Here is a 56,266-nt window from a genome sequence, read left to right as displayed (position 1 = left end):
GGACGCGACGGGCAGCACGCCGGCCTCGAGGTCGAGCGTCGTGGTCACCCCGTCGAACGCCTGCATGCGATCGGCCGGAATGGTCTGACCATGCGCGTGCAGATCGATGAAGCCGGGAGCGACAACAAGTCCGCTCGCGTCGATCTGCCGCTCAGCGCTGCCCAGCCCGGTCCCGACCGCGGCGATCCGGCCGTCCAGCACCGCCACGTCGCCGACGGCGTCCATCCCGCTGGCCGGATCCACCACCCGGCCGCCGCTGATCACCAAACCGCCCATATCTCCACTCCCCGCCTTGTCCGAAACCGCGGTCCCCAGGCCGGCCGCTTTGCTAAAGGCTTACGACCGGTCCCATGCCGGGCCAAGACACAAAAATGCATCGCATCTATCGCGACATCCGCGTCGGGATCGTCATGACATGGTGTAAGGCAATCGCCCTTCACGCGAACGCAGGCAGCGCCAGGCCGCGTGTCCTGCAGCGACAGCGCGTGTTCAGATCCCCTCGAACTGCAGCCGCGCCAGCCGCGCGTAGAGGCCGTTGGCCGCGACCAGCTCGGCATGCGTGCCCTGCTCGACGATCTTGCCCTGGTCCATCACCAGGATGCGGTCGCAGGACAGGACGGTGGCGAGACGATGCGCGATGACCAGCGTGGTGCGATGACGCATCAACTCCTCGAGCGCGGTCTGCACCAGCGTCTCGCTTTCGGCATCGAGCGCCGAGGTCGCCTCGTCGAGCAGGAGCAGCGGCGCATCGCGCAGGATCGCGCGCGCGATCGCGATGCGCTGGCGCTGCCCGCCAGAGAGCGTCACGCCGCGCTCGCCGAGCTGGGCCTCGAAGCCGCCGGGCAAGCGGCGCAGGAATTCGCTGGCATGCGCGAGATCGGCGGCGCGCTCGACCTCGGCATCGGTGGCATCAGGACGGCCGAAACGGATGTTCTCGCGCGCGCTGGCGGCGAACACGACGGACTCCTGCGGCACCAGCGCGATGCGCGCGCGCACACCGGTCGGATCCGCCTCGCGGATCGGCACGCCGTCGAGCGAGATCGCGCCCGACTTCGGATCGTAGAAGCGCAGCAGGAGATGGAACAATGTGCTCTTGCCGGCGCCGGAGGGACCGACAATCGCAACCTTCTCGCCCGAGCGCACCGACAGCGACACGCCGTCGACCGCGAGCACCTTGGGCCGGGTCGGATAGGCGAAGCTGACCTGGTCGAAGCCGACATCGCCGCACGGCGGCTGCGGCAGTGCACGCGGCGCGGCGGGAGCGGTGATCGCCGGCCTGACGCGCAGGATCTCGAACAACCGCTCGGCAGCGCCTGATGCGGCCGAAATCTCGCCCCAGACCTCGCTGAGCTGGCCGAGGCCGGTTGCGGCGAACGCGGCGTAAAGGATGAATTGCCCGAGCCGGCCCGGGCTGATCGTGCCGACCAGCACGTCGTGCGAGCCGACCCAGAGGATCACGACGACGCTCGTGAACACGATGAAGATGATGATGAGCGTCAGCACCGCGCGCGCCTTGGTCGAGCTGCGCGCCGCCTCATAGGCCTGCTCGACCTCGCGGCTGAAGCGCGTCCTGGCGAACCGCTCGCTGGTATAGGCCTGCACGGTGCGGATCGCGGCGACGAGCTCGGACGCATAGGCGCTGGCGTCGGCCAGCGTGTCCTGGGCATTGCGCGACAGCCGACGGACCCAGCGCCCGAACGCGACCAGCGGCAGCACGATGATCGGGATCGCCAGCAGCACGAAGCCGGAGAGCCGCGGGCTCGTGATCACCATCATGCTGGCCGCACCGATGAACAGCATCAGGTTGCGCAGCGCGATCGAGACGGAGGCACCGACCGCGGACTTGATCTGCGTGGTGTCAGCGGTGAGCCGCGACACCAGTTCGCCCGAGCGAGCGGAATCGAAGAACGATGGCGACAGCGAAATCAGATGCGCGAATACGTCGCGCCTGAGATCGGCGACGATGCGCTCGCCGATCGTCATGACGAGGTAGTAACGCGAGGCGCTGGCACAGGCCAGCACCGCAACGACCGCGATCATCACGCTGAAATAGCTGTTGATCATCGCGATGCCTTCCGGCGTGAAGCCCAGATCGATCATCCGCCGGACCGCGACCGGCACGATCAGCGTCGTGATGGCCGCGACTGTCAGCGCGATGAAGGCGAGGACCGCACGCCCCTTGTAGCGGGCCACATAGGGCGCGAGCGCGAGCAAGGGCTTCAGGCGGGCGCGGCCCTTCGCCGGCTCCGTCAGTTGGCTCTCGATAAAGGCTTCCTCCTCGAGCAGCGCATCGCGCGGGGGCTGCGGGGCGCCGTGAGGGGTCTCAATCTGTTCGGCTACGCTCATGAATTCTGGACCGGTTTCTCTGCCCCCAGATAGGCCCGCCGACCCCCGGCTGGCAAATCCGGTAAAGTCCCAATGCGGTGATAGGCTTAGCCCGTTTCTTGGCTTGTTTTAGGGGGTCCCTTGCGTTATAGAGCCGCCCAAATCCCGTATCCGTGACATCTTGAGACGGGCGCCGGCGCGCCGAAGGAACTGCCATGAAAGCCGATATTCATCCGAATTATCATACGATTAAGGTCGTCATGACCGACGGCACCGAGTATCTGACCCGCTCGACCTGGGGCAAGGAAGGCGATACGCTGAACCTCGACATCGACCCCAAGTCGCACCCGGCCTGGACCGGCGGCACCCAGCAGATCATGGACCGCGGCGGCCGCGTGTCCCGATTCCAGAAGAAATTTTCGGGCTTCCTCAAGAAGGAATAAAGTCCGTATCGATCGCCCTCGCGGTCAGATGCAAACGCCCCCGTCGCGGGGGCGTTTTTGTTTTTGGCGGGGTTGACGCTTGGGGCCTAGCGGTCCTGGAAGGCGAGCCGTGCCCCGAGCCCGATCAGGATGCCGCCGCCGATCCGCTGCATGATCCGCCGGGACCGGTGCGAGCGTCGCAGCTTCGCCATCACGGCGCTGGCGAAGACCACGCAGACGATGTCGACCAGCGAGAATGTCAGATTGACGATGGTTCCGAGCGCAAGGAGTTGAGCCCAGACGGGCAGGCTTGCCGACGCGTCGACAAACTGCGGCAGGAACGCCAGGAAGAAGATCGCGGTCTTCGGATTCAGCACCTCGACGACGACGCTTTGCGCAAACGCGCGCTTCACGGTGAGCGGCGCAAGGTCGGGACGTGCTTGATGGTCGCGGTCGCGGAAGAGCGACAGCCCAAGCCAGACCAGATAGGCGGCGCCGACGAGCTTCATCGCCATGAACAGCGGCGGCACCGCGTGAAACAGGAAAGCAAGGCCGGCGGCCGCAGCGATCACGTGGACGTAGCCGCCGAGATGCAGGCCGAGCGAGGCCATCAGGCCCGCACGCCTTCCGCCCGCCAGCGCGCGGGCCGCGGCGTAGAGCATGGCCGGGCCCGGGATCAGCGCAAAGGTCGCGGTCGTGACTACGAATGCGAGGTACAATTCCATTGCAGGCATTCGCGCCTCAATCCATCGGGATCATCGCAGCGACCTCGCGATCGATCGGATTGTCGCTGACGCTGAGCCCGGCGACCACGCCCGCGCGATCCTCGAGCTTGCGGTTCTGGCTCATCTTCTTCTTGGCGTCGATCCGCGTGATCGGCATCCGGATGCCGATGATCCCGCGCAGTTGCGCCTTGACGAAATCGGCCGGCGCATCGCTGACCTGCCAGACTTCCGCGCGCGAGCTCTCATGCAAGCTTGTGAGCCGCGTCACGACGTCGAGCAGACGATCCGCATCCTCGAAGAACTCGGCCGGCCCATAGGCGTGGACGGCGACGTAGTTCCAGGTCGGCACCACCTTGCCGTGCTCGGCCTTGGTCACGTACCAGGACGGCGTCACATAGGCGTCGGGCCCGGTGAAGATCGCCATCGCCTCGCCAAGCGCCGGCGCCTGCCACTGCGGATTGGGCCGTGCGACGTGACCGTACAGGGTGCCGTGGTCGCCCTCGCGCTCGTCGAGGATCAGCGGCAGCGGCGTGCCCATCAGCCCGTCGGCGGTCGCGGTGACCAGCGTCGCGAGCCGCGACGCCCGCATCGTGGCGTGGATCGCGCCAAGCTCGTCGATCTTGAAATGTGGCGGCACGTACATGGGAAACCTCATCAGCTATCGGCTCGCACAATAGCCCCGGAGTGGTCTATGATAAGGACCATTTTCGATCATATTGACTGAACCACTATGCCGCGCCCGCGCGCCACCATCAGCATTCCCTCGCTCGGCGCGGTCGACCGCGCCGCGGGGCAGGTCGGACGCCAGATCGCCCAAGCGTTGCGCGCGGCCATCGCCAAGGGTGAACTGAAGGCGGGCGACTTGCTGCCCTCGACGCGCGCGCTCGCGGCCTCGCTTCGTGTCGCGCGCGGCACGGTCGTCGAGGCGTTCGAGCAGTTGCAGGCCGAAGGCTACCTGGAATCGCGCGTCGGCGCGGGCACCCGCGTCGCGGCGACGCTGGTCGACCCGCCTCGCCGGGTCCGCGCGCGGATCGCGCGTGATCCCAAACCTCCGCCGATCCAGTTGCCGCCGCGCGCGCGGCGGCTTGCCGAGGTTGCCACGGCCTTCACGCCGATGCCGGAGATACCTTTTGCGATCGCGGTTCCCGGAGGCAGCGTGGCGCCCGATGCCAATTGGCGGCGGCTCGGCAATCGGGTGCGGGCATCGCGCGCGGCGGCGCCGGCGAGCTATGGCGATCCGCGCGGCGTGATGGAGTTGCAGCACGCGATTGCCGACTATGTCCGGACATCGCGCGCCGTACATTGCGAAGCCGAGCAGGTCGTGATCACCGCCGGCACGCAGCAGGGCCTTTACCTCGCCGGCCGCGTGCTGCTGTCGCGCGGCGATCATGTCTGGGCCGAGGACCCCGCCTATCCCGGCATGACAGCCGTGCTCGACGATCTCGATCTCGTCACGACGCGCGTGCCGGTCGACGCGCAGGGCATTGATGTCGATGCCGGCCTCGCCGCGCGTCCCGAGGCGCGCGCCGCCTTCGTCACGCCGTCGCATCAGTATCCGCTGGGCATGCCGATGAGCATGGCGCGCCGCAACGCGCTGCTGGCATGGGCGCAACGCCAGGATGCCTGGATCGTCGAGGACGACTATGACAGCGAGTTGCGCTATGCCGGCCATCCCTTCCCGTCGCTGCAAGGGCTGGACCCGTCGCGCGTGATCTATCTGGGCACGCTGAGCAAGGTGCTGTTCCCCTCGCTGCGGCTCGGCTACGTCGTCGCGCCCGCGCCGCTGGTCGATGCCTTCGCCGGCGCGCGGGCGCTGCTCGACCGGCATTCGCCGACCGGCGACCAGCACGTGCTGGCAGCCTATATGCGGGAGGGCCTGTTCGAAGCGCATATCAGGCGCATCCGCGGGGTCTACGCCGCACGTCGCGCCACGCTGATCGCGGCGCTCGACCACTACATGCCGCGCGACGTCACGCTGCAGCCGAGCGATCAGGGAATGCATCTGCTGTTGTGGCTGCCGCAGGGCACTGACGATGTGCAACTGGCGAAGGCCGCGCTGGCCGACGGCATCGTCGTGCGGCCGATTTCACCGATGTACAGCGGCGCGCCACAGCCCGGCCTCATGCTCGGCTTCGGCGGATTCGCGCCGGAGGAGCTGGAGGCAGCCGCGATACGCCTGCGACGCGTGATGGATCAGCACGGATCGCAGCGGCGCACCCACCGCGCCGCGCGTCGTGACGATGCTTCGGGTTGATCTTACTGCTCGAACGCTGCCTTGAGGCGGTTGAGCTGCGGCACCAGCGGGTTGCCGATCGCGGAACGATCGAAGGCCGGCGCGTGGATCGTGGTGTCGAGACGGCGCACCCGCGCCTGCAGGTCCATCGAGCGTGCGATCAGGTCCTGCAATTGCTGCGGCAGCTTCGCGATCATGTCGGCCGGGCCGGGATCGGCGGCCGAGAGCTTGACCTTGGTCTTCTCGCGATTGGCCTGGGTCAACGTCATCTCGCCTTCCTTGACCGCGCGATGCAGCAACAGCCACGATGCGAGCTGCATCAGGCGGGTGGTGAGGCGCATGCTTTCGGTGGCATAGGTCAGGCTGACGGAACGCTCGAGCGCCTTGGCCTCGGCGCGGCCGTCGCCGTCGAGATAGGCGGCGGTCTGCTCGACCAGGTCCATGCCTTCCCGGAACAGCACGCCAAATGCTGCAGAATTGGTCAGCCGTTCACTGAACAGCACAAGCCCGGATTCGCCCTGCGAACGATCCGCCATGGTTAACGCCCTCACACCACCGTAACGTCCGCCGGCGTCTGTCGCGCCGGCTTTATGATGAACAAATCATTGCGCGGGCGCGGCGAAGAGTCCAGCCGCAACCGGATTTATGGTTTCCGGCCGGTGGGACGCACAAAAAAGAGCCGCCGTTTCCGGCGGCTTTTGAAGTTGATAACAGGGAGGCGTCAAACAGAGTGGACAGGAGCCACTCGGTGTCCAAACGAGGACGATGCAGTCATAATCGAGAAAGCTTAATCGATCGTAAATGAACGATTTTCTTCAGGCTTTGTTTGCCATGTCGGCCAGTGACCTAGTTTGAGACAGGCGCGCAGCAGCGCGCTGTCCGCAGGGGCGACAGTGCTCCGGGTTCCCGGGTGTACCCGGGACGATGGCGCGAGGCGCTACGACTTGAAGCGTGGCTTACGGCTTGAAGAAGAATGCGTTGGCGGCATCCTTCGATGCGCGCTTCTTCGTCATCGCCTCCTTCAGGCGTTCGACCTCGGTGTTGAGCAGCGCGATCCGCTCGGTCAATTCCTCGACCGACAACAGTGAGAGATCCTGTCCGATCTCGTGTGTGATTTTCTTCCGCGGCTGGTCGTCGTCCTCAATCGGCATGTGTCCTCCCGGCAGTCATGATCTTTGCTTGAGCATGATCTCTCTTCGGAAAGCTGCCTTCACTTTTCCGGATCATGCTCTGGATCCCGCCAATCTGGCGCTCGGCACCTGAAAGGATATTCTCGCGATGCAAGGAGGATTCTGCAGTGACTTTCGCCTGCGCGCAACGGCAGACGCGAATGCTCCGGCCCGACCGCAAGGAGTCTGACCGGACGGGATAGCGCGCGTCCACGCGCGAGGAATCAGCCGACCCAAGGCGGTACGTTTTCCACCAGCCGCAACCGCGGCATCTGCGCGGCCGTCGTGACGCGAACGGGCCTCAACCTGGTCGCGGTCTGCGCAACGCTGGCGTGGAGCATCGTGCCTCACCTCGCCGAACGCGTTCTGCGCGCGTTCGGCCGCGACGATGCCGTTCCGCGCTGGCCCAATGGCCCACTCGCGCCGCTGCTGGACGGGGACGCGGGCACCCCGGTCGCAAAGCTCGGCCCGCTTGTTGAAAAAATTACTCCCGAGAAGGCCAACCATCTTGTGACATGGTTCGGGGCTTGACGGCGTTCCACTCCGGCGGAAAAGGCGATATGCCATCCGCCGATCCCCTTCACTGACCAAGGACGAACCATGCCCAAGCTGCCCGCGCAAATGACCGTCGTCGCCATCAGCAAGCCGGGTGGCCCGGAGGTGCTGTTGCCGGAGACCCGCGCAGTACCGGTTCCGGGCTCGGGCGAAATCCTGGTCAGGGTCGAGGCCGCCGGCGTCAATCGTCCCGACGTCGCGCAGCGCTCCGGCTCCTATCCGCCGCCGCCCGGCGCGAGCGACCTGCCCGGTCTGGAGATCGCGGGCGAAGTGGTGGCGCTCGGCGAAGGCGCGACGCGGCACAAGATCGGCGACAAGGTGATGTCGCTCGTCGCCGGTGGCGGCTACGCGCAATATTGCATCGCGCAGGACGGACAGGCGATGACCGTGCCGCCCGCGCTGTCGATGCAGGAAGCCGGCGCGCTTCCGGAAACGCTAATGACGGTCTGGCACAATGTGTTCGAGCGCGGCGCGCTGCAGGCCGGCGAGACGCTTCTGATCCACGGCGGCTCGTCGGGTATCGGCACAATGGCGATCCAGCTTGCGAAAGCGTTCGGCGCCAAGGTGATCGTCACCGTCGGCTCGCAGGACAAGGCGGATGCCTGCCGCAAGCTCGGCGCCGATCATGCCGTGAACTACAGGACAGAGGATTTCGTCGACGCGGTGAAGAAGATCACCGGCGGCACCGGCGCCAATGTCATCCTCGACATGGTGGGTGGCGATTACATCGATCGGAACTACGAGGCCGCCGCCGTCGAAGGCCGCATCGTCCAGATCGCGTTCCTGTCGGGAACACCGAAGGCAACGGCCAATTTTGCCAAGCTGATGGTCAAGCGGCTGCATCACACCGGTTCGACCTTGCGTCCCCGTAGTAATGGGGACAAGGCGGCGATGGTCGCGGCGATCGAGGCGAAAGTGATGCCGTTGCTGCGCGAAGGCAGCATCAAGCCGCTGATGGACAGCAGCTTCCCGCTGGAAAAGGCCGCCGACGCACATCGGCGGATGGAGACCAGCCAACATATTGGCAAAATTGTGTTGGCCGTTTAACGATCGGAAGCAGGGGTGGAAACCCTTTGATTCCCTTCGCTTTCATGGCATCTATCCCGCCACCCCCGGGCCGGTCGTCAGGCCCGGGCCGTTTGTCGATCGCGGAGTACTGACATTGCGTCTGATCAGGTGCCTTGCGCTCTTGGCGCTGGGTCTCATGATGTTTGCCGCTGCGCCCGCCGCGTATGCGCTCGACGCCGTCAGCGTCCGCAGCGACGCGCCAGCCATCGACCTCACCGGCGTGCTTGACCATCAGCGCAGCGAGACCGATCGCATTCAGGTCTCCACGGCGCCCGGAACCGACGGCATCGTGCGTCGCATCGAGGTCCGCGCCCGCGAAGGTGGGACGAACTGGGTGGTGTTCGCGCTCGCCAACAACACCGATGACCAGCTCGACCGCCTGATCGTTGCGCCGCATTATCGCATCGTATCGTCCGGCCTGTTGTGGCCCGATCTCGGCCTGTCCCGCATCGCCACGATCACGCCCTCGGTCGGTGATCGTCCCGAGCGGCAGGAGAGTCCCACCGCCGACGTGTTCCGCATCACGCTCGATCCCGGCGCGGTCGTCACCTATGTCGCGGAGCTGCGCACCGACAAGCTGCCGCAGCTCTATCTTTGGGAACCGGAAGCCTACAAGGACAAGGTCAACTCCTTCACGCTCTACCAGGGCATCGTGATCGGCATCTCCGGCCTCCTGGCCCTCGTGCTCACGATCTTGTTTGTGGTCAAGGGCAGCATCATGTTCCCGGCCGCCGCGGCGCTGGCCTGGGCGGTGCTGGTCTATATCGGCGTCGACTTCGGCTTCTGGGGCAAGGTGCTCGACATGTCGAACAACGCCGAGCGTGTCTGGCGCGCGGCGGGCGAGGCGATCCTCGCGGCGACGCTGCTCGTGTTCCTGTTCGCCTATCTGAATCTCAGTCGATGGCATGTGCGCTATTCGCACATCACGATCGGCTGGCTCGCCTTCCTCGGCTCGCTGGTGGCGCTGGCGCTGTTCGATCCGGCGGTCGCCTCCGGCATCGCGCGCATGTCGCTCGTGATGATCGCCTTCGCCGGCTTTGCCCTGATCGTCTATCTCTCGACCCACGGCTTCGACCGCGCAGTGCTGCTGATCCCGACCTGGTTCCTGCTGGTGGTCTGGGTGATCGCGGCCGGCATGACGGTGGCGGGCTCGGTCACCAACGACATCGTCGGCCCTGCTTTGCTCGGCGGCCTGGTGCTGATCGTGATGCTGATCGGATTCACGGTCATGCAGCACGCCTTCGCCGGCGGCGGCGCCACCACCGGCGTCGTCTCCGACGTCGAGCGCCGCGCGCTCGCGCTGACCGGCTCGGGCGATCTGATCTGGGACTGGGACGTGTCCGCCGACAAGGTGTTCACCAGCCCCGAGACCGAAGCCCTGCTCGGCCTGAAGCGCGGCACGCTCGAAGGCCCGGCGGCGAAATGGCTGGAAGTGCTGCATCCGCTCGACCAGGACCGCTTCCGTGCCGCGCTCGACAGCGTGCTCGACCAGCGCCGCGGCCGCCTGATGCAGGATTTCCGCCTGCGCACGCCCGACGGTCATTTCATGTGGTTCGCGCTGAAGGCGCGGCCCGTGGTCGGCTCCGACGGCGAGGTCTCGCGGGTGGTCGGCACGCTCACCGACGTCACCGAGTTCAAGAACTCGGAAGAGCGGATGCTGCATGACTCCGTGCACGACAATTTGACCGGCCTGCCGAACCGCAAGCTGTTCATGGACCGGCTCGGCGCGGTGGCGAACCTCGCCAAGACCATGCCGAACCTGCGGCCGACGCTGATGGTGATCGACCTCGACCGCTTCAAGCAGGTCAATGACTCCGTCGGCATCGCGGTCGGCGATTCCATCCTGCTCACGCTGGCGCGGCGTCTCACCCGCATCCTCAAGCCGCAGGACACGCTGGCGCGGCTCACCGGCGACCAGTTCGGCCTGATCCTGCTGTCCGAGCAGGATCCGGCGCGGATCACCAATTTCGCCGAGACCATCCGCAAGACCATCCGCGCGCCGATCGCGTTCAACGACCGCGAGATCTTCCTGACCGCCTCGATCGGCCTTGCACTGTCCGATCCGCAGGCGCCGCTCACCGACGAGATCATCAAGGACGCCGAGCTTGCGATGTATCACTCCAAGCGCATCGGCGGCGACCGCATCGACGTCTACAAGCCGGCGATGCGCGCGCGGAAGACCGACCGCCTGACGCTGGAGAGCGACCTGCGCCGCGCCATCGAGCGCCAGGAGATCACAATCCTGTACCAGCCGATCGTGCGGCTGGAGGATCGCTCGATCGCGGGCTTCGAGGCGCTGGCGCGCTGGGACCATCCCAAGCTCGGCCGGATGTCGCCGTCGGAATTCATCAGCGTCGCCGAGGAGATCGGCCTGATCGTCGATCTCGGCATGTTCGTGATGGATCAGACCGCCCGCCAGCTCGCCGTGTGGCAGCGTGCGATGCGCGCCCGCGAGCCGATCTTCGCCTCCGTCAACGTCTCCTCGCGGCAGTTGCTGCGCCACGACCTGATCCACGACATCCGCACGGTGCTGTCGCGCTCCACCGTGGCGCGCGGCACGCTCAAGCTCGAATTGACGGAATCGCTGGTCATGGAGAACCCGGAGCACGCAGCCCAGATGCTGGCGCGGATCCGCGAGCTCGGCACCGGGCTGTCGCTGGACGATTTCGGCACCGGCCACTCCTCGCTGTCCTATCTGCAACGCTTCCCGTTCGACACCATCAAGATCGACCAGTCCTTCGTCCGCACCACCAGCCGCGGCACCCGCCCGGTGATCCTGAAATCGATCATCGCGCTGGCGCACGATCTCGGCATGGAAGTGGTCGCCGAAGGCGCCGAGACGGATTCGGATGCGGTCGAGCTCTACCAGCTCGGCAGCGAATATGCGCAAGGCTTCGCCTTCGGCGAGCCGATGGATGCCGACGCAGCGACGCGGCTGCTGACCGAGGAGCGGCTTGAAGCCGCGAGCTAGGCTCCCGCGAAGGCAGCCCGTCGCCTCAGCTCCGGACGTCATACTCCGCGAAAGCGGAGTATCCAGTACGCCGCGCGATACCCGTATTGCTGTGACGGCTCTGGAATACTGGATCACCCGCATTCGCGGGCGATGACGACCTAGGGTGTTGCCCCTCTCGCGCCTTTCGGCATTCGCTTGAACCTGACGCTCTTGCCGTCGGCTTGGCGCGTGGCGATGTAGCCGCCGTCGAGACAGGCCTCGCGCTGCGGCATCTTCTCCTGCGGACTGCGCAAGCTGTCCCACCACGACGCGCGCTGCGCGGCGCGCGGCAGCGACGCATCGATGATCGCCTCGATCTCGTCGAAGGTCAGCACGAATTCGGGGAGATGCTGCTTTTTCAGGTAATCCCGCAGCGCGTCGTAGTCGTTCACAGGGTCCTCGATGACAAGATCCGAAGTTCCGGCAACTACCCGTTAACTCATTCGGCGGGCGTTGTCGCCATTTAAGGCGACAACAAGACTTCCGGAGGCATGACGGCGCTTTGGAGCGGAACATGTCATTTCGACGGGGACGAGACGCGAGGCGGCGTTGGCGGCTATCGGCAAAGCTGCTGATCGCCTCGTCGGTTGCGACCGTCATCGGCTTCTCTGCGATCTGCACCAGCGTGATGCTCGACATGCGGCGCGGCGAGGAGGAACTGGCCCGCCAGACGCTGGAGAACCTCGCCTCAGGCATCGATGCCGACATCAGCCGCAACATCGAGCTGTACGATCTGTCGCTGCGCGCGGTCGCCAGCAATCTGGAGGCGCCGGAGATCCGGAACGTCAGCAAGGATGTCCGTCAACTCATCCTGTTCGACCACGCCGCAAGCGCGAAGCATTTCGGCGCGATCCAGGTGTTCGATGCCGACGGCAACCTGACCATCGACGCCGCGAGCCTCGATCCGCAGCCGGAGAACCGCAGCGACGAAGAGTATTTCACTGTTCATCGCGACCATCCCGACGTCGGCTTGTTCGTCAGCCGCCCGATGCTGTATCGCGGCGCCTATGCCATCGTGCTGAGCCGGCGCATCACCGGCCCGGACGGCCAGTTCCTCGGTGTGGTCGTCGGCTCGGTCCGCTTCAGCTATTTCCACGATCTGTTCGGGCGGCTGAACCTCGCGCCCGGCGACACCATTACCGTGCTGCGCAACGATCGCACGATCATCATGCGCACCCCCTTCGACCTCGACGTCATCGGCAAGACCCTGCCGGACCATGCGCACTGGAGGCGCGAGAACCTGAAGGAAGGCGACTGGTTTGCCGGCAGGGGTCCGATCGACGCGACGCCGCGGCTCTACGTCAGGCGCACCGGCGCGAGCCCGCTCCACGTCGTGGTCGGCAAGCCGCTGGAGCGCGTACTCAACCTCTGGCGGACCGAGGCGATCCGGATTGGCGCTATCATGGCGGCGCTGATCGTGTTCGTGGTCTCGACGGCTCTGTTCCTCGCCCGCGAGATCGGCCGCCGCGCCGATGCCGAGGACAGGCTCGAGGAGCTGGCGACGACCGACGCGCTCACCGGATTGAGAAACCGGCGCAAGTTCGACACCGAGATCGAACACGAGTGGCGCCGCGCGGCCCGGCAAGGCGCCCCGATCGCGCTGCTGATGATCGATGCCGATCATTTCAAGGCCTACAACGACACCTATGGACACCAGGCCGGCGACCAGGTGCTGGTCGGCATCGCGATCTGCATTTCGGACGCGGTGCGCCGCGCCGGCGAATGCGCCGCCCGGTTCGGCGGCGAGGAATTCGCGGTGCTGCTCCCCGGCGCCGACGCGATCGAGGCGCTCAAGGTCGCCGAGACCATCCGCCTCAAGGTTCAGCAATGGTGCGATGGCGAGATCATCACGACGATCAGCGTCGGTGTCGCCAGCATGAAGCCGACCGCGGGTCAGCAATGGTCGGACCTGGTCGAAGCCGCCGACAAGGCGCTCTATGCCGCCAAGGCCAACGGCCGCAACCAGTCGGTGCTCGCCAGCGTGCCGAAGATCGCGCTGGTGGCGTAGACCGCTGACCGCGCCCTTCATCGTCTTGCCGGTTGGGCAAGCAGCATCGGTGTTAACCATTATGGGTTATGGCAGTAGGCGGCCACCAGGCGTACGCTGATATTGGTGGGCGCTCATTCATCAACGGCAGCAGGGTATCGCCATGCCATTGTTGGAATTGCCGCACTGGTTGATCATTGCCGGAACCCTTCTCGTAGTGGTTGGACTCATTGGCCTGGCCGTCAGCCCAAGGAAGGACGCTGAACGCGAACCCGAGCTGCTGCCTGGAGACCTCGACGCCTGGAAGGCCGAGCAGCATCGATCCTTGGAAGATCACGAGAGAAGCGCAGCTTGACCGCTGACGTGAGCTGACAGGCGGGCACACACTGGGGAGGATTGGCCGAAGGCGTAATCCACCGTTCCGTCGTGCAGCGGCGGATGACGCTTACGCTGATGTCGTTCGGGCGAGAGCCGTAAGCCGATGTCGCGCCAGACCCACCGCTGTCGTCCCGGCGAAGGCCGGGACGACAGCAAGTGTGTTGCGCGATTTGTGAGTCATACATCCGCGTTCTCGCGACGCAAATCGTCCGAGCTTTGCACTTCGTTTCGCGCTCTCTTGAGCAGAGGGCGCAGGGAAAGCCGGGTGCCGATCGCACCCATGGGTCCCGAGCAAATGGAAAGCTCGGGAGGTAGGACCACAGGTGAAACCGGAACGATCCCGGCTTTCCCCGCGCGATGGTTTACGGCTTATACGTGCTCTCCCCGGCGAGACTGGGCTTGGTTGTCACCGTCATCAGTGAAAGCTCTTGCCTCCACTGATGAGACACCTGCCACTAAGGTTTGTACTCAATCAGATGTATAATTTTACGTGGAGATATGATTCAAGCTCTGCATTTGCGGGGCTTGGATCATGGCGGGCGAGTTTTGGTTGAATGATCGGCAGTGGGCAGCAATCGAGCCCTTGCTGCCGCAAAATCAGCCCGGCGCTCGTCGAGTCGATGATCGCCGCGTGATCAGTGGCATCATCCATGTGTTGAAGTCCGGCTGCCGCTGGCGCGATTGCCCGGCAGTGTTCGGCCCTTACACGACCGTCTACAATCGCTGGAACCGCTGGTCGCGGCGCGAGGTCTGGCGCAATCTGTTCGAAGCACTTCGGGGCCTGTCGCCCGATGACGACTTCCAGGCCATCGATTCCACGACCGCCAAGGCGCACCGTGCGGCGGCCGGTGGAAAAGGGGGGCGGAGGCTCAGGCCATCGGTCGTTCCCGCGGTGGCAGGACCACCAAGATCCACGCCGTCTGCGACAGTCTCGGACGCGCCATCGCGCTCGAAGTAACGCCAGGTCAGCGTGGTGACATCCGCGCGGCGCTGCCCCTGCTCAGCTCTCTGCCACCACCGCGTTGCTGTGCGGCCGACACGGCCTATGACGCGAACGAACTGCGGCAATTCCTCATCGAACGGGGAACAACCCCGGTCATCCCAAACAATCCCACCCGAAAACGCTTCCATCCGTTCGACCGCGCCGCATACAAGCGGCGCAACCTCGTCGAGCGCATGTTTTGCAGGCTCAAGGACTGGCGGCGCATTGCAACCCGCTATGACAAGCTCGCCAGAAACTTCCTCTCGGCCGTCAATCTTGCTGCCGCTATCATTTGGTGGACCTGATTGAGTCCGGACCTTAGGGCGTCAGGCCTGCACGATTTCGTCGTCCGCCTCGGTCACGCTCGTCAGCCGTGACATCGGCGTCCACCGCATCTCGACCCAACACTCGTGACGATCGCGTAGCGCCCCTCAGGCGGGTGAGACAGCCAATTCATACACCGAGTTGCACTTCTGGAAAACAGAAATATTTTTGCTGCGAGGGCTTGCCACGTCGGGCAAATCAGTGATTAGCCCGTGACGCACCGGCGGACGGGTTCCTTCCCCGCAAGAGCAGGGTAATCGCATATGACATCGGCGGGCTCCGGGGCTGACGTTTCCACGTCGTCATGGCCGGAGCTTGTCCCGGCCATGACGAGTTTGCGGGTAGACCAACCAAACCACAGAGATCGAACGCGCAGCATAACCGGCATATGCGATTGCCTTGCCCGCAAGCGGAAGAGGGTTAGGGAGAGGTGTCGCACGGCGTGCTCTCTCGATATGCGTTACCACAAGCACGGTGCCCGTTGTGGCGTCCGCCTGCGGCTCCAGCCTTCCGCCCACGAGCGCTCGTGGTCAGGCCTTCAGCCCTGTTCCCCCATACAGCCACGCAATGTCGTCGCACCACTCGTTCTGCGACTTCGCGCTCATGATCGCGTTGCGGATGCGGGCATGGTCGCCGGCGGGGTGATAGATGCGCTCGCCGATCGCGCGCGACATCAGCTGCACCCGCGCGGTGCGCGGGAAACGCTGGATACGATAGGCTTCGAGCGCGGCGGCCTGGTCGTCGTGATTGGCCAGCATGTGCGACAGGCACACGGCGTCCTCCATCGCCTGGCAGGCGCCTTGCGCGAAATATTGCAGCATCGGATGCGCTGCATCGCCGAGCAGCGCGACACGGCCGTCGATCCAGCGGTCGGTGGGATCGCGGTCGCAGAGCACCCAGAGCTTCCACTTGGTGCCGTGGCGGATGATGTTTTGCGCACGCTCATGGACATGGACAAAGCCCTTCATCACCTCCTCTTCCGACACCGGCTTGCCCGCGACCGGGTCCGGCGCATCGTTGTGATAGGTGACGACGAGGTTGAACACCTTCCAGCCCGACAGCGGGTAATGCACGATGTGGCATTTCGGACCGGCCCACAGCGTCGCCGCGTTCCAGCGCAAATCCTCCGGCATCTGCTCGGTCGGGATGACAGAGCGATAGGTGGTGTGGCCGGAGACCCGCGGCGGACCGTCCGCGGTCACCTGCTTGCGGATGTTCGACCACAGCCCGTCGGCGCCGATCAGGAGCCGCCCGGTGACACGGTCGCCATTGCTGAGCTTCGCGGTCACGGATGAACCGTCCTGCTCGTAGCCGACCACTTCGCTGCTGACACGCAGCTCAATCAGCGCGTGGTTCTGGCAGGCGCGCAGGAACACGCCATGCAGGTCACCGCGATGCACCACCGCATAGGGGTTGCCGAACCGCGCGCGGAAGGCTTCGCCGAGGTCGATATGCGTGATCTCGTCGGCGGTGAGCGCATCCATCAGCCGGAGCTGATCGATATAGACCGCCATGTTGCGTGCGGCCTCGCCGACGCCGAGATAATCGAAAGCGTGGAAGGCGTTCGGGCCGAGCTGGATGCCGGCGCCGATCTCGCCGAGCGCGGCGGCCTTTTCCAGCAGGATCGAGCGGATCCTCTTCTGCGCCAAGCCGAGCGCCACCGCGAGGCCGCCGATGCCGCCGCCCGCGATCAGGACCGGTTTCGTCTCCGCCATCAGCCCTGCTTTCCGAGATGTTCGAGCGCGTCCTCGGCGCGCAGCGGCACGCGCGAGGCCTCGTTGTTGAGATCGACGAGCTGGGTCAAGAGCGCCAGCAGCGTCTTGCGGTCGGCCGGCTTCAACGGCTGCAACATCCGCGCCTGCGCCTTGTCGACCGAGGGCATGATGTCGCGCAGCACGGCCGCGCCCGACCGTGTGAGGTAGAGCAGCTTGACGCGCCTGTCCTCGGGCGCCGGCTTGCGTTCGATGAAGTCCTTGCTCTCCAGCCGTTCGATCACGCTGCCGAGCGTGGAGCGGTCGAACGCGATCACGGCGGAGAGCCGGGTGGCATCGATGCCGGGATGGGTCGAGATCGCGATCAGCGCCGCATATTGCACCGGCGTCAGGTCGAACGTCTTGCACTCCTCGACGAACAGCGCGACCGCGATCTGCTGCATGCGCCGGAACAGGTAGCCGGGCGCGGTGTAGACCGCGTCCATCGTGATCGATGATGACTTGTTATTCGGCATCGGGCTGCTTGTCCGGGGCGGCATCGGCGAATGCCTTCAGCTGCCTGGCTGCGGCTTCGGCTTTGAGCAGGCGCGGATAGGCCGCGACGTCGACGCCGAAGCGCCGCGCGTTGGCGAGTTGCGGCACCAAACAGAGATCGGCGAGCGTCGGCGTATCGCCGAAACAGAACGGCCCGGCCTCCTCTGCGATCAGGATCTCGCAGGCCAACAATCCCTCGCGATTGGCCCAGGCCGCCCACTCCGTCACCTTCTCTTCGGGCAGGCCAAGCTGACGCAACCGCGCCAGCACCTTCAGGTTCTGCACCGGATGGGTGTCGCAGGCGATCGCTTGTGCAAATGCGCGCACCTTGGCGCGGCGCAGCGCATCCTGCGGCAGCAGCGGCGGATTGGGATGGGTCTCGTCCAGCCACTCGATGATCGCGAGCGACTGGGTCAGGATCGCGCCGGTGTCGTTCTCCAGCGTCGGCACCAGCCCCTGCGGGTTGATCGCAAGATAATTCGGCGCGCACTGTTCGCCCTTGCGAAGGTGATGCGGCAGGTGCTCAGGCGTCAAGCCCTTCAGATTGAGTGCGATCCGGACCCGGTAGGATGCGCTGCTGCGGAAATAGCCATGCAGCTTCATCGGAACCTCCCTGCAATTTTCTCGTTCGGCCTGTTGGGTGACGTTGACGCTATCCATATTGTCAGTATGCTGTCAATCTCAACGATAATGACCGGAGGCCCTCCATGGAAGCCGTGCAGAAGACCCCTGAGCGCGAGGCGTTCTACAAGAAGATCGACGGCGAAAACCTCTCGGCGCTGTGGAACGTGCTGGGCGATCTGGTCACATCAGAACCGCGCAGCGCCTGCCGCCCGCATCTGTGGAAGTTCGACCATATCCGCGACTACATGAACGAGGCCGGCAAGCTGATCACGGCCAAGGAAGCCGAGCGCCGCGTGCTGGTGCTGGAGAATCCCGGCCTGCGCGGCCAGTCCAGGATCACGACCTCGCTGTTCGCCGGCGTGCAGATGGTGGTGCCGGGCGACGTCGCGCCGGCCCATCGCCACACCCAGTCGGCGCTGCGCTTCGTGCTCGAGGGCAAGGGCGCCTACACCGCCGTCGATGGCGAGCGCACCGCGATGGCGCCCGGCGACTTCGTCATCACGCCGTCGATGACCTGGCACGACCACTCCAACGAGACCAATGAACCGATGTTCTGGCTCGACGGGCTCGACATCCCAATGGTGCAGTTCTTCGATTGCTCGTTCGCGGAGAGCGCCAAGGAAGACCAGCAGAAGATCTCCAAACCTGCCGGCGACAGCTTTGCGCGCTACGGCCGCAACCTCCTGCCGGTCGATCAGAGGCGCGCGTCGAAGACCTCACCGATCTTCAACTACCCCTATGAATACACCCGCGAGACGTTGGAGAAGGCCAGGGCACGCGATGAATGGGATGCCTGCCACGGCCTGAAGCTGAAATTCTCCAACCCCGAGACAGGCGACTTCGCGATGCCGACCATCGGCACCTTTATCCAGCTCCTGCCGAAGGGCTTCAAGACCGCGCGCTATCGCGCAACCGACGCGACCGTATTCGCCGCGATCGAAGGCAAGGGCCGCACCCGCATCGGCGACCAGACCTTCGAATGGGGACCGCGCGATCTGTTCGTGGTGCCGAGCTGGCACTGGGTCACCCACGAGGCCGACACCGATTCCGTGCTGTTCTCGTTCTCCGACCGTCCGGTGCAGCAGAAGCTTGATTTGTTCCGCGAGGACCGGGGTAACGCGTGAGGTGCGCTTCCCTCGTCGTGCCCGGGCTTGACCCGGGCATCCACGACTTCCTTTCGGGCCGCAACCAAGACGTGGATGGCCGGGTCAAGCCCGGGCATGCTTGGTGGCACGGATCGCGTGTCATCCACGTCATTGCGAGCGAAGCGAAGCAATCCATAGTTCGGCGCAACGGAAAGATGGATTGCTTCGTCGCTGCGCTCGTCGCAATGACGACGGAGACATTCACCGCCAGTGCAGCAGGCGCGCTTCCATCCAGTTGATCAGCTTGCCCACCGCGAGCCCGAACAGCGACAGGATCACGACGCCGGCGAGCAGCTGATCGGTCTGCATCAGATTGCCGGCCTGCAGCACGAAGGCGCCGATGCCGTATTGCGCGCCGATCATTTCGGCGCTGACCACGAGCAGCAGCGCAATCGAAGCGGTGATGCGGAAACCGGCGAGGATCGACGGCAGCGCGCCCGGCCAGATCACGCGGCGGACGATGGCGTGGAACGGCACGTTGAAGCTCTGCGCCATCCGGATCAGGTTGCGCGGCACCGCATCAACCCCGCTATAGACCGAGATCGCGGTCGAGAAGAACACACCGAGCGCAATGGTCGCGATCTTCGGCTCCTCGCCGATCCCGAGCCACAGGATGAGCAGCGGCAATAGCGCGATTTTCGGGATCGGGAACAGCGCCGAGATGAAAGTGATGCCGACGCCGCGCGCCAGCGTCGACAGGCCGATCGCGAAGCCAACAATGACGCCGGCGACCGTGCCTATCAACCAGCCCGAGCCGATCCGCATGATCGACCAAGAGAGGTGCTGCCATAGCGCGCCTGAGGTCGCGAGCTTGTAGATCGCAACCGCAATCGCCGAAGGTGCCGGCAGAAGCAGCGGATTGACCCAACCGGCGCTGCCGGCGAGCTGCCAGATCGCGATCACAATCGCGAGCGCGATCCAGCCGGCATGGCGGCTGCCCGACGGGGTGAAGCCGGCGCCGCGGAACGCGACCGGCCGCGACGCTTCCGTGGATTGCTTCTTCGTCTCCGCCGTCGCGCGATCAAGCATGCTGGACCTCGCGCTCGGCGTCGATCGCCTCTTTGCGGATCAGCGACCACAGATCGCCCTGTAGCGCTGCGAGCTGGCCACGCGCATCGGCAACCGCGCGCTCGGCCCGTGTCATCGTAATAGTCACGATCTCCGTGATGCGGCCGGGACGGCGCGACAGCACGACGACGCGGTCCGCAAGGCGCACCGCTTCCTCGAGATTATGCGTGACATAGACCGCGCCCATCTCGCCATCGGCAAGCAGACGGACGAAATCCTCCATCAGGAGCTCGCGGGTCTGCGAATCCAGCGCCGACAGCGGCTCGTCCATCAGCAGGATCGCGGGCCGCACCGCGAGCGCCCGCGCGATGCCGACGCGCTGGCGCATGCCGCCGGAAAGCTGCTTCGGATAGGTCGCGCGGAAATCCGACAGTCCCGTGCGGCGGAGCGCATCGTCGATCACGGCGCGGCGCTCGCCGGCGCTCAAGCTCGTGTGCAGCAGCGGAAACGCGACGTTCTGCTCCACCGTATTCCAGGGCAGCAGCGCAAAATCCTGGAACACGAAGGTCAGCGGATTGAGGCTGTCGGCCGGCGGCGCGCCGCGCAGCTCGGCCGCGCCCTTGCTCGGCCGCAGCAGGCCGCCGAGGATCGACAACAGCGTGCTCTTGCCGCAGCCGGACGGGCCGACGATCGCGACGACTTCGCCGGCGCGAACCGTGAAGGAGACATCGTCGAGCACGTCGAGCGCGCCGAAGCGATGGCTGATACGGTCGGCAATCAGGTCCATGCCGCTGCACTTTCCACTGTCGATCCGTCATCCCGAGGAGTGCGAAGCGCGTCTCGAAAGATCGACGGCCCGGATGCAGCAGCTCGGCCGGGCATCCTTCGAGACGCGCGCAAGTGCGCGCTCCTCAGGATGACGGGTTGAGTAGGGTGTTTGCGGCTTCGCATCAATCCACCTTCACGTAGTCCTTGGCGACGATCGCGTTGGCATCGAAACCCTTGTCGACGAAACCCTGCTCCTGCAGCCACTTGATCTGGTTATCGACGTTCTTCACGTCGAGCTTGCCGTCAGGATCGATATAGGCGCAATTGCCGACCACCTGCTCGACAGGCAGGTTGGTGTATTTGGCGATGATCTCGAGCAGCGGCTTGGTCCTCACGTCGATCGGTGCAACACCGTTCTTGATCGAAGCCAGGATTACGTCGTGATACTCGTGGTCGGCGCGGGCGAGCGCAGCGAGCAGCTTGGTCGCCAGCTTTGCGTTGGTGAGCGTCTTCGGCGAGGCGAACACCGCTCCGAGCTGCCACGGCGTCTCGTCGCCGACCCAGCCCAGCAATTTCGCGCCGTTGGAATCCATCAGCGTCCGCGCCGTCGAGACCGGGAGCAGCGCGGCGTCGACGGTTTCGCCCTTCAGCGCCGCGGCCGCGTTCGACAGCGACTGCAGCGGCACGACCTTCACGTCGGACAGCTTGAAGCCGTATTTGTCGGCGAGCAGGCCGAGCGAATAGTGGAAGCTGGAGCCGACCTGGGTCACCGCCACCCGCTTGCCGGCGAGATCCTTCGGCGACTTGAGGCCGGCGGCATAGGCATTGTTGCTGGCGAAATAGCCGATCAAGGGATAGCCGGCCTTCTCGCGGCTCATACCGCCGATCACCTTCAGTGTGCCCTTGCCGGCGAGATTGTAGAGCCCGGCGGTGAACGCGGTGATGCCGACATCGACGTCACCGGACGTGGTCGCGACCGCGATCGGCTGCGCCGCATCGAAGAATTTCAGCTCGACGTCGAGGCCGGCGTCGCGGAAATAGCCCTTGTCCTGCGCGATGAACACCGGCGCCGAGGACGACAGGCGCAGCACGCCGATCTTGGCTTTCAGGAAATCATCGGCCCGCGCGACCCCGCTCGCAGCCAGCATCAGCAGACCCGCCACCGCGAGCCGCGCCCAAACCTTCATTCCCTTCCCTCCGCCTCGGCACCGTCCGCAAGGCGCGAACATGCGAATTCTAAACCCCCACAGGGACCGCCTGATCGTGCCCGATGAAGGCGCCCAGCGTCTTGAGCTGTTGTTGCAACTTTTCGACCGAAATGTCGCGTGGAATCGTATTGCCCGAAAGTGCCAGGGCCGCTGCGGTTCCCGCCGCCTCGCCCATCACGAAACAGGCCCCGGAGACGCGCGCGGCCGATTGCCCCTCATGGGTCATCGAGGCGCAGCGGCCGGCCATCAGGAGATTGTCGACACCCTCGGGCACCAGCATGCGGTACGGCAATTCATTGTAGCCGCGCGATTGGGGGATCGGTGGAAATTCGAAGACGACGTCACCCGGAACGTGGGATTCCTTCGGCCAGCCATTGACGCCGATCGAATCCTCGAACGAAGCACAGCCGAGCACGTCCTCGCCGGAGAGCATATAGCCGCCGACCACGCGCCGCGTCTCGCGGATGCCGAGCTGCGGCGGCAGGTCGAGGATGTAGGAGTTTTCGAAGCCGGGCAGCGTGCGCAGGAACGCGAAGGCCTCGACCGCCTGGCGGCGGCCTTCGATCTCGCCGCGGGTCATGTCGTCGGGATCGATGCCCGAGATCGCGCTGCCGTCACTCCGTGCGAGCTGGGTGAAGTTGACCCGCCACTCGATCTGCGATTTCTGCGGCCGCACGATCGCGGCCTTGCGCGGGAACTTGTGCGTGCCGGCGGCTTCCGCCTGCGCCATCCGCTCCGGAATGCTCCGCCACGCGTCCCCCGCCTTGGCTGGGTCGATGCCGTTGAGGCGGAACATCATCGAGGGGTAAAGCATGCTGCCGGCATTGTCACCGACTTCAAAGGGAGCACCGGCCCACACCGCGAGATCGCCATCGCCGGAGCAATCGATGAAGATGCTCGCCAGCACCGCCTGCCGGCCGGCCTTGGTCTCCACCATCAGCGCGCGGATGCGCAGCCCCTCCATCACGACGCCAGCGCCAAGCGCGTGGAACAGAATATCAACCTTGTGATGCGCGAGCAGATCGTCGGCCGCAATCTTGTAGGCCGCGGTATCGTAGGCCTGCGCGAGGATCTTGCCGAGGATCAGATGCGGCGTGTTGAGCCCGCCGAGCCGGTCGATCCGCGCTAGCAAATCCGAGGCGATGCCCTGCACCACCCGATGCATCTCGCCGAAGACGTTGGCATGCAGCCCGCAGAAGTTCGTCACCCCCGCCGCGGTGCCCATGCCGCCGAGAAATCCGTAGCGCTCGATCAGCAGGGTCCGCCGTCCGGTGCGCGCCGCCGCGACGGCGGCCGTGATGCCGGCCGGCCCGCCGCCGAGCACCACCACATCATATTCGCCGTAGACCGGGACCTGCCGTGCAGGTTCTTCGATGGCGATTGCCCGCATCATTTCCGCCCTGAACAAGTTGGTTGTTCTGACTATGAATTGATGCGAATTGGACTACAATCCACCAAATTATGTAATCAGCTTTCTCGAATCGAGAAAGGTTATGGACACGCTGGTCAACCTGGAAGCCTTTCTCGCCACCGCCGACACCGGCGGCTTTTCCGCTGCCGCGCGAAAACTCAACGTCGCGACGTCGGTGGTCGCCAAGCGCGTCACCCAGCTCGAGGATCGGATCGGCACCGCGCTATTTCACCGCTCGACCCGCCAATTGCGGCTGACCGAGGCCGGGCAGCAATATGTCCACCGCGCCCGCGGCGTCGTTGCCGATGTCGGCGATCTCCTGTCGCGGATGGGCGAGAAGGATCGCGACCTCACCGATCATCTGCGCATCAAGGCGCCGACCTCGCTGACGGTGGCGCGGCTCGCCGATGCCTTCACCGCGTTCCAGACCCAGAACCCGAGCGTCAGGCTCGAGATCGTGATGATCGATCGCCCGGTCGATCCGGTGACGGAGGGATTCGACATCGCGATCGGCGCCTTCCCGCATTCTTTCGGCGGCGTCGTGGATGAGCCGCTGTGCCGCCTGCCGCGGCTGTTGTGCGCCTCGCCCGCATACCTTCGGAAGCATGGCACACCCAAACATCCGCGCGATCTGGTCGATCACCGCTGCCTCAGCTTCCTGCCGACCGGCCCGGAATGGCCGTTCGAGGGACCCCGCGGCCGCATCAACATCCAGGTGCGGCCCTATCTTTCTTCGAATGAGGGCCGCGTGCTGACGCAGAGCACGATCGCCGGCAACGGCATAGCGCTGCTCTCGCATTATCTCGTCGTGGATGCGTTGCGCGAGGGTACGTTGCAGCCGGTGCTTGCCGAGTTTCCGATTCCGGAACTGTGGGTAAAGGCCACCGTTCCGGAGCGCCGCATTGATGCGGCGGCGGTGCAGGCGCTGCTGAAGACATTGAAGACGTCGCTGTCGCAGTCGCTGTGATGCGATGGTGCCTTGCTCCTACGCCTTGCCGCCGCCCCAGCGGCCCGCGCGCTTCTCGGCAAAGGACGCAAGGCCTTCCGCTGCCTCTTCGGTTTGCCGCTTGGCCGAGTGCAGGCGGACGAGGCGCTTATAGCCTTCGTCGTCGACCGCCATGCCGCCGAACGAGCTCTCCATCGCCAGTTGCTTGGTCTCCGTCAGCGCGTCCGGCGCATTGGCCAGCAATTGCTCCACGAATCTGGCGCCCGCGCTCTCGAGCTCGGCGAGCGGCACCACCTCATGCACGAGGCCGATACGACGCGCATCTTCGGCGCCAAAGCGTTCGCCGGTCAGCGCGTAGCGGCGCACCTGCCGCACGCCGATGGCATCGCAGAGCTGCGGGATGATGATCGCCGCGGTCAGCCCCCAGCGTACCTCGGTGATCGAGAACAGCGCGTTGTCGGCCGCGACCACGATGTCGCAGGCTGCGATCACGCCGGTGCCGCCGCCGAAGCAGCCGCCCTGCACCAGGGCCACGGTCGGAACCGACAGCGTGTTGAGGCGCTGAACCGCTTCGAAGGTCGCGCGCGACGCCGCCTCGTTCTCTTCGAATGACTTCGGCCGCACGCCGTTGATCCATTTCAGGTCGGCGCCCGCCTGGAAATGCTTGCCGTTGCCCTTGAGCACGACCACACGCAACGGCTTGGTCGCGAGATCGTCGATCGCGGCGAGCACACCCTGAATCAGCGCGCCGTCATAGGCGTTGTTGACCTCCGGGCGATTCAGCGTGACGGTCGCGACCCCGCGTTCGTCGAGGCTCCACAGGACTGGGCTGGCGGACATGGATGTTGCTCCCTCATCGGCATCTCGTGACGCGCACACTATGGCTGACAGCACATGGGTTGATCCATCACTTTCCGGCGTGTCGGGCCGCGCTGCACGCATGACCGGTTGCGCGAGGCCGTACGCTTGTGGAAACTGGTGCGGCATCTTCGAGGGACCAGTTCCACAATGCGCATTTGCATTTTCGGCGCGGGCGCCGTCGGCAGCCATTTTGCGGTCCGGCTGGCACAGGCCGGACACGATGTGGCGTGCGTGATGCGCGGGCCGCACCTCGACGCGGTGAAGGCGCGCGGCCTGACGCTGAAGATCGGAGACACCGGCATCACCGCGCCGGTGAAGGCCTCCGCCGATCCGACCGATCTCGGGCCGCAGGATGTCGTCATCAGCACGCTGAAGGCCACCGGCGTCAGCGCGCTCGCAACCGGGCTCGCGCCGCTGCTCAAGGACGACACCGCAATCGTGTTCGCGCAGAACGGCATTCCCTGGTGGTACGATCTCGGCCTGCCAGCCGATCATCCGGCGATTCCCGATCTCGGCTTCCTCGATCCCGGCGGGCAGTTGCGCGCCACTGTGCCGAAGCAGCGGATCATCGGCGGCGTGATCTTCTCCTCCAACGAGGTGATCGCGCCCGGCGTCGTCGCGAACCTCTCGCCGGAGCGCAATCGCCTGCTGATCGGCGAGTGCGACGACCTCCAGAGCGACCGCATCACCCGGCTGCGCGGCGCACTGAGCGACGCGGCGATCGAATCGCCCGTGGTGAAGCAGATCCGCGAGACAATCTGGTCGAAGCTGCTCACCAACATGTCGCTGTCGGTGCTCTGCCTGCTGACCGGGCTGACCGCGCGCGCGGTCCGCGACGATCCGTCGATGCAGGATGTGATCCCACGCCTGCTCGACGAGGCCAATGCGGTGGCAACGCGCTTTATTCCCGAGGTCAAGCGCGTCACCCGTTCGGGTCCCGCGCCGGACCATAAGCCCTCGATCCTGCAGGACTACGAACTCGGCCGCGCCATGGAGATCGACGTGCTGGTCCGCGCGCCGGCGGCGTTTGCGCGCGCTGCCGGCCTCGCCACCCCGATGCTCGATCTGATGGCCGCGCTCGCGATCCAGAAGGCGCGTGACAAGGGGCTCTATCAGGGCTGACAATCTGGGATCACAAGCGGGACATCGAATCATGCAAGTCAGAGACAAGGTCTGCGTCGTCACCGGCGGCGCCAGCGGCATCGGCGAAGCGGTGGCACGGGCCTATGCCGAGGCCGGCGCACGCGGCGTCGTGGTCGCCGATCTCAAGACTTCGCGCGACCGGCTCGCCAGCGTCGCCGGCGATATCGACGGGCTCGCGGTGACTGCTGATGTCGGGCTGGAAGAGGACATCAAGGCGCTGGTCGCCGCCGCCGAAGACAAATACGGTCCAGTCGACGTGTTCTTCTCCAATGCCGGCCTGTCGCGCAAGGGCCAGGAGGCGGCCTCCGATGCGGACTGGGACGTCAGCTGGCGAGTGCATGTGATGAGCCATGTGTTTGCGGCACGCGCGCTGGCGCCCGGCATGCTGGCACGCGGCTCGGGCTATCTGCTCAACACGGCGTCGGCTGCGGGGCTGTTGGCATCGCTGAACTCGATGCCCTACGGCGTCACCAAGAACGCCGCGGTCGCGCTCGCCGAACATCTCGCCATCCAGTATGGCGACCGCGGCATCCGCGTCTCCGTGCTCTGTCCGCAGTCGGTGCAAACCGGCATGACGACGCCGGGCCCGAGCGCCGCGCGCGTCGATGGCGTGCTGCAGCCGGCCGAGGTCGCGCGCATGGTGATCGAAGCGATGGCGGAGGAGCGCTTCATGATCCTGTCGCATCCGCAGGTGCAGGAATACATGCAGCGCAAGGCCGCCAATCGCGACCGCTGGCTGGCCGGCATGCGTCGCCTGCGCGACCGGATCTATGGCGCAGCTCCAACCTGACCGGGCGCTGTCCTCCATCCGGGCTACGAATGCTCCTCGACCCACGCCGCGAATCCATCGAGCACCTCGGCCATCACCTCGCGATCGTTGCGGCCGGAGCGCTTGAGCACGTGGAAGGAGTGATCGGCCTCCTGCACCAGATGCTGCGTCGCGCGCGCCCCCAACTCCTTCACCACGGGCTCGAGCAGATCGAGCTCCGCCAGTGCATCGCGCGTGCCCTGCAGGAACAGCATCGGAATTTTCACGTCGGCCAGATGCTTGGCCCGCTCGTTCGACGGCTTGCCCGCGGCATGCAGGGGAAAGCCGAGGAACACCAGCCCGCGCACGCCTGAAAGCGGCGCCTTCGCCTGGGCCTGCGAGGTCATGCGTCCGCCGAACGATTTGCCGCCGGCGAACAGCGGCAGATCGCCGCAACGGCGCGCAGCCTCCGCCACCGCCGCTCGCACCGTGGCCTGGGCCACCGCGGGCGGATCCGGCCGCTTGCTGCCCTTCTCCATGTAGGGAAACTGATAGCGCAGCGTCGCGATGCCGCGCTCGGCAAGGCCGGTTGCAATCGTCTCCATCGACGGATGTGTCATGCCGGCGCCCGCGCCGTGGGCGAACGCATAAGCCGCGCGCGCCTGCGGCGGCCGCAACAGCAGCGCGGATACCACGTTGCCGTCAGAGACTGCGATGGTGAGCTGTTGCGCGCCGGCGCCGTTCACGCGTTGCCTCCAGACAAATTGATCCATCGTTTCTAGCTTTCCGCGGCGATGTGCGCAAATGCCGCCGCATCCTGCCGGCGAAAGTGAACTGGAGCACAGCCGATCAACATTTCCGTTGTTAGACCGAGCGCAGCGACTATAGGATGGCGCATTGATTGACACACGCCAGACGCGAACCTGTTTTCGGCGAATTTTAATATCTGATGAATATCACGCGGTGACCGCGAACTGGGGGACGGGGCATGCCTCGCAAGACGATCGTTATCATCGGCCTGTTGATTGTCGCCGGCGTGTTCTACTTCAAGGACGATATCGAAACGGTGGTGAGCGGCTTCCGCGTGAGGGCCGTCGACTATCAGCCGCCGGCAAAGACCGTGTGGCTGGACCAGAATGTCAGCACCGAGCGGCTGCGCTGGTTCTACCACGCCGATCAGGGGACCCGGACCTTCCTCATTCCCCATGAATGGTTCATGGCGCTGGAGCAGCCGACAGTCTGGCCGCTGTTCACCGCCGCGTCCCGCCTCAGCGACACCGACTATCTCGGCCGCTTCGGCTTCATTCCGGATACGGTGATTCCAGGCAAGCCCGATCCGCTGCCGATCGGCTTTGCACAAGGTGGCCCGATGCTGGATGCGAACGGCGCGCCGTGGCGCAATCCGCACAGCAAGGCCAACATGACCGGGATCGGGCTGACCTGCGCGGCCTGCCACACCGGCAGCTTCACCTATCGCGGCACCGAGGTCGTGGTCGACGGCGGGCCGGCCAACACCAACCTGTTCGAATTCCAGAAGAGCGTCGGACTGTCGCTGCTGTTGACACGCTTCTGGCCGGGCCGCTTCTCCCGCTTTGCCGACGAGATTCTCGGCAAGGACGCAAGCGTCGACGAACGCATGGCGCTGCGCGGCCAGCTCGACCTGGTGCTGAAGCAATACGCCGAGATCAACGCGCTGGAGAACAAGGTCGCCGCCAACAGCGTCGAGGAAGGCTATGCGCGGCTCGACGCGCTGAACCGGATCGGCAACCAGGTGTTCGCACTCGACCTGAAGAACCCGAACAACTATGCCTCGCATTCCGCGCCGGTGCATTTCCCGCGGATCTGGAACGCGCCGTGGTTCAGCTGGGTGCAGTATGACGGCTCGATCATGCAGCCGATGGTGCGCAATGCCGGCGAGGCGCTCGGCGTCAGCGCCGACCTCAATTTGCTGGACGAGTACAAGGGCCTGTTCAAGTCGAGCGCACGGATCGACGTGCTACACGAAATGGAGCGGATGATCGCCGGCGACCCGCCGAGCGAGGACAAGGGCTTTGGCGGCCTGGTGTCGCCGAAATGGCCGGAGAACGTCCTGCCGCCGATCAACATGGACCTCGCGAAGAAGGGTGCCGAGCTTTACAAGACGCATTGTCAGGAGTGCCATCGTCCGGCAATCGACAGCAAGGCGCTGCCCGCGAGCGAAGCCTATGCGCTGTTCAAGAACAAGGCGTGGTGGACCAAGAACGACGCCGGCCAGCCGCTGCTCGATGTCGAGCTGGTGCCGATCAGCCACATCGGCACCGACCCCGCCCAGGCCGAGGGCCTTGCCAACCGCACGGTCGAGACGCCGGCCAATCTGAAGATCAAGGACGGCGCGTTCGGTCCGGCGCTGGGCGAGCTGGTCGAGAAGACGGTTGGTTACTGGTACGCCCAGAACAAGACCCCGCCCGAGGATCAGCAGCGCATCAACGGCTACCGGCCGAACAAGATCCAGGCGCCGCTTGCCTACAAGGTCCGTCCCCTCAACGGCATCTGGGCAACGCCGCCCTATTTGCACAACGGCTCGGTGCCGACGATCTACGCGCTGCTGTCGCCGGTGAAGGATCGGCCGAAGACGTTCTATCTCGGCAGCCGGGAATATGACGCCAAGGACCTCGGCTATGTCTGGAAGGACAAGATCAGGAACGGCTTCCTGCTCGACACCTCCAAGCGCGGCAACTCCAATGCCGGGCACGAATTCTCCAACGAGAAGCGCCCGGGCGTGATCGGGCCGGAGCTGAAGGAAGACGAGCGGCGCGCGCTGATCGAGTTCATCAAGACGCTGTAGGCCGCGAAGGGACTGCACCCCCTCTCCCGCTTGCGGGGGAGGGTCGGGGTGGGGGGTGTCTCCGTGGTGGGAGTACCAGCGAGGAGAGAGCCCCTACCCGCATCACATCTATCGATGCGATGCGGCCTAAGAGCGAGCTTCGCTCGTCTCGACCCCGCAAGCGGGAGAGGCGAACCGACCTCGCGGGCCCAACTCGTCACATGTTCTGCGTCCAGCACGGTTAGCGAGTTGGCGATCTACCTCCGCTAGGATGGGCCACCCCCTCAACTCTTCGGCGCCGGCCCCTGCCTGCGCGCGGGACGCGTCATTGCCTCGAGCTCGAGCAGCTGGTTGAGCTGCGCTTCCGTCAACAGCTTCTCCTCCAGCACGATGTCGGCGACCGAGCGGTTCTCCTTCAGCGCACGGCGCGCGACGCGCGAGCTTGCTTCATAGCCCAGCGTCGGCGCCAGCGCCGTGATCACGCCGATCGAGCCCTGCACCAGGCTGCGGCAACGCTCGCGGTCGGCCTCGATGCCTTCGACGCAGCGCTTGGTCAGCGTGTCGATCGCGGCGGTCAGCATCCGCAGCGAGCTCAGCACGCAATAGCCGATGGTCGGCTCGAAGGCGTTGAGCTGGAGCTGGCCGCCCTCGGCACACATCGTCACGGTCAGGTCATGCCCGATCACGAGGAAGGCGACCTGGTTGACCACCTCGGGAATGACCGGGTTGACCTTGGCGGGCATGATCGAGGAGCCGGCCTGCACCGCCGGCAAGCGGATCTCGCCGATGCCGGTGCGCGGCCCCGACGACAACAGCCGCAGATCGTTGCAGATCTTCGACAGCTTAACCGCGACGCGCTTGAGCACGCCGGAGAACAGCACGAAGGCGCCGAGATCCGACGTCGCCTCGATCAGGTTGGAGGCAAGCACCATCGGCTGGCCCGACAGCCGCGACAGCTCCTCGACCGCGAGCGCGGCGTAGCGCGGATCGGCGTTGATGCCGGTGCCGATCGCGGTCGCGCCGAGATTGACTTCCCGGAACAGGCTGACGATCTCGTTCAGCCGCGCGACATCCTCCTTCACGGTGACGTGGAAGGCGTCGAACTCCTGGCCGAGCGTCATCGGCACGGCATCCTGGAGCTGGGTGCGGCCCATCTTCAGGACATCGGCGAACTCCACCGCCTTACCCTTGAGCGCATAGGCGAGATCACCGAGCGCGCGCACCAGCGGCTGGGTCGCGAAGATCACCGCGAGCCGCAACGCGGTTGGATAGGCGTCATTGGTCGACTGCGCCATGTTGACGTCGTCGTTCGGATGCAGCGCGTGATAGTCGCCGGGCTTGCGGCCCATCAGCCGCAGCGCCACATTGGCGATCACCTCGTTGGCATTCATGTTGGTCGAGGTGCCCGCGCCGCCCTGGATCGCATCGACGACGAAGGATTCTGCATAGACCTTGTCGGTTGCGATCTGCGTGCAGGCCGCCTCGATCGCCTCGGCCTTCTCTGCCGAGAGATAGCCGAGCCTCTTGTTGGCGCGCGCGGCCGCCTGCTTTACCAGCGCCAGCGCGCGAACGAATTCCGGGAAGTGGCCGACCGGAACGCCGGTGATCGGAAAATTCATCACCGCGCGCTTGGTATGAATGCCCCACAGCGCGTTGGCCGGCACGTCGTCCTCGCCGAGCAGGTCGTGCTCGGTGCGCGACTGCGCCTTCGCTTTATCGATCGGCACGGTGCGGACGGTCGCGACCGCGAGTTCGCTGCGGCCGCCGCTCTCGCCTTGTGGCGACGCAGCGCCTGCCGTGTTGGCGGTCTCAACCTTCGATTCGGTCATTGCTCCCTCCGTGCAGCTTGAAGCTCTATCGTTGCCGACGCCGAACATGATGCGCCCGGCGCTGGTCGAAAGCCAATGCCAATCGGCAAAATCTTGCATCAGGTGGTCGATCACGAAGCGAGGATCGCGGTGAAATCAGCCCCCGGTTTCCGCAATCGGAATATTGTCTTATTCGTCTTGATAACAACAACTTATCGTCCCTGCCGTCGGCACGCTTGGCATGGCAGTGCCGCGGCTTTCGCCCCAACCTCGGCACGTGCCAGATCAGCGATCGACCGACGCGAGGCTGCTCCGAAGCGCGACAAACAGAGGCGCGCTGCGGCCTCTCGGATCAATCACTGCGGCCTCTGGAATACTGGATCGCCCGCTTTCGCGGGCGATGACAGTCGTGGAGATATGGCTTTGCGTTCTCGCGGCGCGTTGCGTCCGAGCTTTGCACTTCGTTCCGCCTCTCTTGAACAGAGGGCGCAGGGAAAGCCGGGTGCCGATCGCACCCATGGATCCCGTGCAAATGGAAAGCTCGGGAGGTAGGACCACAGGTGAAACCGGAGCGATCCCGGCTTTCCCTGCGCGATGGGTTACGGCTTATACGTGCTCGCCCCGGCGAGACTGGGCTTTGTTTTCACCGTCACCAGTGAGAGCTCTTGCCCCTTACTGATGAGACACCTGCTACTAGGTGTGAGCTTTCAGGAGGTTGTCCATCTGGTCTGAACCGAGGAAGCTGAGGTGGCGACGCTTCAGGGTTCCCCGGGGAGACCAGATGAACATCCACAAGAAATGCGCCTCTGACGCCGAAAGGTCGAGCGGCGATGGTGCGGAGCGTGATCGAGGGCGGCCTGACGAAGGCCGCCGCCGCGCTGCAATTCAATGTCACGGCGAAGACGGTCGCCAAATGGGTCAAGCGCTTCCGCGCAGAAGGCGTCGATGGTTTGCAGGACCGTTCCTCACGGCCGCATTCCTTGCCAAGCCAAACCCCGGCGGGCCGAGTGGAACGACAAATTCCGCAACACGGTGCGCGACTTCTGGCGCGCCGAGGCGTCACCCGCCGCGCTGGCGCCGCGCCTGCTCGGCTCGCACGACGTATTCAACCGCGAGGGGCGCCGCACCTGGGCCAGCATCAACTTCATCACCGCCCATGACGGCTTCACGCTGAACGACTGGGCGAGCTACAACAACAAGCACAACGAGGCCAACGGCGAGAACAACAACGACGGCTCGTCCGACAACCACTCCTGGAATTGCGGCGCCGAAGGCCCGACCGACAATCCCGACATCATCGCTCTGCGCGAACGGCAGAAGCGCAACATGCTGGCGACATTGCTGGCCGCGCAGGGCACGCCGATGCTGCTCGGCGGCGACGAATTCGGCCGCACCCAGCGCGGCAACAACAACGCCTATTGCCAGGACAACGACATCTCCTGGTTCGACTGGAACGTCACCGGCGACCGCGAGAAGCAGCTCACCTTCACAAAACGCATGATCAAGCTCAGGCGCGACTACCCGATCCTGCGCCGCAGCCGCTTCCTCAGCGGCGACCGCGACGCCCAGCTCGACGTGCGCGACGTCGTCTGGATCGACGCCTCGGGCGCGGAGATGACGCAATCCGACTGGACCACCGGCTGGATCAAGTGCTTCGGCGTAGTGCTGGACGGACGCGCGCGCAAGACCGCCATTTCGCGCCAGGGCGAGGACGACACCGTTCTGATGGTGTTCAACAGCTACGAGGGCGAGGTCGATTTCAGGCTGCCGCAGACATCAGCCGGCCCGCATTGGTCGCTGCTATTGGACACCAACGCGCCCGAGGGAGCGCCCAGCGCCCGGTTCGAATTCGGCAGCACCTGCAAGGTCGTGGGCCGTTCGTTCCTGCTGTTCACCGCCAGCGAGGTAAAATAGAACAACCGCGCACCGTCACTCTTGTCATTCCGGGGCGGCGCGTTGCACCGAACCCGGAATCCATCTCGCGACCAAACCTGCGGTCCGAGGGATTCCGGGTTCGCGCCAATCGGCGCGCCCCGGAATGACGGCAAAAGCCACGCCCGCCTTCCGCTTGATCCACCCAATGCCTCCCCCACCACGCCCGCCAATTGACATTCGCGGGCCGGCTGCCAGACTTCGGCAAAAATACAGGGTGGAGACCTCTGGATGGCCAATCTCGCGGCCTCAAATCATGTCGCCCGTGTTTTGTCGACGGCCAATCAGATGGCCGGCGTCGACACTGAATCGCGGATTGCCACGTCCTGGCGGCGCTGCCTGGTCAATCACAAGCTCGATCCCGCCCGCCGCGGCCCGCCGCAGACGCTGACCGAAGCCGAGATCCGGCACATCGCCGAACCGATGGAGGACCTGATCCAGGTCGCGATTCCGGAACTGGAAGACCTCGCGCGCGTGCTGCGCGACTCCGGCTACTGCGTCAATCTCGCCGATCCCAACGCCACGATGCTGGTGAGCCGCCTGCCGGAGGGCGACTACGCGCGGATGTTCCTGGAATGGAAGATCTACACCGGCTCAAACTTCGCCGAGACCTTCGAAGGCACCAACGGGCTTGGCACCGCGCTCGCCGAGCAGCAGCCGATCCTCGTGCACGGCGACGAGCATTTCCGCGAGCAGTGGCACATGTTCACCTGCGCGGTGTCGCCATTGTTCGACCCGAGCGGGCAGCTCGCCGGCGCCGTCAACATCACCTCATGCCGCAGCGATCTCGGCCGCGGCGCGCATGAGCTGGCGCTCGCCGTGACCACCGATGCGACGCGGCGGATCGAGCGCGCGTTCTTCCGCCGGCGCTACCGCGCCTCCTGGATCGCGACGCTCCCCGGCGACGGGCACGGGATGCTCGCCTATGACGACGACCGCCGCGTCGTCGGCGCCTGCCGCCATGCGCGCGCGGCGTTCGGATTGACCGATGCGATGATATCGGACGGTATCGACCTGTCGCATCTGATCCAGCTCGACGACCGGGCAATGCGAGCCCCGGAGCAAGCCGTCGCGCTGCGCCGCGCCGACGGCACGCCGTGGGGACATGGCCGCGTGGCGCCGCCGGTGCGCACGCGGTCACCGCGCCCGACGCCGGCGCCATCGCGCAACACATCGGGAGGACAGTTCAGCGGCCTGTACCGGCTGGCGGGGCGCGATCCCGTGCTGCTCAAGGGCGTGAAGCGGCTGATGACGGTCGGCAATCTCGATCTGCCGATCCTGCTGCATGGCGAGACCGGCGCCGGCAAGGACGTGTTCGCGCGCGCCATCCATGCGGCGAGCAATCGGGCCCGCAACAATTATGTCGCGCTGAACTGCGCGGCGATGCCGGAAAGCCTGATCGACGCCGAGCTGTTCGGCTACGAGGCCGGCGCCTTCACCGGCGCGCGGCGCGAGGGATCGAAGGGGCTGATCGTGCAGGCAAGCGGCGGCACGCTGTTCCTCGACGAGATCGGCGACATGCCGTTGGCATTGCAGACGCGGCTGTTGCGCGTGCTCGAGAATCGCGAGGTCTGGCCGCTCGGCGCGCTCAAGCCGGTGCCGGTCGACATCCGCCTGATCAGCGCCACGCATCGCGACCTCGCGAAGATGGCGGAGGACGGCAGCTTCCGCTCCGACCTCTATTACCGGCTGCGCGGCATGGAGGTCCGGCTGCCCGCCTTGCGCGAGCGCGCCGACAGGCAGGAGGTGATCGCGCAGATAGCGGCTGAGGAAGCGCCGAACTGCCGCATCTCGCCGCCCGCCTGGGCACGGCTGATCTCCTATCCCTTCCCCGGCAACATGCGCCAGCTCCGCCACGTGCTGCGGCTCGCCGGCTGCACCGCAGAGGATGGCGTCATCGCCGAGGCCGATCTCGATCTGCCGCCGATGGGCGGCGGCAGCGCGGAGCAGGATCACGCCGCGACCGAGCGCGCGACGATCGCCGAAGCGCTACGCGCAAGTGGCGGGCGCGTGACCGAAGCCGCGAAAGCGTTGAAGCTGAGCCGCGCGACGCTGTACCGAAAGATCAAGGCGTTGAAGATCGGGCTGGACGGCTGAGGTCGCCTGTTCAGGCTCCCGCCCGTGAGCGGCGCAGCCACTCGTTCAGATCGATGCGGCCGAGGCGCGCCTCGCCCAAGGGCACGAGCGAATGCTCCTCGACCCGGCCGCCCCAGTAGAGGGCCTCAGGGTCTCTCACCACCTCGCGCGGGTCCCCGGTTGCCTTCAGGTAGCGGGCGATGATTTCGTTGAACGGCGCTCGCTCTGGACCTGCGATCTCGACGATGCCGTTGCGCGGCGGCTCGAGCGCCACATCGGCAACGAAGGCGGAAACGTCTTCCGCTGCGATCGGCTGGAACAGGCCGGGTGAGAGCCTGACTGTGTTTCCATCCGCACCCGCGGCGGCGATGGCCCCGAGGAATTCCATGAACTGGGTCGCGCGGATGATGGTGTAGGGAATACCGGAAGCCACGATCAGTTTCTCCTGCGCCACTTTGGCGCGGAAGTAGCCATTGTCGGGCGTCCGGTCGGTCCCGACGATCGAAAGCGCGACATGGTGCCCGACACCGGCCGCCGACTCCGCGGCAAGCAGGTTGCGGCCGGAGGTCTCGAAGAACGTCATCACCGCCTTGTCCTCAAAGGAGGGCGAATTGGCCAGGTCGATCACGACAGTCGCGCCGGCCATGGCTTCCTTGAGCCCCTCGCCGGTGATGGCGTTGATGCCGTTCTTCGGAGAAGCAGCGACGACCTCGTGGCCGCGCTGACGCAGAATGGCCACGGTCTTCGAGCCGATCAGTCCGGTACCGCCGATCACAACGATCTTCATGGATGATCCTCCTTGTCGGTGACGAGGTGTCTTAAGACGCTCTTGCCGCTTTCAGGATTTGTCGGTGGCAATCGTCATGGGAACGCCGATCCGCGGAAGCCTCGATGATTGCCGCGCGCGGGCCGACCACGGCAGCGGGAAGAAGGATTGGTGAGCTCACGCGCTCTCATCAATCCCTCGCACGCAATCACACTATAGCATGCTACGGGCGGGCACGCATTTGCACGCCCCGTTGGCTCCTCCGGGGCTACGCTTGCTGAACCTTTTCCCATCGCGTAGACTGATAGGTGCATCCCGGCCAATATGCTGGGGTACCGAAAGCTTCAGCCGCTGCCGGGATATCACCGCGGGCTCTCTTTCGTGCTGCAACGCAAATGCTGGGCATGACGTACAGCCCGCTGTGCACTCCTTGAGTTGATTTCAGCAAACGCAGGAGGAGTCTATGCGGAATTTTATCACCATTTTTGTTTCCAGCGTGGCATTCGTCGCTGCGGCGTCAACTGCCGTAGCAGGTGAGAAGGTGCTCGAGTTCAAGCTCGTCACCAAGCCGATGGACGTCAAGGTCATCGAGGCGGCAAACGTCGAGGGGCAGACGATCGTTTCCGGCAAGTTCTTCGGTGTCGCCGTCTTCAAGGATGGCCGTATCGGGGTGAAAGAGTTCGTCCATTCAGGAGACATGCTCAAGGGCTCGGGCCCATTTTTCGGCTACAGCACCTACACGTTCGAGGATGGCTCGATCACGGCGCGTTACACCGGCGCGGTCAAAGACGGAAAATCGCATGGCGAATATACGATCCTTTCGGGCACGGGCGCCTATGCGAACGCGACGGGCACGGGAACGATCGACAGCGCGCCGAACCCGTTCAAAGGGGTCAACCTCCTGAACATCAAACTGGACGTGAAAACGCCGGGGTCATAGCAGCGTAGCGTCGGCGGCCTTCAGCAAGGAAATTGACGCCTCACATGGGCGTTGGCCCGGCTGACCGCCACGTTGCCGCGCCGAGCCAACGCCATCAAAAGCGGTATGAAGCGATCCAAGCCTGTCGGCCAGCGGCGGGCGCGTGACCGAGGCGGCGAAGGCGTTGAAGCTGAGCCGTTGCGATGCTGTATCGGAAGATCAAGCGTTGAAGATCGGGCCTGAATGGCTAGCTGATCGCGTTGCGACTGCTTCCGTCACGGCCGGGCTCGTCCCGGCCATCCACGTCTTTGCGCTCCAGGACGCAAAGGCGTGGATGCCCGGCACGAGGTCGGGCATGACGAATGGAGAAATTGTTATTGCGCGACCCAATCGATCGCCGATTCCGTCAAGCGATCAGGAAAACTCGTTCCAGCTCACACGCCGTGCGTCGATGTCGCCGAGCGTGACTGGATCGCGGATGTCGCGCACGCTGTGGAAGCCGCTGCGCAGATAGACCAGCGGATCGACCGCGGTCGCGGCGCGCACATGCTTGACCTCCCCGATGAAGACCGAATGGGTCTTGGTCTCGAGCTCTTGCGTCAGCACGCAATCGAAGGCGGCCACCGCATCTTCCAGCACCGGGGCACCCGTCGCGCCGGTGGCCCAGCGCCCAAACGCAAAACGGTCGTCGCCGTTCACGCCCTTCTGGCCGCTGAAGGTCAGCGCCAACAGCGCGTGCTCCTCGTTCAGGAAGTTGACGACGAAATGGCGCTCCTCGCGGATGCGCTCATGCGCGCTGGCATTGCGGTTCACGCAGACCAGGACCGACGGCGGATTGTCCGAGAGCGAGCAGGCCGAGGTCACGGTCAGGCCGGTCCGTCGTCCGGGCTCGCTGCCGACCGTCACCAGCGCGACGGCACCGGCGCAATGGCGCATGGCCTGCTTGAAACTCTGTGCGTCGACCGTCATGCCGCGAACCCCGATATCGAAAATACGTCGCATCAAGATATGCGACACAGGGTGCGAGGCAAGCCCCGCACCCTGCGCACCAGTCATGCAGCCTTCTCGAACTCGGCGCCGAGATGCTTCAGCCGCGGCATCACCTCGTTCTTGAGCAGATCGAGCGAGTGCCGCCAGGCTTCCGGCTTGTGCTTGTAGTCGAAGCCGAACACCAAGAGCACGCCGAAGCCGCCGACCTCCCGGTAGATCTTCTCGATCTTCTCGGTGACGGTCGCGGGCGAGCCAACGATCCAATTCCGGCGCGCGCAATATTCGACGGTGACGTCGCTGTCGGGCACGTCGGGGGCATGCTTGAGGTAGTCCTTGAAACCGAAGTGGCCGAGCAGCGGCAGGAAGTACTCGCTCATCATCCGGCCCATCATGTCGCCGACCGAGAGCTTCCAGGCCTCCTCGTCGGTATCGGCGACGAACACCTCGCGCACCATCCGCCAGTCCTTGCGGCTCGGCTTGCGGCCGGTCTTGGCCGCGCCGGCCTCCACCGACTCCCAATGGCTGCCGACATAGGCGGGGTTGAGGTTGAGGCTCATCGGAATGAAGCCGCGTTCGCCGGCGAGCTTCAGCGTGTCGGAATTCTTCGACAGGCCGGCAACCCCGATCGGCGGATGCGGCGCCTGCACCGGCTTGATGTGCGGTTTGAGGAAGTCGAACATCGTGTCCGGCTTGGTGACCGTCCAGTACTTGCCCTTGTGGGTCCACGGCGCCGGGTCGGTCCACATCTTCAGGATGATCTCGAGCGCCTCGCGGGTCATGTCGCGGTTCTGCCCGCTCATGCCGTCGACGTTGAACATCGCCCAGTCGCTCGGCAGGCCGCTCGCCGCGACGCCGAAATTGAGCCGCCCGTTCGAGAGATGATCGAGCACCGCGACGCGGTTCGCTAGCTCCGCCGGGTGATGGTACGGCAGCAGGAAGCCGCCGGGCCCGATGCGGATGTTCTTCGTCTGCAGCAGCGCCTGCGCGATCAACAGATCCGGCGACGGATGCGGCTCCCAGGGTGCGGTGTGATGCTCGCCGATCCAAGCCTCCTGATAGCCGAGCTCATCGAGCCAGCGCAGGGTCTGCAAATCCCAGTCGTGGCCCTCCTTCAATCCGCACTCCGGCGGATGCGAGGGCATGGTGAAATATCCAAGCTCCATGGCGTGTTCCTTCTCGCTAGAATTCAGTCATGCAATGCGTCTTGCCGCGCATTCGAACGGCGAGATGAGCAAGCGCCGTGCCAGCGCGGGAATCGCTGATTATGAGAAGGAAGGCCCGGTTTTCGGCCGGCTGCGGCCGGTGCACGGGCCGAACAAAAGCGCGGAACGTCTCACAGTCGCGAGACGATGTCGCAGATATGAGACGCATACCGCGCTGTGCAATCGCGGAAGAACTGCACCCCCCTCTCCCCTTCTTACGGGGTCGAGACGAGCGAAGCTCGCTCTTAGAGGGTTGAGGTGAGGGGCTGCCTCCGCATACTCATTGATAAAGACACTCGCGGAGACTCCCCCTCACCCGGAACGCATCTAGCCCCGCAAGCGGGGCGAGGTGAAGCAGAGCCCGCGGTTTGATCCGGTCGAAAAACCCGTCCGTTCTAGCCCGCGGCGCGGCGCGGCTTTGCGTTGGCGTCGGGCTCGGACGGCGCCGGAATCTGCATCAGGATGGTCTGGCCGAGCGAGGCGATCTCGATCCCCTCCTCCTGGAAGCGCCGTTTCATGCGGCGGTTGAACTCACGCTGCACCGGCCAGCGACCGCCATCGGTGCAACGGATCTGGCCAACGATCGTCACGACGGAGCCGTCGACCTTGTCGACGCCCCACAATTCGAGATCGCCGCGGATCAGGGCACGGTACGTCGTCTCGCGGCGCATCTCCGCGACGATGTCCTTCAGGATCTCGCCGGCGCGATCGGTATCTTCCTTGAAAGCGACGTTGACGCTGACCGAGGCATTGCCGGCGCCGCGGCTGGCATTGGTGATGGTCGTCACCGCGCTGAACGGCACGACATGCACCGAGCCGTCGCCGGCGCGCAGCCGCATGGTGCGGATCGACACGTTCTCGACCACGCCGGAAAGCCCCGACACGGTCACGGTGTCGCCGACCTGCACGGTGTTCTCCAGCAGCAGGAACAGCCCGGTGATGAGGTCCTGCACCAGCTTCTGCGAGCCGAAGCCGATCGCGATGCCGACGATGCCGGCGCCGGCCAACAATGGCGCGACATTGACGCCGATCTCGCTCAGCGCGGTCAGCCCGACCACCGCGACGATCACGCACAGCAGCGCGGTGCGCAGCATCGGCTGGAAGGTGCGCAGCCGCGCCGCCCGGGCAAAGTGTCCCTCGCGCGACAGCGTGTTGATCTGCCGGTCCATCAGCGCATTGGCGACCTCCCAGATCACGGCGGCGGCCAGCGCGGCGATGCCGATCGTCACCAGCGCCGAGATCAGGCGGCTGCCGATCTGGCCGCCATAGAACCAGACGATGGCATCGACGCCCCAGACCTCGAGCAATGCCACGAAGCCGATGAAGGCGATCACCGCCGAGACGATCTTGCGCAGCAGCGGCAGATAGCGGTTGGCGCGCACCTCCAGCCCCGGGAAGCGCTGCAGCAGATCCGGACTGATGCGGAAACCGCGATCGATCAGGCTCAGCACCACCATGGTGATGAGGCGCGTCACCAGCAGCACCGCGATGGTGCCGACGAAATATTGCAGCAGCAGCGAATAGCCATTGCGGATGTTGAGCGCCCATACCGCCCACAGCGCGAGATCGAGCGCGATCGCCAGCACATGCCAGAGCCCGGCGACGCGGTTGCGGACCCGCGCCGCAAGCCCGACGCGGTCGGCCGGCGGGCGGATCGCATCCGCCACCTGCCGGCGGCACTGCAGGATGATCACGACGACGAAGAGATGCACGACCAGCATCACGAGCCGCAGCAGCGCGGCATAGCCGGCGCGATGCAGGCCGAGCAGCAGCGCGACATTGGCAAAGCAGACGCCGGAGACGCCGACGGCGACGATGCGCCGCGCCCAGATCTCGATGTAGGCCGCGGTCTCGGCGCGGATGCGGAACAGACCGAACGGTCCCGCCAGCGCCCGCACCGCGCAGATCAGCGCGCGCGAGAACGCGTAGGCGTTGACGACGGCGAGGATCACCAGCCGCGTGGTCGACTGGTCGCCGATCTCGGTGCCGAGCAGCGCAGTGGCGACGCCGACGAACACGACCGCCGGCAGCAATTCGAGCAAGAGGCGCCCGAGCACGAAGGGCAGCCGGACCACCGATTGCCAGGCCCGCGCCAGGGTAAGCCGGCGGCGCTGCAGCTCGGGCTCAGGCGCAACGTCGGCGACCGACGACGGCGGATCGGCGGCCGCGAGCGCCTGCGGCACGCGCGCCGTCTGCGGCAGCCGCGATTCCAGAAACGCCACCGGCCGCTTGATCAGGCGGAACACCACCCATTCGACGGCCAGCGCGCAGCCGAGCACCAGCGCAAGCTTCCAGGCGATGTCGATCAGGAGGCCATAGGCCGCCGGATCGTTGGCGGTGCGCACGAACCAGTAATAGAACGCCGGGAAATGCGTCAGCGTCCGCGCAACGTCGGCGACCTCGCGCGACATGTCGGTGACCTGCTCCGACACCATCAGCAGGAGCTGCGCGCCGAGGCTGTCGGCGGTGAGTGGAATCGGGGAGTGCTCTTCCGGTGCGGGTTGCGCCGCCTGGGGCGAGGCATTGGCGATCGCGCGCAGCGTGTTGATGATCTCGCCGCGCTTCCTGTCGTCCTGCAGCGTTTCGAGCGCGCGCTTCGCCTGCTCCGGCGTCAGCGTATCGCCGGTATTGGCTTGCGGCGCCGGCTTGGCGCCGGGCTGCGCGAGGGCAGGAGAAACGAACAGGGCGAGGACGAGAAGGATCGCAAAACGAAGTTTGTGCGACACGAGAGCCTCTTAAAATAAATTGCGCGACAGCAAATCCCTGGGATGGAATCTGCCCCCGCGCTCGCGTCATGCCGGTTTACTCCTTTTCGCCCCGGTGATGTGTCGGAAGTTTGCCGGCGCGGCGGCGATCTCTTGGCATTTGCCGCAACACAATCGTCACAAGCGTTGAGCCGCGTTTACGCATGCAGGATGCGTTGTGGGCAAGCCGGCTGAGTGGCTCACCACACGCCAGGGCTGAGGCAGGACAATCTTTCGCTTGACGCGCTGGGTCCTCTATGATGTTCTTATTTTGTTCCTTTTGCTTCAGTTGTTTGGGGGGTCTCATGCACGATGTCTTTGCCGACGATGGTCCGGTACAGCTCTTCATTCACGACGACGACGAGACGCCGCTGGAATTCGTGCAGGACCTGTTGCGCACGGTGTTCGGCAAATCTCAGCAAGATGCGATCGCCTCCGCAGCCTTGATCGAGGCCAACGGCGCAATTCCGTGCGGCCCCTATCCCGCACCGGTCGCGCGTGCACTGCTCACGAGCGCGAAGTGGTTGATCCGCTCCAAGGGCCAACCGTTGCTCATCACCACCGAATCCGCCGACGCCAGCCGTCCCTGCGATCTCTGCGAAGCACCGAGGGCGGTTAAAGAGATATTTCTGTCGGGCACGACGGCCTCCCTGTGCAGTGACTGCCTGCTCGCCGCACGCCGCAGCTCGGAGGAATTGCCGAGCGACGAGTTCAGATATGCCTTCGCCGCGCTCGAATGGCATTTCGCCGGAATACCGCGCAACCAGATCCTGACGCGGTCGCGGCGGTTTCCGGGTCATATGCGCGCCGACGTTCAGATCGCGATCGACAGGCTGTTCACCACGCCGCTCCACTTCTTCGGCATCCACGAAGCATCTCGCTACGAGACCATCGAGTTCGCAGCGCTGATGAAGGACAGCCGTGATGCGCCGGCAATCGCGCCGCCGCAATATCACGACGTCGATGTCGGCGAGGCCGAGCCGGTGAAGTGCCTCGTCAATGGATTGTGGCTGTGCCGAACCGGAGAGCTGCGCTACGCCGTGCTGCTCAGCTTCCATCGCGAGTACGGCTACGAGCCGACCCTGCGCATCGAACTCGCGGTGCCCGCCGGCGCCGCCGGCAATGCCCTCGTGCAACGGACCCTTGCCGAGCTGGAAGCGGCCGTGCATGCCGCGCGCTCCTATCGCGGCAAGATCCTCTCGCTCGACGGCGACGCCGACTACCGCGGACGTTCACGCGGCGTCACCGTGCATCGCCTGCCAGTGGTCGATCGCGACGCCGTGATCCTGCCGGAGCGGACGCTGCGACTGCTTGAGCGCAATGTGCTCGATTTCGTCGGAAGCCGGGAGCTGCTGCGCGAGCTTGGCCAGTCGACCCGCAAGGGCATTCTGCTCTACGGTCCGCCCGGCACCGGCAAGACGCATACCATCCGCTATCTCGCCACCAACCTGCCGGGTCACACGACGCTGATCATCACCGCCGAGCAGGTCGGCCTGCTCGGCGCCTATATGAGCCTTGCGCGCCTGCTGCAGCCGACCATGGTCGTGATCGAGGACGTCGATTTGATCGCGCGCAGCCGTGAGGAGATGGGCGGGCCTTGCGAGGAATCGCTGCTCAACAAGCTGCTCAACGAGATGGACGGCCTGAAGGAGGATTGCGACATCCTGTTCGTGCTGACCACCAACCGGCCGGAAGAACTCGAAAGCGCGCTGGCCGGCCGGCCCGGCCGCATCGATCAGGCGATCGAGGTGCCGCTGCCCGACGAGATCGGACGCGGCAAGCTGGTCCGGCTCTACGGCAAGGGCCTGCCGCTCGACCAGGGGGTCATCGACGACGCCGTGCGACGCACCGAAGGCGTCAGCGCCGCCTTCATCAAGGAACTGATGCGCCGCCTCGCCCAGGCCAGCATCGCCCGCGACGGCGGCCAGAACGTTACGCCAGCCGACATCGAGGGAGCGCTGAACGAGATGCTGTTCGACGGCGGCCACCTCAACGTGAAATTGCTCGGCGGCGCGCAGAAGATGAGTGCATAGCGGTAGCGGCGCAGCGCGTTCTCGGCACGAGTGTCTCGCGGACGCTGCGCGGCAGGAATGCACTGATAGCCGATCAATCCCGCAGCGCCGGCGGCAGCGGCAGCTCGCGCTCGCCGGCGGCGACGCGCGCAAGCTCGGCGGAGGTTCGCGCCACCACGCTCTCCCAGGCCCGCGGCTGGTCCTGACGGAACAGCCGCATGGTCGGAATACCAGGGCGTGTCCGCGCGGTCGCGCAGCCAGCGCCAATCGAGCGCATAGGGGCACAACAGCCAGACCGGACGGCCGAATCTCCGCGCGAGAACGATATCGGCGCCCGCCCTTGACACATGGGCCATCATGTAACATGTAATGTTACATGATCCGCGATAGCCGTTTATCGAGCGTGCTGCACGGCCTCCTCCACATGATCGGGGCGGCCGAACCGGTGACGTCGGACCAGCTTGCCCAGGCGATGGCGACCAATCCGGTCGTCGTCCGCCGCGTCATGGCCGGGCTTCGCGAGCAAAGCCTTGTCCGCTCCGAGAAAGGTCATGGCGGCGGCTGGACGATGGCGCGCGATCCATCCGACATCACGCTCGCGGACATCTATCGCGCGGTCGGCGCGCCGACGATCATCGCCATGGGCCATCGCTCGGAAAAGCCCGGCTGCCTGGTCGAGCAGGCCGTCAACGATGCGCTTGGGGATACGTTTCGCGAGGTCGAAGGGATCTTCCTGACACGGCTCGGTGCCGTCACGCTCGACGCGCTCGCCAAGGATTTCAAGCGCCGACTGGCCAATCACAAGCAGACACTCGAGGATCAGGTTCATGCAGCACGGTGAGCAGATCGGTCATCTGCCGTTCAGCGACCCCACACGTTGGGACAAGATGGCCACCACCTACGAAGCGCAGTCGCAGCCATTCACCGCGCACTTTGCCGAAGCGGCGGTGGCGACGCTCGCGATCGGCCCGTCGTCGAAGGTGCTCGACGTCGCGACCGGCACCGGCGTCGCGGCGCTGGCCGCCGCCCGCACCGGGGCGCAGGTCACCGCGATCGACTTTTCCGCCGGCATGATCGAGCGGGTTCGCGTCCATGGCGTCGCGAATATCGAGGCGCGGCAGATGGACGGCCAGGCGCTCGACCTGCCGGACGCCGCGTTCGATGCCGTAACATCGGTGTTCGGCGTGATGCTGTTTGTGGACTGGCGCGCCGGATTGCGCGAGATGGCGCGGGTGACGCGGCCGGGCGGATCGGCGGCCATCGCGGTCTGGAAGAGCCCGGACGGCGCCGCGGTGCATCTCATGGTGTCGCGGATCATCCGGACGCTCTATCCGGACCTGGCCGGCCAATCGCCGGCGACCGGGCTGGCCGAACTGGCCGATCCCGGCCGCCTTGCCGCGGCCGTCATCGCCGCCGGTTTCTCCGATCCGACGATCACGGAAGTCAGCCACGATTTCAGCCTCAATGTCGGAGATTATCAGGGGGCCGACCGCCTGTTCGAGTTCGGGCCGCAATGGCAAGCGCTGAACGAGGCACAGCGTGCGGCGGTCGCGCGCGAATTCAGGGTGCAGGTCGAGCGCGGACGCGTCGGCGATATCTTCCTGATCCCGTCAACGGCGCTGATCGCAACGGCGCGGCGGCAGCCGTCGTAACCGTCGGCGAACGCAGGATCAGGCCTCTCCCCAATCGCGTTGCGAAAGAATCCCCTGCCGCAGCGCGAGCCGGACCAGTTCGATGTCGGAGCCGACCCCGAGCTTGGTCTTGATCAGATAGTGGAGATTGGCGACCGTCTTGGGGCTGATATGGAGCATATCGGCGATTTCGTCGCCGGTCCGCTCGGCGAGCAGCATGCGCAGCACCTCGAACTCCCTTGGCGACAGCACGTCGGCAGCGACGACTTCACCGGCAAGCCGGCTCAGCGCCAACTCGTGGTCGATATCCGGACTGATGGCGATCCGTCCGATCAGCACATCCAGGGCGGCCTGCACCAGCGTCTCGGGTGGACTGGTCTTGGTGACATAGCCGCGCGCACCGGCACGAATCGCCTGCACGGCGAAGGCCGCATTCTGGTGCATGGTGAAAACCAGGATCCGGGCATGGCGATCCCACTGCCGGATGCGCCTGATCGCTTCGATGCCGCCGATCCCGGGCATCGCGAGATCCATGATGACGAGGTCGGGCTTGATCTCCTTGAACAGCCGGTACGCCTCGGCGCCGTCGGCGGCCTCCGCGACGACCCGCAATCCCGGTTGCTTCTGCAGCACGGCGCGATAGCCCTCGCGGACGACGGCGTGGTCGTCGACCAGCATGACCGTCGCGACCGTGTCCTTCACGCCGCATGCTCCGTGACCACATTGCCGACGACAGGCCGATCCGTCGTCACCACGGCCGGGATCACGGCGCGCAGGACGGAGCCGCCGCCCTGCCGCGCGGCGAAGTTGAGCCAGCCGCCGAGCGCGGCCACGCGCTCGCGCATGCCAAGCAGACCCAGGCCGGATCCGGCCGGACGATCGCACGATTGACCGTCATCCTCCACGATCAGCTCGATATCGCCACGCATGCCGGCGCCGGAGTCCCCCTGCGGATTGCGCACCGCGATCGCGAGGCTGATCCGGCTTGCGCCCGCATGCTTGGCCGCATTGGTGATCGCCTCCTGCGCGATGCGATAGAGGTTGGCCGCCAACTCGGCCGGCAAGGCATCGCAGATCCCGGACAGGCTGATCTCGAACCGGGTCTGCCCGCGGCTGCGGCTGTTCCATCCGGCGATCAGGCCTTCCAGACTTGCGGTGAGGCCGAGCTGCTCGACATCGGGCGGCCGCAACCGGAACAGCGCGCCGCGCAATCGCTCCATCATGTCCGCCGCTGTCCGCGCGATGCCGTCGCATTCGGGCTGAATGGCCGGGCAGTGCTGCGCCGCGCTCTGCCGGGCCGATGCCGCGAGCGCCCGGATCGCCGCCAGCGACTGCCCGAATTCGTCGTGAAGCTCGCGCGCAAGATGCAGGCGCTCGTCATCCTGCAGGGCGATCAAGCGCCGGGTCAGTTCGTTGCGTTCGGCGAGCGCGGTGCCGAGGCGTTCGGCGAGATGGTTGAAGACGTCGCGAATGGCAGAGAGTTCGGCGAGATCGAACGGCGGCAGGCGAGCCGCAAGGTCGCCTGTCGCGATCCGTTCCAGGCCGTTGCGGATCAAGCCCGTGGGGCGAAGCGCGCGCGCCAGCGCCATATAGACGAGCGCGCCGAGCAGCGGCAGCGCCAGCGCCAGCGCGGCCATCACGCGGCCCGGGCCCTGCCAGGCCTCCGACGCAAGCGTCGCCGGATCGACCGAGACCACCACGTCACCGACGCTGCTGCCGCGCGAGACAACCGGGCGAACCGTTTCGCGCCCGGGATCGAACAGCTTGCGATAGAACATGGCGAAAGCATATGGCGCGGCGGCCGCCTCGCCCCGCGGCCCGCCGCAGACACGCTGCACCATCGCGCCGTTCCGGTCGCGATAGGCGATGCACAGGCCCGGCGTCATCACCGATCCCGCGACCTCCTGAAGGTCGGGAAAGCTCGAACGCGGCTGATTGATCCATTGCACCTTGTTCTGCTGCAGCTCGAGGGTCCGCGCCGTGATCGAGGCGATCATGTCCAGCCTGGCATGCACCGATCGATCGCCGTCGACCAGGAAGAAGGCCGATATCGCGGCAAAGCAGAACGCCGACGCGGCGATCACCCGCAACGTCAGGCGGAGTTTCAGATCGCTTCTCGGAAACATCTGCATCGGCGGCCGTCCTTGCTCGGCTGACCCTGAGGCATCTCCGCGCCAATCTAGCGGCCGAACCGGCTCGACGGGAAGCGCCGAGGCCCCGGCTCGGCAACGTCGTGAAAATTTCCCGGCCCCGCGCGTGACGAGGTCGGCTTCGACGGGCCGTCCGCTCTGGCTAGGCTCGCTCGACCATTCACCCCCCACCACGACAGGTTCGCTGCCATGCCCCGCTCCCGCTCCGTGTTGCAAACAGTCGTTCTCGCCGGACTTATGCTCGGCTTCGGCCACACCTGCCCCAGCGCGCTTGCGGCGCAGCGGGTCGGCGTGGAAGTCCAGGATTTCGGCTATCTCGACACCTCGGGCGAACCGACCGACCAGAGCGCCTCGCACCAGGAGCGCCTGCAGGCGTTCACGGCGGCGCTCAGGCGCGATGTCACCGCCGACCCACTCTACCGCCTCGTCCCCTCCTCCTGCGGTTCGACCTGCGAGGCCAGTGCGCCGCCGACCGCCGAACGGCTGCACGCGGCCTCGCAAGGTGGCGCCAACGTCCTGATCATCGGCCTCGTCCAGAAAATGAGCACGCTGGTGCAGTGGGCGCGGGTGCGCGCCATTGATCTCGACAAGAACCGGGTTCTGTTCGAGAAACTCTACAGCTTCCGCGGCGACAATGACGAGGCGTGGCGACGGGCCGAGGCGTTCGTCGCGCGCGAAATCCGCGAAGCGCTGGCAACGCCGCAGCCGGCGGCGGCACCCGCGCCTATCAAGCTCGCATTGTTCAATTTCGAGCTCGAGGATACCAGCGCAGCCGGCCAGGAAACGTCGAACGATGGCGCCGAACTCGTCAACACGACCGACGCCGTCAGGCACATGCTGCTGCAGTCCGGGCGTTATGCGCTGGTGCCTGTCAGCGGCACGGAGACGGACGCCGCGAAGCCGCGCGCGATCCGCGACTGCGGCGGATGCGACGTGGAGATCGCCCGGAAACTCGGCGCCGACCAGTCGCTGATCGGCGTGATCACGCGGATCAGCCGCACCGAATATCTCGTACGGTTTCAGCTGCACGACGCCGCCACCGGCAACGTCATCGCAGCCGGCGACAGCGGACTGCGGATGGGCGCCAACTATTCATGGAGCCGCGGCGCGACCCGCCTGATCCGCGACAAGCTGCTGGAGCCTGGACAAGCAACTCAGCCGACGCCGGCCTCGCGCTGAGCACTGCGGCGTGGGGTGCAGCCGCCGTCGCCGGCTGCACCCGGCACGCCGTCGTCGCATTCAGTCACAGACGCGAACACGCCTTGCTGTCGTCGGGATTCTTTTCGTCACCCTCCGTCGGCGGCTGCAGACCAGGGCTGTTGGCCCAGCTGTCGAGCTCCTCGATGATCCGCTGGTGGCTCGGCCGCTGCGGCGCCGGCGCGCCCGGTTCCTGCGAGAGTTTCCGGGGCAACTTGACCTGTTCTGGCATGATAATCCTCCAGAGCTGGACGGTTGAGAGAATGCCCCGATCGCAAGTGCTACGCACGCGCCTTCAGGAGATCGCGGATCTCGGTCAGCAGCTCCTGATCCCGGGTCGGCTTCGGCGGCTCGGCCGGCGCCGGGGGCGCCTCGCGCTTGAGCTGGTTCATCAGGCGCACCACGATGAAGAGCACGAACGCGACGATGAGGAAATTCAGCGTCAGCGTCAGGAAGTTGCCCCAGGCGAGCACCGCGCCCTGCTTCTTGGCATCCGCCAGGTTGGTCGCGGTCACCGACTTCGACAGCGCGGTGAAGTAGTTCGAGAAGTCGAGACCACCGGTGATCGCGCCGATGATCGGCATGATGATGTCGGCCACCATCGAGCTGACGATGGCGCCGAAGGCCGCGCCGATGATCACGCCGACGGCGAGATCGACGACGTTGCCCTTCATGGCGAATTCCCTGAATTCCTTCAGCATGTGATCTCCTCCGAAAGCTGGATGCTGGTGCGACTGTGACGTTCATGTCGCAACGGGATGGCTGGACTATTTGTGGTCAGTCGACCCGGCCGGTGCGGCGGCGGACCGGGCGGGTGCCGCGGGCTCCCACGGCGCAGGCAGGATGACGCGGGCCGGCGGCGGAATCTGCGCGGTGCGCTGGACATTCGCGTCCGGCTGCCGCGGCCCGCCGCGCGCGTTGTCAGCATGCGCGATCGTCGCATAGGCAGCGAGTGCCAGAGCGAGCAATACGATTCCGATCGCGCCGGCACACCACGGGTTGTTCATCGTGGCGACATGACGTTGAGCCATGGCAACTGTTCCTCACGCAATGAAAGCTGGACTCGGGCGAGGCGCGCGCGTGCAGCGGTTCGCGGCAAGGCGCTACGCCTCGAGACTTCCCGCAGGGCTATCGGTGGTGATGCCGCAGGTATTCGTGCAGCGAGCTCGAGCCCGTCTCCTTGAGAAGGCTCTTGAGCATCATGTCCTTCCGGCGTCCTTCGGCGAAACTCTCGCCGTATTTCTTGCGCAGCGCGGCGACCGTGGTGTTGCCGTGCTTCCGCTCGATCCTGCCGTTCTTGTCGCGATGACGGCCATCGAGGCTCTTGCCTGTCTTTGCGCGTGCCTTTGCCATTTCCCGCTCTCCCGTGTCATTGCAAAATGCGTGCGAAGCGTCTCGTCTGGCGCAAGCGCGCCTCGCACGGGTTCCATGCAGATCACCGAGGCGCGACGGGATCAGGATGGATCGTGATCGCGCCTCGGCTCCTTGTTCGAGCATGAATGTTCCGGAAAACCGCGACGTGCGTACTCCGGAACAGCTTCAAACCTTCATGTCGCTCGGAAGCTTGCCGCCGTTGGCGGCAAGCTTGGCCATCACCTGCTGGTGCAGCCAGACATTCATGGCGGCGGAGTTGTTGGTGTCGCCGGTATAGTTCAATTCCTTGGCGAGCTCCTTGCGCGCGGCCAGGCTGCTGTCGAGACCGAGCGCCTTCATCAGGTCGACGATCGAGGTCCGCCAGTCGAGCCGCTCGCCCGTGGCGGCCGCGGCCTTGTCGACGATCGCGGCGACGTCCACCGTTTGCGGCACTGAGGCGCCGGGCGCGTCGGGCGCGGTTGAGGCGGCCGGCGACGCAGCGGGTGCGGCAGTCGTTGCTGTTGCCGCCACCGTTGCCGTCGGAGGCGTCTGGGCCTGGGCCGAACCGTGGCCGAAGATTGCACCCATGATGCTTCCAAAAATGCTCATGATCTTTCACTCCGTTCGCCGGAGACCCCATCGGTCTCGTGCCTGGATCGCGTGACGGGGCAGACGATAGGCAGCCCGCCAAACCGGCGGAAGATGACCTTCGTCACTTTCGGAGGGACGAGCGACGTGGTGCAAGTCGGCGGTCAAGCGTGCGGCGACGAAGCAAGCCGCATGTCGCGACGCCATTCATCGCACGCCCCACGTGCGATGAAGTCAGCCGTCCCGGCCCGATTCGCCAGCCCCGAGAAGTCGGGGCGGCTGACACGGTCGCGCGCTTCGCGTGAAGCCGGTTGCGACTGCCAAATGACTTGACGCTGGGACTAGAACTGGCGGCGCCGAATGGTCTGGGCGAGCTCGGCGAAGCTTTCCGCGATCCCCGCGCCGGTCTTTGCGCTCACCGATTTGACGCTCGATCTTGCGAGCTCGCTGATCGCGCCTGCGCTGCCCGCGGCTTCCGGAAGGTCGATCTTGTTCAGCAGCGCCCTGTAGGGCCTGCCCGGAAACCTGGCCTCGAAGCCACGGACCAGCTCGACCATGCGCGTGACCGTCTGCGGCCGCGTGACATCGGACACGATGATCGCGGCGGAGGCGCCGGTGACGTAGACGGTGTCGAAAATCTGCGTGCCGAAATCGCCGTCAGTGTCCCACAACACCAACCGCATCGGCTCGCCGCCGTCGGCGGGCGCGACGTCGTGGCTCAGAATCTCGACGCCGAGCGTCGACTTGTATTGTCCCTCGAACCGGTCGTAGACGAGCCGGTAGAGGATCGACGTCTTGCCGACCCCCATATCGCCGAGCAGCATCACCTTCGCGGTAAGCATCAGTGCGCCGCTTCGGCTCGATAGACGTTTTCGAACGACACCCGGCGGTTGCCGCCGACCGTCGCGTCGATCCGGTCGGTGATCGGCATGGTCGCCGCGCGCGACACCAGCATCAGCCGTGCCGGATCGATCCCGAGCGCGGTCAGTCTCCGCGCCACCTGCTCGGCCCGCTTGCGCGCGAGCGTCCTGTTGGTGCCCTCCGTGCCGCTCTGGTCCGCGTATCCGACGATGCGAACCCTGAGGTCGTTGTTCGCCAGCAATCCGGCGAGCTGGCGGATCTGCTGCTCGGCCTGATCGATGTTGAGGAATCCGTCGGAATTGTTCGCAAAGAAGACCGCCGTCGAGGCGATGAAGCGATCGAGCCGCGCCGCCGGACTGTCGACGACCGATTGCAGCGCGGCGTACTGCTCACCCAGTTTGGCGTACTGATCGGCGAGCTTGTCATATTGCGCGGTCAGCGCCGCGGATCTCCGGTCGCCGGACTTCGACTGCTCGGTCATCGCCGCGCGCATCTGGTCGACGCTCGCCTGCAGGCGCGCCAAGCTCTGCTGCAGGCTGCTTATCCCGGCCTGCGATGCCGCCAATTGCTCCGGCGCGGACACCAGGCCGATCCGGTCGACGACCCGGTACGGCGATGCGGCCGCCGCGAGCGCATCGATCAGAGGCGCGGTCTCGAGCTGGCTCGGCTCGATGCCCGAGACCGCGACGCTTTGGCTGTGATGATCGAAGTCGAGCCGAAGCGGGAACGTGGTCAGCAACGGCTGCTTCGCGGCAAGCTGCTCCAGCGCCGCATGGGTGCGCCGCTCCAGCAGGCTTCGCGTCACTGATACCGCCGCGAACCAGACCAGCACGGCAGCCGCGGCCGCAAGTAAGCCGAACAGGATGACCTTGCCGCGCCGGCCCGTTGCCTTGCGCGGCGTGTCATCGGTCTCGATCGATGCCGCCAGCGATGCGAGCATCGGGGCATCGCACTTCGCGCCGCGGTCGATGCGCTCGATCGAATCGAAGAACAGCGAATTGATCCGGGCATTGTCGGCGGGGCGCAGCGGGCCGAGACACTCCGCCGCGAGGATGAAACGGGGCGAGGCACGCAGCGCGATCTGCCGTCCGCCGAAATCGAGCGTCTGCAGATTGCCTTCGCCGGCCAGCGCCTGCACGGAAAACTCCAGGATCGCCGCGACCATCGCGCTGAGCAGGTCGGCGCGTTCGTCGGGCGTTTCGTCGCGCTTCCAGTCCGCAACCAGGCGCCCGTTGCCGCGCTCGATGATCAGCAGCCGGTTTACCCGCGGCGGATTGTCGGCCAGCACGAACTCGCTGATCGGACGCCCCGTGACCAGCGACTTGATGCGTCCCATCCAGAGCTGGGTGGAGGTCAGCGCATTGATGCGTTGCTCGAGCGAGGCGACCAATTCCCTGAACGAATTCGCCACCGCGGCGCTGACCAGCCGGCCGACGATCGGATACAGCGCCTCGACCATCAGCTCGCGCGAATTCCTGATCTCGCTCCTGATCGCGGAGACCACCGTGGGCGCGATCGCGTTGGCGAGTTCGCGCGGCCGATTGACCTCGGCGCGCTCGAGGGCCGCGACCAGGATGTCGGCGGTTGCGGCCTCAAGGCGATCGGCGGAGCCGACATATTGCTGCAGCGACGTAAGGTCGGCTTCCAGCGACTGCAGGCGCGTCGCCTCGGGCTGAAACAGCAATGTCTTGAGCTGCTCGATCTCGCGATTCTGGCCGGCAGCAGCTGCCATGCTATTTTCCCGTGCGGCCGGATCCCAATCCGCTGATGGCTGCGCCGAGCTGCGAGATGGCCGCACCGATATCCTTCAGCGAGTCGAGCCGCTTCTGCTCGGTGTCGCGCTCGAGGTCGGAGACCCGCGCCTGAACGGCGGCGATCTCGTTGGCGAAGTCCGCCTGCATCTGCTTCAGCGATGCCTGCATCTCCTCGCGCAGGCCGGCCAGATTGCTTTCGATCGAGCGCTGCGCGCCGCCGAACAGGAGATCACGGACCTGATCGATCGTCGCTGTGGCATGCGCTGCCGCATCCGCGCCGTTTCCCGCGGCCGCGGCATTGGCGGCTGCATCCGTATCCTTGATCTGGCGCTCGCTGCCCTTCATGGTCGTAATCCTGCTCGTCCGAAGCTACGCAAAACCCGGCTTTGCCGCAAAAAGCAAATCCAGAACAATCCTATAGCCAATTTCGTCGGCCCGGCACAGAGCAAGGCGAGCAATCAGAAGGGGATGAAGCCGAACAGCGTGCGATCGCGAGCAATTATTTCTAATAAGTTATTGCCTTTATTGCGAGTTCTGTACGGTTCTTGACCTGGCATTTTTCCAGAATAGTGCTGACGTAGTTCTTCACGGTTCCCTCGGCCAGGTGTAGCCGCTCGCCGATCTCGGTGTTGCTCTTGCCTTCGACGATCAGCGTGAGAATTTCATTCTCCCGCGCCGTCAGCCCGTCGCGAACCGGCAGCTTCGCCGACAGGCGCGGGCCGCGCAGCCGCTTGAATTCGTCGAGAATACGCGCGGCCACGCCCGGTGACAGCCCGGACTGGCCGTTCATCACAGCGCGGATCGTGCCTGCGATCTCCTCCATCCTGGCGTCCTTCAATAGATACGCCTTCGCGCCCGCGCTCACGGCCTCGAAGATCAGATCGTTGGTCTCGAATGTCGTCAGGACGACGATATGGGTCTGCGGAAGCTCGCGCAGGATCCGCTGGGTCGCTGCGATGCCACCGACGCGCGGCATCTGCAGATCCATCAGAATGACGTCGGGCCGGTATCGCCGCGCAAACTCGATAGCCTGCTCGCCGTCGGCCGCGCCGGGAAGCAAATCGAAATCGTCGTTCTGTTGGGCAAGGAGCGTCGCGATCCCTTCGCGGATCAATGCCTGGTCCTCGGCGATCAGCACCCGCACCTTCTCGATCTTGCTCACGGGCGATTCCATCTTTCTCTCGAAAGCCTCATGATCCTGAATGCCGCAGCTCGGCTGCTCACTCGGCCAGCACGCCCGCAGACGCCGCCGGCGGCACTCCCACGGGCAGCGATATCCGGACCAGTGTACCCCGCCCCGGCGCACTTTCCACCGCGCAGTCTCCGCCAACGAGTTCAGCAAATTCGGCCATTCCAATCAATCCGAAATGTCCAGGCTTCGGCACCGCCGGATCAAAGCCGCGCCCGTCGTCACGAATCTCCACGATCAGCTTCCGGCCGACCGCGGCCGGCTCCTCGAACGCACGAAACGAGACATGACGCGCCTTCGCATGCGCCTGGACATTGCGCAGTGCCTCGCTGAGGATGCGTTGCACGGTCAAGGCGCAATCGCGCAATCCGCCGCGCGCCCTGTCGTCGATGTGGGTCGTGACCGCGATCCCGCTGCGGTCCGCGAAGTCGGTCAGCAATCCTTCAACGTCCAGATCGAGCTCGAGATCGTCGGGCGTGCGCAGGCGGGCGATCGCCTCGCGGGCGCGCGCGAGTCCGCTCGCCGCCGCATCTTCCGCCGTCGCAAGTCCGTCCGCCGCGCGCGCGGGATCGGTCGACAGATAATGCCTGACAAGCCTGATCTGGGTCAGCAGCGCCACGATCGAGTGCACGAGCGTATCGTGCAGGTCGCGCGCCAGGCGAAGGCGGGTGCGCGCGAGCGAGGCGAAGCGCACCTCCGCGCTCGCCGCCTCGAGCTGCTGCTCCATCAGGCGGCGGGCGCGGCGCTCGCTGCCGAGCAGCGTTTCGACCTGACGCGCCGCGAAGTCCGGCATCGCGATGAGGAAGTAGTGCGACTGCTCGCCATTCCACAGCACCACGGCCGTCACCGGTTGCGCCATCCCCGGCGATGCGCCGCGAACGCCGGCAAGCGCGATGGTGTCGCGCTCTCCCGCGGCGAGCGACGCCAATTCGGATTCCATTCCGACCAGCAGCATGCATTCGCAGCAATCGGTGCCTACAGCGGGAAGCCATTCGACGAGGCGTCCGATCTTCCGCACCATCT

General features: G+C 65.5%; 52 protein-coding genes and 3 pseudogenes (2 of these 55 cut by a window edge). 21 read left to right on the top strand and 34 right to left on the bottom strand.

Translation table 11 applies throughout. The features are described 5' to 3' along the window. Together MTX23_RS03730 and MTX23_RS03725 are read right to left on the bottom strand one after the other, a co-directional pair. On the bottom strand, positions 1–276 hold the start of the coding sequence (locus MTX23_RS03730; RefSeq protein ID WP_280975290.1) for an amidohydrolase family protein. Its footprint begins 1,218 nt before the window's first position; 276 of the gene's 1,494 nt are visible here — the first part of the coding sequence; the start codon lies at positions 274–276; its stop codon lies off the left edge, out of view. Between the two features lie 213 nt (positions 277–489). Next, a complete protein-coding gene (locus tag MTX23_RS03725) occupies positions 490–2,346 on the bottom strand; it encodes an ABC transporter ATP-binding protein/permease (RefSeq protein WP_280975289.1) in 1,857 nt (618 codons plus the stop codon). Positions 2,347–2,540: 194 nt separating this feature from the next. Here MTX23_RS03725 and rpmE point away from each other — a divergent pair, with 194 nt between their 5' ends. After that, positions 2,541–2,768, top strand: coding sequence for a 50S ribosomal protein L31 (gene rpmE / locus MTX23_RS03720; protein ID WP_280975288.1), 228 nt, complete (start codon positions 2,541–2,543; stop codon positions 2,766–2,768). 86 nt (positions 2,769–2,854) lie between these two features. On the opposite strand, the gene MTX23_RS03715 is transcribed toward rpmE, so the two are convergent. Together MTX23_RS03715 and MTX23_RS03710 are read right to left on the bottom strand one after the other, a co-directional pair. Then, positions 2,855–3,481 carry a LysE family translocator gene (locus MTX23_RS03715; protein WP_280975287.1) on the bottom strand — a complete coding sequence of 209 codons (627 nt, stop codon included), beginning with the start codon at positions 3,479–3,481 and terminating at the stop codon, positions 2,855–2,857. A 7-nt stretch (positions 3,482–3,488) separates the two neighbouring features. After that, positions 3,489–4,115, bottom strand: coding sequence for an FMN-binding negative transcriptional regulator (locus MTX23_RS03710; RefSeq protein WP_280975286.1), 627 nt, complete (start codon positions 4,113–4,115; stop codon positions 3,489–3,491). 87 nt (positions 4,116–4,202) lie between these two features. On the opposite strand from MTX23_RS03710, the gene MTX23_RS03705 reads away from it, so the two are divergent. After that, entirely contained in the window at positions 4,203–5,726 is a 1,524-nt protein-coding gene (locus MTX23_RS03705) for a PLP-dependent aminotransferase family protein (RefSeq protein WP_280975285.1), read from the top strand. Between the two features lie 2 nt (positions 5,727–5,728). On the opposite strand, the gene MTX23_RS03700 is transcribed toward MTX23_RS03705, so the two are convergent. Together MTX23_RS03700 and MTX23_RS03695 are read right to left on the bottom strand one after the other, a co-directional pair. Continuing rightward, positions 5,729–6,241 (bottom strand): DUF1465 family protein, encoded by a 513-nt coding sequence (locus MTX23_RS03700; RefSeq protein ID WP_280975284.1) that lies wholly within the window; start codon positions 6,239–6,241, stop codon positions 5,729–5,731. Between the two features lie 420 nt (positions 6,242–6,661). Continuing rightward, positions 6,662–6,856, bottom strand: coding sequence for a DUF1192 domain-containing protein (locus MTX23_RS03695; protein WP_280975283.1), 195 nt, complete (start codon positions 6,854–6,856; stop codon positions 6,662–6,664). A 303-nt stretch (positions 6,857–7,159) separates the two neighbouring features. Here MTX23_RS03695 and MTX23_RS03690 point away from each other — a divergent pair, with 303 nt between their 5' ends. From MTX23_RS03690 to MTX23_RS03680, 3 genes are all read left to right on the top strand, one after another. After that, complete coding sequence (locus tag MTX23_RS03690) at positions 7,160–7,405, top strand: hypothetical protein (RefSeq protein WP_280975282.1); 246 nt, start codon at positions 7,160–7,162, stop codon at positions 7,403–7,405. Between the two features lie 69 nt (positions 7,406–7,474). Further along, complete coding sequence (locus tag MTX23_RS03685; RefSeq protein WP_280975281.1) at positions 7,475–8,476, top strand: NAD(P)H-quinone oxidoreductase; 1,002 nt, start codon at positions 7,475–7,477, stop codon at positions 8,474–8,476. Between the two features lie 115 nt (positions 8,477–8,591). Continuing rightward, the gene (locus MTX23_RS03680; RefSeq protein ID WP_280975280.1) at positions 8,592–11,468 is read left to right on the top strand and encodes an EAL domain-containing protein; all 2,877 of its coding nucleotides are present in this window, start codon (positions 8,592–8,594) and stop codon (positions 11,466–11,468) included. A gap of 140 nt (positions 11,469–11,608) precedes the next feature. Here the strand turns inward: MTX23_RS03680 and MTX23_RS03675 are convergent, their stop codons facing one another. Beyond that, complete coding sequence (locus MTX23_RS03675; RefSeq protein ID WP_280975279.1) at positions 11,609–11,881, bottom strand: hypothetical protein; 273 nt, start codon at positions 11,879–11,881, stop codon at positions 11,609–11,611. Between the two features lie 122 nt (positions 11,882–12,003). Here MTX23_RS03675 and MTX23_RS03670 point away from each other — a divergent pair, with 122 nt between their 5' ends. The 3 genes from MTX23_RS03670 to MTX23_RS03660 all read left to right on the top strand — a co-directional run bounded on the left by MTX23_RS03670 (position 12,004) and on the right by MTX23_RS03660 (position 15,141). Continuing rightward, positions 12,004–13,497, top strand: coding sequence for a sensor domain-containing diguanylate cyclase (locus MTX23_RS03670; protein WP_280975278.1), 1,494 nt, complete (start codon positions 12,004–12,006; stop codon positions 13,495–13,497). A gap of 142 nt (positions 13,498–13,639) precedes the next feature. Continuing rightward, on the top strand, positions 13,640–13,831 hold the full coding sequence (locus MTX23_RS03665; protein ID WP_280975277.1) for a hypothetical protein: 192 nt from the start codon (positions 13,640–13,642) through the stop codon (positions 13,829–13,831). Between the two features lie 555 nt (positions 13,832–14,386). Further along, positions 14,387–15,141, top strand: a protein-coding gene (locus MTX23_RS03660) for an IS5 family transposase (RefSeq protein WP_280972604.1) whose coding sequence is annotated in 2 segments (ribosomal slippage) — positions 14,387–14,720 and positions 14,720–15,141 — 756 coding nt in all. Because the reading frame shifts where the segments join, the coding sequence is not laid out codon by codon here. Positions 15,142–15,690: 549 nt separating this feature from the next. Here MTX23_RS03660 and MTX23_RS03655 read toward each other — a convergent pair. The 3 genes from MTX23_RS03655 to maiA are packed head-to-tail and all read right to left on the bottom strand — an operon-like array spanning position 15,691 to position 18,009. Then, a complete protein-coding gene (locus MTX23_RS03655; protein WP_280975276.1) occupies positions 15,691–16,875 on the bottom strand; it encodes a 3-hydroxybenzoate 6-monooxygenase in 1,185 nt (394 codons plus the stop codon). Next, the gene (locus MTX23_RS03650) at positions 16,875–17,387 is read right to left on the bottom strand and encodes a MarR family transcriptional regulator (protein ID WP_280975275.1); all 513 of its coding nucleotides are present in this window, start codon (positions 17,385–17,387) and stop codon (positions 16,875–16,877) included. The genes MTX23_RS03655 and MTX23_RS03650 overlap by 1 nt, the downstream gene beginning before the upstream one ends. Next, entirely contained in the window at positions 17,377–18,009 is a 633-nt protein-coding gene (gene maiA, locus MTX23_RS03645) for a maleylacetoacetate isomerase (protein ID WP_280975274.1), read from the bottom strand. Before maiA ends, MTX23_RS03650 begins: the two co-directional genes overlap by 11 nt. A 104-nt stretch (positions 18,010–18,113) precedes the next feature. Between maiA and gtdA the strand changes: the two genes are divergently transcribed. After that, the gene (gtdA, locus tag MTX23_RS03640) at positions 18,114–19,154 is read left to right on the top strand and encodes a gentisate 1,2-dioxygenase (RefSeq protein ID WP_280975273.1); all 1,041 of its coding nucleotides are present in this window, start codon (positions 18,114–18,116) and stop codon (positions 19,152–19,154) included. 222 nt (positions 19,155–19,376) lie between these two features. Here the strand turns inward: gtdA and MTX23_RS03635 are convergent, their stop codons facing one another. The 4 genes from MTX23_RS03635 to MTX23_RS03620 all read right to left on the bottom strand — a co-directional run bounded on the left by MTX23_RS03635 (position 19,377) and on the right by MTX23_RS03620 (position 23,549). Then, entirely contained in the window at positions 19,377–20,204 is an 828-nt protein-coding gene (locus MTX23_RS03635; protein WP_280975272.1) for an ABC transporter permease, read from the bottom strand. Further along, the gene (locus MTX23_RS03630) at positions 20,197–20,970 is read right to left on the bottom strand and encodes an ABC transporter ATP-binding protein (protein ID WP_280975271.1); all 774 of its coding nucleotides are present in this window, start codon (positions 20,968–20,970) and stop codon (positions 20,197–20,199) included. Before MTX23_RS03630 ends, MTX23_RS03635 begins: the two co-directional genes overlap by 8 nt. A 163-nt stretch (positions 20,971–21,133) precedes the next feature. Next, positions 21,134–22,138, bottom strand: coding sequence for an ABC transporter substrate-binding protein (locus MTX23_RS03625; protein WP_280975270.1), 1,005 nt, complete (start codon positions 22,136–22,138; stop codon positions 21,134–21,136). A gap of 49 nt (positions 22,139–22,187) precedes the next feature. Beyond that, positions 22,188–23,549, bottom strand: a complete 1,362-nt coding sequence (locus MTX23_RS03620) for an FAD-dependent oxidoreductase (protein WP_280975269.1) — start codon at positions 23,547–23,549, stop codon at positions 22,188–22,190. 103 nt (positions 23,550–23,652) lie between these two features. Between MTX23_RS03620 and MTX23_RS03615 the strand changes: the two genes are divergently transcribed. Then, positions 23,653–24,537, top strand: a complete 885-nt coding sequence (locus tag MTX23_RS03615) for a LysR family transcriptional regulator (RefSeq protein WP_280975268.1) — start codon at positions 23,653–23,655, stop codon at positions 24,535–24,537. A gap of 18 nt (positions 24,538–24,555) precedes the next feature. On the opposite strand, the gene MTX23_RS03610 is transcribed toward MTX23_RS03615, so the two are convergent. Then, the gene (locus MTX23_RS03610) at positions 24,556–25,356 is read right to left on the bottom strand and encodes an enoyl-CoA hydratase-related protein (RefSeq protein WP_280975267.1); all 801 of its coding nucleotides are present in this window, start codon (positions 25,354–25,356) and stop codon (positions 24,556–24,558) included. 168 nt (positions 25,357–25,524) lie between these two features. Here MTX23_RS03610 and MTX23_RS03605 point away from each other — a divergent pair, with 168 nt between their 5' ends. After that, complete coding sequence (locus tag MTX23_RS03605) at positions 25,525–26,499, top strand: ketopantoate reductase family protein (protein ID WP_280975266.1); 975 nt, start codon at positions 25,525–25,527, stop codon at positions 26,497–26,499. A 31-nt stretch (positions 26,500–26,530) separates the two neighbouring features. Beyond that, positions 26,531–27,310, top strand: a complete 780-nt coding sequence (locus MTX23_RS03600; protein ID WP_280975265.1) for an SDR family oxidoreductase — start codon at positions 26,531–26,533, stop codon at positions 27,308–27,310. A gap of 23 nt (positions 27,311–27,333) precedes the next feature. Here MTX23_RS03600 and MTX23_RS03595 read toward each other — a convergent pair whose 3' ends face one another. Then, the gene (locus tag MTX23_RS03595; protein ID WP_280975264.1) at positions 27,334–28,014 is read right to left on the bottom strand and encodes an alpha/beta family hydrolase; all 681 of its coding nucleotides are present in this window, start codon (positions 28,012–28,014) and stop codon (positions 27,334–27,336) included. Positions 28,015–28,256: 242 nt separating this feature from the next. Between MTX23_RS03595 and MTX23_RS03590 the strand changes: the two genes are divergently transcribed. After that, positions 28,257–30,092 (top strand): di-heme-cytochrome C peroxidase, encoded by a 1,836-nt coding sequence (locus MTX23_RS03590; protein ID WP_280975263.1) that lies wholly within the window; start codon positions 28,257–28,259, stop codon positions 30,090–30,092. A gap of 263 nt (positions 30,093–30,355) precedes the next feature. Here MTX23_RS03590 and MTX23_RS03585 read toward each other — a convergent pair whose 3' ends face one another. Further along, positions 30,356–31,900, bottom strand: a complete 1,545-nt coding sequence (locus tag MTX23_RS03585; RefSeq protein ID WP_280975262.1) for an aspartate ammonia-lyase — start codon at positions 31,898–31,900, stop codon at positions 30,356–30,358. Positions 31,901–32,709: 809 nt separating this feature from the next. Between MTX23_RS03585 and MTX23_RS03580 the strand changes: the two are divergent. From MTX23_RS03580 to MTX23_RS03570, 3 genes and pseudogenes are all read left to right on the top strand, one after another. Continuing rightward, positions 32,710–32,856 (top strand): annotated as a pseudogene (locus tag MTX23_RS03580) (leucine zipper domain-containing protein); the annotation flags it as partial. A gap of 25 nt (positions 32,857–32,881) precedes the next feature. Continuing rightward, positions 32,882–33,793: pseudogene (locus MTX23_RS03575) on the top strand (glycogen debranching enzyme GlgX); the annotation flags it as partial. Positions 33,794–34,042: 249 nt separating this feature from the next. Next, complete coding sequence (locus tag MTX23_RS03570; protein ID WP_280975261.1) at positions 34,043–35,908, top strand: sigma-54-dependent Fis family transcriptional regulator; 1,866 nt, start codon at positions 34,043–34,045, stop codon at positions 35,906–35,908. A 10-nt stretch (positions 35,909–35,918) separates the two neighbouring features. Here the strand turns inward: MTX23_RS03570 and MTX23_RS03565 are convergent, their stop codons facing one another. Beyond that, positions 35,919–36,674, bottom strand: coding sequence for an SDR family oxidoreductase (locus MTX23_RS03565; protein ID WP_280975260.1), 756 nt, complete (start codon positions 36,672–36,674; stop codon positions 35,919–35,921). 442 nt (positions 36,675–37,116) lie between these two features. Between MTX23_RS03565 and MTX23_RS03560 the strand changes: the two genes are divergently transcribed. Then, positions 37,117–37,593, top strand: coding sequence for a hypothetical protein (locus tag MTX23_RS03560; protein ID WP_280975259.1), 477 nt, complete (start codon positions 37,117–37,119; stop codon positions 37,591–37,593). A 393-nt stretch (positions 37,594–37,986) separates the two neighbouring features. On the opposite strand, the gene MTX23_RS03555 is transcribed toward MTX23_RS03560, so the two are convergent. The 3 genes from MTX23_RS03555 to MTX23_RS03545 all read right to left on the bottom strand — a co-directional run bounded on the left by MTX23_RS03555 (position 37,987) and on the right by MTX23_RS03545 (position 42,490). Further along, a complete protein-coding gene (locus tag MTX23_RS03555) occupies positions 37,987–38,541 on the bottom strand; it encodes a flavin reductase family protein (protein ID WP_280977967.1) in 555 nt (184 codons plus the stop codon). Between the two features lie 83 nt (positions 38,542–38,624). After that, entirely contained in the window at positions 38,625–39,725 is a 1,101-nt protein-coding gene (locus MTX23_RS03550; protein ID WP_280975258.1) for an LLM class flavin-dependent oxidoreductase, read from the bottom strand. Positions 39,726–40,159: 434 nt separating this feature from the next. Beyond that, complete coding sequence (locus tag MTX23_RS03545; RefSeq protein WP_280975257.1) at positions 40,160–42,490, bottom strand: mechanosensitive ion channel domain-containing protein; 2,331 nt, start codon at positions 42,488–42,490, stop codon at positions 40,160–40,162. A 323-nt stretch (positions 42,491–42,813) separates the two neighbouring features. Between MTX23_RS03545 and MTX23_RS03540 the strand changes: the two genes are divergently transcribed. Beyond that, positions 42,814–44,541, top strand: a complete 1,728-nt coding sequence (locus MTX23_RS03540; RefSeq protein WP_280975256.1) for an ATP-dependent Clp protease adaptor ClpS — start codon at positions 42,814–42,816, stop codon at positions 44,539–44,541. Between the two features lie 73 nt (positions 44,542–44,614). On the opposite strand, the pseudogene MTX23_RS03535 reads toward MTX23_RS03540, so the two are convergent. Continuing rightward, positions 44,615–44,825 (bottom strand): annotated as a pseudogene (locus MTX23_RS03535) (hypothetical protein); the annotation flags it as partial. 71 nt (positions 44,826–44,896) lie between these two features. Between MTX23_RS03535 and MTX23_RS03530 the strand changes: the two are divergent. Further along, positions 44,897–45,361, top strand: a complete 465-nt coding sequence (locus tag MTX23_RS03530; RefSeq protein ID WP_280975255.1) for an Rrf2 family transcriptional regulator — start codon at positions 44,897–44,899, stop codon at positions 45,359–45,361. Beyond that, positions 45,348–46,172, top strand: coding sequence for a methyltransferase domain-containing protein (locus MTX23_RS03525; protein ID WP_280975254.1), 825 nt, complete (start codon positions 45,348–45,350; stop codon positions 46,170–46,172). The genes MTX23_RS03530 and MTX23_RS03525 overlap by 14 nt, the downstream gene beginning before the upstream one ends. 18 nt (positions 46,173–46,190) lie before the next feature. Here the strand turns inward: MTX23_RS03525 and MTX23_RS03520 are convergent, their stop codons facing one another. Next, a complete protein-coding gene (locus MTX23_RS03520) occupies positions 46,191–46,829 on the bottom strand; it encodes a response regulator transcription factor (protein WP_280977966.1) in 639 nt (212 codons plus the stop codon). A 20-nt stretch (positions 46,830–46,849) separates the two neighbouring features. Next, positions 46,850–48,283 (bottom strand): histidine kinase, encoded by a 1,434-nt coding sequence (locus tag MTX23_RS03515; protein ID WP_280975253.1) that lies wholly within the window; start codon positions 48,281–48,283, stop codon positions 46,850–46,852. 207 nt (positions 48,284–48,490) lie between these two features. Here MTX23_RS03515 and MTX23_RS03510 point away from each other — a divergent pair, with 207 nt between their 5' ends. Then, positions 48,491–49,480 (top strand): DUF2380 domain-containing protein, encoded by a 990-nt coding sequence (locus MTX23_RS03510; RefSeq protein ID WP_280975252.1) that lies wholly within the window; start codon positions 48,491–48,493, stop codon positions 49,478–49,480. 64 nt (positions 49,481–49,544) lie between these two features. Here MTX23_RS03510 and MTX23_RS03505 read toward each other — a convergent pair whose 3' ends face one another. The 10 genes from MTX23_RS03505 to MTX23_RS03460 form a co-directional block, all read right to left on the bottom strand. Continuing rightward, the gene (locus MTX23_RS03505) at positions 49,545–49,730 is read right to left on the bottom strand and encodes a hypothetical protein (protein WP_280975251.1); all 186 of its coding nucleotides are present in this window, start codon (positions 49,728–49,730) and stop codon (positions 49,545–49,547) included. A 49-nt stretch (positions 49,731–49,779) separates the two neighbouring features. After that, positions 49,780–50,199 carry a large conductance mechanosensitive channel protein MscL gene (gene mscL / locus MTX23_RS03500; protein ID WP_280975250.1) on the bottom strand — a complete coding sequence of 140 codons (420 nt, stop codon included), beginning with the start codon at positions 50,197–50,199 and terminating at the stop codon, positions 49,780–49,782. Positions 50,200–50,265: 66 nt separating this feature from the next. Further along, positions 50,266–50,529: a hypothetical protein gene (locus tag MTX23_RS03495; RefSeq protein WP_280975249.1), complete on the bottom strand. Its 264-nt coding sequence runs from the start codon at positions 50,527–50,529 to the stop codon at positions 50,266–50,268. Positions 50,530–50,626: 97 nt separating this feature from the next. After that, positions 50,627–50,851, bottom strand: a complete 225-nt coding sequence (locus MTX23_RS03490; protein WP_280975248.1) for a hypothetical protein — start codon at positions 50,849–50,851, stop codon at positions 50,627–50,629. A 186-nt stretch (positions 50,852–51,037) separates the two neighbouring features. Next, complete coding sequence (locus MTX23_RS03485; RefSeq protein ID WP_280975247.1) at positions 51,038–51,460, bottom strand: DUF3597 domain-containing protein; 423 nt, start codon at positions 51,458–51,460, stop codon at positions 51,038–51,040. Between the two features lie 320 nt (positions 51,461–51,780). Further along, a complete protein-coding gene (locus MTX23_RS03480) occupies positions 51,781–52,281 on the bottom strand; it encodes a Rab family GTPase (RefSeq protein WP_280975246.1) in 501 nt (166 codons plus the stop codon). Then, entirely contained in the window at positions 52,281–54,032 is a 1,752-nt protein-coding gene (locus MTX23_RS03475; RefSeq protein ID WP_280975244.1) for an OmpA family protein, read from the bottom strand. The genes MTX23_RS03480 and MTX23_RS03475 overlap by 1 nt, the downstream gene beginning before the upstream one ends. Before the next feature lies 1 nt (position 54,033). Next, on the bottom strand, positions 54,034–54,399 hold the full coding sequence (locus MTX23_RS03470; protein ID WP_280975243.1) for a hypothetical protein: 366 nt from the start codon (positions 54,397–54,399) through the stop codon (positions 54,034–54,036). 160 nt (positions 54,400–54,559) lie between these two features. Continuing rightward, positions 54,560–55,192 carry a response regulator transcription factor gene (locus MTX23_RS03465; protein ID WP_280975242.1) on the bottom strand — a complete coding sequence of 211 codons (633 nt, stop codon included), beginning with the start codon at positions 55,190–55,192 and terminating at the stop codon, positions 54,560–54,562. 82 nt (positions 55,193–55,274) lie between these two features. Then, a protein-coding gene (locus tag MTX23_RS03460) for a histidine kinase (protein WP_280975241.1) crosses the window boundary here: on the bottom strand, positions 55,275–56,266 show its 3' portion. 79 nt of this gene lie beyond the right edge of the window; only the last 992 of its 1,071 coding nucleotides appear in the window; the start codon falls outside the window, past its right edge; the stop codon is at positions 55,275–55,277.

Origin of the sequence: Bradyrhizobium sp. ISRA436 (genome assembly GCF_029910015.1) — a bacterium.
Taxonomy (GTDB): Bacteria; Pseudomonadota; Alphaproteobacteria; order Rhizobiales; family Xanthobacteraceae; genus Bradyrhizobium.
The sequence above is the reverse complement of the archived record's forward strand: the minus strand, read 5'-3'. Positions and strand labels throughout refer to the sequence as shown.

What these genes read in the sequence shown, in the direction of transcription:
- MTX23_RS03725 (WP_280975289.1), bottom strand. Translation starts at nt 2,346, where the DNA reads ATGAGCGTAGCCGAACAGATTGAGACCCCTCACGGCGCCCCGCAGCCC.
- rpmE (WP_280975288.1), top strand. Translation starts at nt 2,541, where the DNA reads ATGAAAGCCGATATTCATCCGAATTATCATACGATTAAGGTCGTCATG.
- MTX23_RS03715 (WP_280975287.1), bottom strand. Translation starts at nt 3,481, where the DNA reads ATGCCTGCAATGGAATTGTACCTCGCATTCGTAGTCACGACCGCGACC.
- MTX23_RS03710 (WP_280975286.1), bottom strand. Translation starts at nt 4,115, where the DNA reads ATGTACGTGCCGCCACATTTCAAGATCGACGAGCTTGGCGCGATCCAC.
- MTX23_RS03705 (WP_280975285.1), top strand. Translation starts at nt 4,203, where the DNA reads ATGCCGCGCCCGCGCGCCACCATCAGCATTCCCTCGCTCGGCGCGGTC.
- MTX23_RS03700 (WP_280975284.1), bottom strand. Translation starts at nt 6,241, where the DNA reads ATGGCGGATCGTTCGCAGGGCGAATCCGGGCTTGTGCTGTTCAGTGAA.
- MTX23_RS03695 (WP_280975283.1), bottom strand. Translation starts at nt 6,856, where the DNA reads ATGCCGATTGAGGACGACGACCAGCCGCGGAAGAAAATCACACACGAG.
- MTX23_RS03685 (WP_280975281.1), top strand. Translation starts at nt 7,475, where the DNA reads ATGCCCAAGCTGCCCGCGCAAATGACCGTCGTCGCCATCAGCAAGCCG.
- MTX23_RS03670 (WP_280975278.1), top strand. Translation starts at nt 12,004, where the DNA reads ATGTCATTTCGACGGGGACGAGACGCGAGGCGGCGTTGGCGGCTATCG.
- MTX23_RS03665 (WP_280975277.1), top strand. Translation starts at nt 13,640, where the DNA reads ATGCCATTGTTGGAATTGCCGCACTGGTTGATCATTGCCGGAACCCTT.
- MTX23_RS03655 (WP_280975276.1), bottom strand. Translation starts at nt 16,875, where the DNA reads ATGGCGGAGACGAAACCGGTCCTGATCGCGGGCGGCGGCATCGGCGGC.
- MTX23_RS03650 (WP_280975275.1), bottom strand. Translation starts at nt 17,387, where the DNA reads ATGCCGAATAACAAGTCATCATCGATCACGATGGACGCGGTCTACACC.
- maiA (WP_280975274.1), bottom strand. Translation starts at nt 18,009, where the DNA reads ATGAAGCTGCATGGCTATTTCCGCAGCAGCGCATCCTACCGGGTCCGG.
- gtdA (WP_280975273.1), top strand. Translation starts at nt 18,114, where the DNA reads ATGGAAGCCGTGCAGAAGACCCCTGAGCGCGAGGCGTTCTACAAGAAG.
- MTX23_RS03635 (WP_280975272.1), bottom strand. Translation starts at nt 20,204, where the DNA reads ATGCTTGATCGCGCGACGGCGGAGACGAAGAAGCAATCCACGGAAGCG.
- MTX23_RS03630 (WP_280975271.1), bottom strand. Translation starts at nt 20,970, where the DNA reads ATGGACCTGATTGCCGACCGTATCAGCCATCGCTTCGGCGCGCTCGAC.
- MTX23_RS03625 (WP_280975270.1), bottom strand. Translation starts at nt 22,138, where the DNA reads ATGAAGGTTTGGGCGCGGCTCGCGGTGGCGGGTCTGCTGATGCTGGCT.
- MTX23_RS03620 (WP_280975269.1), bottom strand. Translation starts at nt 23,549, where the DNA reads ATGCGGGCAATCGCCATCGAAGAACCTGCACGGCAGGTCCCGGTCTAC.
- MTX23_RS03615 (WP_280975268.1), top strand. Translation starts at nt 23,653, where the DNA reads ATGGACACGCTGGTCAACCTGGAAGCCTTTCTCGCCACCGCCGACACC.
- MTX23_RS03610 (WP_280975267.1), bottom strand. Translation starts at nt 25,356, where the DNA reads ATGTCCGCCAGCCCAGTCCTGTGGAGCCTCGACGAACGCGGGGTCGCG.
- MTX23_RS03605 (WP_280975266.1), top strand. Translation starts at nt 25,525, where the DNA reads ATGCGCATTTGCATTTTCGGCGCGGGCGCCGTCGGCAGCCATTTTGCG.
- MTX23_RS03600 (WP_280975265.1), top strand. Translation starts at nt 26,531, where the DNA reads ATGCAAGTCAGAGACAAGGTCTGCGTCGTCACCGGCGGCGCCAGCGGC.
- MTX23_RS03590 (WP_280975263.1), top strand. Translation starts at nt 28,257, where the DNA reads ATGCCTCGCAAGACGATCGTTATCATCGGCCTGTTGATTGTCGCCGGC.
- MTX23_RS03585 (WP_280975262.1), bottom strand. Translation starts at nt 31,900, where the DNA reads ATGACCGAATCGAAGGTTGAGACCGCCAACACGGCAGGCGCTGCGTCG.
- MTX23_RS03570 (WP_280975261.1), top strand. Translation starts at nt 34,043, where the DNA reads ATGGCCAATCTCGCGGCCTCAAATCATGTCGCCCGTGTTTTGTCGACG.
- MTX23_RS03565 (WP_280975260.1), bottom strand. Translation starts at nt 36,674, where the DNA reads ATGAAGATCGTTGTGATCGGCGGTACCGGACTGATCGGCTCGAAGACC.
- MTX23_RS03560 (WP_280975259.1), top strand. Translation starts at nt 37,117, where the DNA reads ATGCGGAATTTTATCACCATTTTTGTTTCCAGCGTGGCATTCGTCGCT.
- MTX23_RS03555 (WP_280977967.1), bottom strand. Translation starts at nt 38,541, where the DNA reads ATGACGGTCGACGCACAGAGTTTCAAGCAGGCCATGCGCCATTGCGCC.
- MTX23_RS03550 (WP_280975258.1), bottom strand. Translation starts at nt 39,725, where the DNA reads ATGGAGCTTGGATATTTCACCATGCCCTCGCATCCGCCGGAGTGCGGA.
- MTX23_RS03540 (WP_280975256.1), top strand. Translation starts at nt 42,814, where the DNA reads ATGCACGATGTCTTTGCCGACGATGGTCCGGTACAGCTCTTCATTCAC.
- MTX23_RS03530 (WP_280975255.1), top strand. Translation starts at nt 44,897, where the DNA reads ATGATCCGCGATAGCCGTTTATCGAGCGTGCTGCACGGCCTCCTCCAC.
- MTX23_RS03525 (WP_280975254.1), top strand. Translation starts at nt 45,348, where the DNA reads ATGCAGCACGGTGAGCAGATCGGTCATCTGCCGTTCAGCGACCCCACA.
- MTX23_RS03520 (WP_280977966.1), bottom strand. Translation starts at nt 46,829, where the DNA reads ATGCTGGTCGACGACCACGCCGTCGTCCGCGAGGGCTATCGCGCCGTG.
- MTX23_RS03515 (WP_280975253.1), bottom strand. Translation starts at nt 48,283, where the DNA reads ATGCAGATGTTTCCGAGAAGCGATCTGAAACTCCGCCTGACGTTGCGG.
- MTX23_RS03510 (WP_280975252.1), top strand. Translation starts at nt 48,491, where the DNA reads ATGCCCCGCTCCCGCTCCGTGTTGCAAACAGTCGTTCTCGCCGGACTT.
- MTX23_RS03505 (WP_280975251.1), bottom strand. Translation starts at nt 49,730, where the DNA reads ATGCCAGAACAGGTCAAGTTGCCCCGGAAACTCTCGCAGGAACCGGGC.
- mscL (WP_280975250.1), bottom strand. Translation starts at nt 50,199, where the DNA reads ATGCTGAAGGAATTCAGGGAATTCGCCATGAAGGGCAACGTCGTCGAT.
- MTX23_RS03495 (WP_280975249.1), bottom strand. Translation starts at nt 50,529, where the DNA reads ATGGCTCAACGTCATGTCGCCACGATGAACAACCCGTGGTGTGCCGGC.
- MTX23_RS03490 (WP_280975248.1), bottom strand. Translation starts at nt 50,851, where the DNA reads ATGGCAAAGGCACGCGCAAAGACAGGCAAGAGCCTCGATGGCCGTCAT.
- MTX23_RS03485 (WP_280975247.1), bottom strand. Translation starts at nt 51,460, where the DNA reads ATGAGCATTTTTGGAAGCATCATGGGTGCAATCTTCGGCCACGGTTCG.
- MTX23_RS03480 (WP_280975246.1), bottom strand. Translation starts at nt 52,281, where the DNA reads ATGCTTACCGCGAAGGTGATGCTGCTCGGCGATATGGGGGTCGGCAAG.
- MTX23_RS03475 (WP_280975244.1), bottom strand. Translation starts at nt 54,032, where the DNA reads ATGGCAGCTGCTGCCGGCCAGAATCGCGAGATCGAGCAGCTCAAGACA.
- MTX23_RS03470 (WP_280975243.1), bottom strand. Translation starts at nt 54,399, where the DNA reads ATGAAGGGCAGCGAGCGCCAGATCAAGGATACGGATGCAGCCGCCAAT.